66 protein-coding genes and 2 tRNA genes (2 of these 68 running past the window's edge) are annotated in these 54,090 nt (G+C 55.4%); 45 read left to right on the top strand and 23 right to left on the bottom strand.

What is annotated here, in order from left to right:
• The 16 genes in view from fliD to fliE are tightly spaced (at most 45 nt apart) and all read right to left on the bottom strand, a layout consistent with a single transcriptional unit that may run on beyond the window.
• Positions 1-1,313 carry the 5' portion of a flagellar filament capping protein FliD gene (gene fliD, locus ACKVOS_RS12855; RefSeq protein ID WP_409212385.1) on the bottom strand. 52 nt of this gene lie to the left of the window's left edge, so the window shows 1,313 of its 1,365 coding nt (coding positions 1-1,313); its start codon is at positions 1,311-1,313; its stop codon lies off the left edge, out of view.
• Between the two features lie 45 nt (positions 1,314-1,358).
• Positions 1,359-2,498 carry a flagellar biosynthesis protein FlhB gene (locus ACKVOS_RS12850; protein ID WP_409212384.1) on the bottom strand — a complete coding sequence of 380 codons (1,140 nt, stop codon included), beginning with the start codon at positions 2,496-2,498 and terminating at the stop codon, positions 1,359-1,361.
• Complete coding sequence (fliR, locus tag ACKVOS_RS12845) at positions 2,491-3,276, bottom strand: flagellar biosynthetic protein FliR (RefSeq protein WP_409212383.1); 786 nt, start codon at positions 3,274-3,276, stop codon at positions 2,491-2,493. Before fliR ends, ACKVOS_RS12850 begins: the two co-directional genes overlap by 8 nt.
• Positions 3,273-3,542, bottom strand: a complete 270-nt coding sequence (gene fliQ, locus ACKVOS_RS12840) for a flagellar biosynthesis protein FliQ (protein ID WP_409212382.1) — start codon at positions 3,540-3,542, stop codon at positions 3,273-3,275. The genes fliR and fliQ overlap by 4 nt, the downstream gene beginning before the upstream one ends.
• A gap of 4 nt (positions 3,543-3,546) precedes the next feature.
• The gene (gene fliP / locus ACKVOS_RS12835; RefSeq protein ID WP_409212381.1) at positions 3,547-4,299 is read right to left on the bottom strand and encodes a flagellar type III secretion system pore protein FliP; all 753 of its coding nucleotides are present in this window, start codon (positions 4,297-4,299) and stop codon (positions 3,547-3,549) included.
• Positions 4,292-4,564 carry a FliO/MopB family protein gene (locus tag ACKVOS_RS12830; protein ID WP_409212380.1) on the bottom strand — a complete coding sequence of 91 codons (273 nt, stop codon included), beginning with the start codon at positions 4,562-4,564 and terminating at the stop codon, positions 4,292-4,294. The genes fliP and ACKVOS_RS12830 overlap by 8 nt, the downstream gene beginning before the upstream one ends.
• Positions 4,561-4,887, bottom strand: coding sequence for a flagellar motor switch protein FliN (gene fliN, locus ACKVOS_RS12825; RefSeq protein ID WP_409212379.1), 327 nt, complete (start codon positions 4,885-4,887; stop codon positions 4,561-4,563). Before fliN ends, ACKVOS_RS12830 begins: the two co-directional genes overlap by 4 nt.
• The gene (locus tag ACKVOS_RS12820; protein WP_409212378.1) at positions 4,884-5,762 is read right to left on the bottom strand and encodes a FliM/FliN family flagellar motor switch protein; all 879 of its coding nucleotides are present in this window, start codon (positions 5,760-5,762) and stop codon (positions 4,884-4,886) included. The genes fliN and ACKVOS_RS12820 overlap by 4 nt, the downstream gene beginning before the upstream one ends.
• The gene (gene fliL / locus ACKVOS_RS12815) at positions 5,759-6,364 is read right to left on the bottom strand and encodes a flagellar basal body-associated protein FliL (protein WP_409212377.1); all 606 of its coding nucleotides are present in this window, start codon (positions 6,362-6,364) and stop codon (positions 5,759-5,761) included. Before fliL ends, ACKVOS_RS12820 begins: the two co-directional genes overlap by 4 nt.
• 15 nt (positions 6,365-6,379) lie before the next feature.
• Positions 6,380-7,756, bottom strand: coding sequence for a flagellar hook-length control protein FliK (locus ACKVOS_RS12810; RefSeq protein ID WP_409212376.1), 1,377 nt, complete (start codon positions 7,754-7,756; stop codon positions 6,380-6,382).
• Positions 7,753-8,181 carry a hypothetical protein gene (locus ACKVOS_RS12805; RefSeq protein ID WP_409212375.1) on the bottom strand — a complete coding sequence of 143 codons (429 nt, stop codon included), beginning with the start codon at positions 8,179-8,181 and terminating at the stop codon, positions 7,753-7,755. The genes ACKVOS_RS12810 and ACKVOS_RS12805 overlap by 4 nt, the downstream gene beginning before the upstream one ends.
• Positions 8,178-9,509, bottom strand: a complete 1,332-nt coding sequence (locus tag ACKVOS_RS12800; RefSeq protein ID WP_409212374.1) for a FliI/YscN family ATPase — start codon at positions 9,507-9,509, stop codon at positions 8,178-8,180. Before ACKVOS_RS12800 ends, ACKVOS_RS12805 begins: the two co-directional genes overlap by 4 nt.
• Positions 9,506-10,066 (bottom strand): FliH/SctL family protein, encoded by a 561-nt coding sequence (locus tag ACKVOS_RS12795; protein WP_409212373.1) that lies wholly within the window; start codon positions 10,064-10,066, stop codon positions 9,506-9,508. The genes ACKVOS_RS12800 and ACKVOS_RS12795 overlap by 4 nt, the downstream gene beginning before the upstream one ends.
• Complete coding sequence (locus ACKVOS_RS12790; RefSeq protein ID WP_409212372.1) at positions 10,059-11,102, bottom strand: flagellar motor switch protein FliG; 1,044 nt, start codon at positions 11,100-11,102, stop codon at positions 10,059-10,061. Before ACKVOS_RS12790 ends, ACKVOS_RS12795 begins: the two co-directional genes overlap by 8 nt.
• Positions 11,095-12,744, bottom strand: coding sequence for a flagellar basal-body MS-ring/collar protein FliF (gene fliF, locus ACKVOS_RS12785; RefSeq protein WP_409212371.1), 1,650 nt, complete (start codon positions 12,742-12,744; stop codon positions 11,095-11,097). The genes ACKVOS_RS12790 and fliF overlap by 8 nt, the downstream gene beginning before the upstream one ends.
• A 3-nt stretch (positions 12,745-12,747) precedes the next feature.
• Positions 12,748-13,083, bottom strand: a complete 336-nt coding sequence (fliE, locus tag ACKVOS_RS12780) for a flagellar hook-basal body complex protein FliE (RefSeq protein ID WP_409212370.1) — start codon at positions 13,081-13,083, stop codon at positions 12,748-12,750.
• 225 nt (positions 13,084-13,308) lie between these two features.
• Between fliE and ACKVOS_RS12775 the strand changes: the two genes are divergently transcribed.
• Both ACKVOS_RS12775 and ACKVOS_RS12770 read left to right on the top strand, forming a co-directional pair.
• Positions 13,309-14,121, top strand: coding sequence for a flagellin (locus ACKVOS_RS12775; protein ID WP_409212369.1), 813 nt, complete (start codon positions 13,309-13,311; stop codon positions 14,119-14,121).
• 130 nt (positions 14,122-14,251) lie between these two features.
• Positions 14,252-14,327 (top strand) — tRNA-Thr (locus tag ACKVOS_RS12770).
• Between the two features lie 63 nt (positions 14,328-14,390).
• On the opposite strand, the gene ACKVOS_RS12765 is transcribed toward ACKVOS_RS12770, so the two are convergent.
• The 6 genes from ACKVOS_RS12765 to gltX form a co-directional block, all read right to left on the bottom strand.
• Positions 14,391-14,477: transfer RNA gene (locus tag ACKVOS_RS12765), tRNA-Leu, on the bottom strand.
• A gap of 72 nt (positions 14,478-14,549) precedes the next feature.
• Entirely contained in the window at positions 14,550-15,704 is a 1,155-nt protein-coding gene (galK, locus tag ACKVOS_RS12760; RefSeq protein WP_409212368.1) for a galactokinase, read from the bottom strand.
• On the bottom strand, positions 15,701-16,735 hold the full coding sequence (locus ACKVOS_RS12755) for a UDP-glucose--hexose-1-phosphate uridylyltransferase (protein WP_409212367.1): 1,035 nt from the start codon (positions 16,733-16,735) through the stop codon (positions 15,701-15,703). Before ACKVOS_RS12755 ends, galK begins: the two co-directional genes overlap by 4 nt.
• A complete protein-coding gene (gene ung / locus ACKVOS_RS12750) occupies positions 16,725-17,411 on the bottom strand; it encodes a uracil-DNA glycosylase (protein ID WP_409212366.1) in 687 nt (228 codons plus the stop codon). The genes ACKVOS_RS12755 and ung overlap by 11 nt, the downstream gene beginning before the upstream one ends.
• A gap of 63 nt (positions 17,412-17,474) precedes the next feature.
• Positions 17,475-17,636 (bottom strand): hypothetical protein, encoded by a 162-nt coding sequence (locus tag ACKVOS_RS12745; protein ID WP_409212365.1) that lies wholly within the window; start codon positions 17,634-17,636, stop codon positions 17,475-17,477.
• A 35-nt stretch (positions 17,637-17,671) separates the two neighbouring features.
• Positions 17,672-19,165, bottom strand: a complete 1,494-nt coding sequence (gltX, locus tag ACKVOS_RS12740) for a glutamate--tRNA ligase (RefSeq protein ID WP_409212364.1) — start codon at positions 19,163-19,165, stop codon at positions 17,672-17,674.
• Positions 19,166-19,267: 102 nt separating this feature from the next.
• Here gltX and ACKVOS_RS12735 point away from each other — a divergent pair, with 102 nt between their 5' ends.
• The 37 genes from ACKVOS_RS12735 (at position 19,268) to rplQ (ending at position 44,493) form a co-directional block, all read left to right on the top strand.
• Positions 19,268-20,641 (top strand): alkaline phosphatase PhoX, encoded by a 1,374-nt coding sequence (locus ACKVOS_RS12735; protein ID WP_409212363.1) that lies wholly within the window; start codon positions 19,268-19,270, stop codon positions 20,639-20,641.
• 463 nt (positions 20,642-21,104) lie between these two features.
• Positions 21,105-22,136 carry a type III polyketide synthase gene (locus ACKVOS_RS12730; RefSeq protein ID WP_409212362.1) on the top strand — a complete coding sequence of 344 codons (1,032 nt, stop codon included), beginning with the start codon at positions 21,105-21,107 and terminating at the stop codon, positions 22,134-22,136.
• Positions 22,133-22,648, top strand: a complete 516-nt coding sequence (locus ACKVOS_RS12725; protein WP_409212361.1) for an isoprenylcysteine carboxyl methyltransferase family protein — start codon at positions 22,133-22,135, stop codon at positions 22,646-22,648. Before ACKVOS_RS12730 ends, ACKVOS_RS12725 begins: the two co-directional genes overlap by 4 nt.
• A gap of 223 nt (positions 22,649-22,871) precedes the next feature.
• The gene (gene rpsL, locus ACKVOS_RS12720; RefSeq protein WP_143776737.1) at positions 22,872-23,243 is read left to right on the top strand and encodes a 30S ribosomal protein S12; all 372 of its coding nucleotides are present in this window, start codon (positions 22,872-22,874) and stop codon (positions 23,241-23,243) included.
• A gap of 81 nt (positions 23,244-23,324) precedes the next feature.
• Positions 23,325-23,795 carry a 30S ribosomal protein S7 gene (gene rpsG, locus ACKVOS_RS12715; protein ID WP_143776736.1) on the top strand — a complete coding sequence of 157 codons (471 nt, stop codon included), beginning with the start codon at positions 23,325-23,327 and terminating at the stop codon, positions 23,793-23,795.
• Positions 23,796-23,840: 45 nt separating this feature from the next.
• A complete protein-coding gene (gene fusA, locus ACKVOS_RS12710) occupies positions 23,841-25,913 on the top strand; it encodes an elongation factor G (RefSeq protein ID WP_409212360.1) in 2,073 nt (690 codons plus the stop codon).
• A gap of 91 nt (positions 25,914-26,004) precedes the next feature.
• The gene (gene tuf / locus ACKVOS_RS12705; protein ID WP_183941966.1) at positions 26,005-27,195 is read left to right on the top strand and encodes an elongation factor Tu; all 1,191 of its coding nucleotides are present in this window, start codon (positions 26,005-26,007) and stop codon (positions 27,193-27,195) included.
• Positions 27,196-27,353: 158 nt separating this feature from the next.
• Complete coding sequence (gene rpsJ, locus ACKVOS_RS12700) at positions 27,354-27,665, top strand: 30S ribosomal protein S10 (protein ID WP_022672862.1); 312 nt, start codon at positions 27,354-27,356, stop codon at positions 27,663-27,665.
• A gap of 237 nt (positions 27,666-27,902) precedes the next feature.
• Entirely contained in the window at positions 27,903-28,751 is an 849-nt protein-coding gene (gene rplC, locus ACKVOS_RS12695; protein ID WP_409212359.1) for a 50S ribosomal protein L3, read from the top strand.
• 3 nt (positions 28,752-28,754) lie between these two features.
• Positions 28,755-29,408: a 50S ribosomal protein L4 gene (gene rplD / locus ACKVOS_RS12690; protein WP_409212358.1), complete on the top strand. Its 654-nt coding sequence runs from the start codon at positions 28,755-28,757 to the stop codon at positions 29,406-29,408.
• Positions 29,408-29,719, top strand: a complete 312-nt coding sequence (locus tag ACKVOS_RS12685) for a 50S ribosomal protein L23 (protein ID WP_143776731.1) — start codon at positions 29,408-29,410, stop codon at positions 29,717-29,719. The genes rplD and ACKVOS_RS12685 overlap by 1 nt, the downstream gene beginning before the upstream one ends.
• Positions 29,720-29,729: 10 nt before the next feature.
• Positions 29,730-30,566, top strand: a complete 837-nt coding sequence (rplB, locus tag ACKVOS_RS12680) for a 50S ribosomal protein L2 (protein ID WP_409212357.1) — start codon at positions 29,730-29,732, stop codon at positions 30,564-30,566.
• Between the two features lie 3 nt (positions 30,567-30,569).
• Positions 30,570-30,845, top strand: a complete 276-nt coding sequence (rpsS, locus tag ACKVOS_RS12675) for a 30S ribosomal protein S19 (protein ID WP_295442689.1) — start codon at positions 30,570-30,572, stop codon at positions 30,843-30,845.
• Positions 30,845-31,225: a 50S ribosomal protein L22 gene (rplV, locus tag ACKVOS_RS12670; RefSeq protein ID WP_409212356.1), complete on the top strand. Its 381-nt coding sequence runs from the start codon at positions 30,845-30,847 to the stop codon at positions 31,223-31,225. Before rpsS ends, rplV begins: the two co-directional genes overlap by 1 nt.
• 3 nt (positions 31,226-31,228) lie before the next feature.
• Positions 31,229-31,933: a 30S ribosomal protein S3 gene (gene rpsC, locus ACKVOS_RS12665; protein ID WP_409212355.1), complete on the top strand. Its 705-nt coding sequence runs from the start codon at positions 31,229-31,231 to the stop codon at positions 31,931-31,933.
• Positions 31,934-31,948: 15 nt separating this feature from the next.
• The gene (gene rplP / locus ACKVOS_RS12660; protein WP_158902175.1) at positions 31,949-32,383 is read left to right on the top strand and encodes a 50S ribosomal protein L16; all 435 of its coding nucleotides are present in this window, start codon (positions 31,949-31,951) and stop codon (positions 32,381-32,383) included.
• 1 nt (position 32,384) lies between these two features.
• The gene (rpmC, locus tag ACKVOS_RS12655) at positions 32,385-32,597 is read left to right on the top strand and encodes a 50S ribosomal protein L29 (RefSeq protein ID WP_160354570.1); all 213 of its coding nucleotides are present in this window, start codon (positions 32,385-32,387) and stop codon (positions 32,595-32,597) included.
• A gap of 11 nt (positions 32,598-32,608) precedes the next feature.
• Positions 32,609-32,878 (top strand): 30S ribosomal protein S17, encoded by a 270-nt coding sequence (rpsQ, locus tag ACKVOS_RS12650; RefSeq protein ID WP_409212354.1) that lies wholly within the window; start codon positions 32,609-32,611, stop codon positions 32,876-32,878.
• Positions 32,879-32,882: 4 nt separating this feature from the next.
• Positions 32,883-33,251, top strand: coding sequence for a 50S ribosomal protein L14 (rplN, locus tag ACKVOS_RS12645; RefSeq protein ID WP_125229589.1), 369 nt, complete (start codon positions 32,883-32,885; stop codon positions 33,249-33,251).
• Positions 33,252-33,253: 2 nt separating this feature from the next.
• The gene (gene rplX / locus ACKVOS_RS12640) at positions 33,254-33,574 is read left to right on the top strand and encodes a 50S ribosomal protein L24 (RefSeq protein WP_409212353.1); all 321 of its coding nucleotides are present in this window, start codon (positions 33,254-33,256) and stop codon (positions 33,572-33,574) included.
• Complete coding sequence (gene rplE / locus ACKVOS_RS12635; RefSeq protein ID WP_409212352.1) at positions 33,567-34,151, top strand: 50S ribosomal protein L5; 585 nt, start codon at positions 33,567-33,569, stop codon at positions 34,149-34,151. Before rplX ends, rplE begins: the two co-directional genes overlap by 8 nt.
• Complete coding sequence (rpsN, locus tag ACKVOS_RS12630; protein ID WP_160354572.1) at positions 34,151-34,456, top strand: 30S ribosomal protein S14; 306 nt, start codon at positions 34,151-34,153, stop codon at positions 34,454-34,456. The genes rplE and rpsN overlap by 1 nt, the downstream gene beginning before the upstream one ends.
• A gap of 12 nt (positions 34,457-34,468) precedes the next feature.
• Positions 34,469-34,864: a 30S ribosomal protein S8 gene (gene rpsH, locus ACKVOS_RS12625; RefSeq protein WP_160354573.1), complete on the top strand. Its 396-nt coding sequence runs from the start codon at positions 34,469-34,471 to the stop codon at positions 34,862-34,864.
• A complete protein-coding gene (gene rplF, locus ACKVOS_RS12620; RefSeq protein WP_160354574.1) occupies positions 34,864-35,397 on the top strand; it encodes a 50S ribosomal protein L6 in 534 nt (177 codons plus the stop codon). The genes rpsH and rplF overlap by 1 nt, the downstream gene beginning before the upstream one ends.
• Before the next feature lie 3 nt (positions 35,398-35,400).
• Entirely contained in the window at positions 35,401-35,754 is a 354-nt protein-coding gene (rplR, locus tag ACKVOS_RS12615) for a 50S ribosomal protein L18 (protein ID WP_409212351.1), read from the top strand.
• A gap of 2 nt (positions 35,755-35,756) precedes the next feature.
• Positions 35,757-36,458, top strand: coding sequence for a 30S ribosomal protein S5 (gene rpsE / locus ACKVOS_RS12610; protein WP_409212403.1), 702 nt, complete (start codon positions 35,757-35,759; stop codon positions 36,456-36,458).
• Between the two features lie 5 nt (positions 36,459-36,463).
• The gene (gene rpmD, locus ACKVOS_RS12605) at positions 36,464-36,640 is read left to right on the top strand and encodes a 50S ribosomal protein L30 (RefSeq protein WP_373474981.1); all 177 of its coding nucleotides are present in this window, start codon (positions 36,464-36,466) and stop codon (positions 36,638-36,640) included.
• A 60-nt stretch (positions 36,641-36,700) separates the two neighbouring features.
• Positions 36,701-37,237, top strand: coding sequence for a 50S ribosomal protein L15 (gene rplO / locus ACKVOS_RS12600; protein ID WP_409212350.1), 537 nt, complete (start codon positions 36,701-36,703; stop codon positions 37,235-37,237).
• 171 nt (positions 37,238-37,408) lie between these two features.
• Complete coding sequence (secY, locus tag ACKVOS_RS12595; protein ID WP_409212349.1) at positions 37,409-38,785, top strand: preprotein translocase subunit SecY; 1,377 nt, start codon at positions 37,409-37,411, stop codon at positions 38,783-38,785.
• Positions 38,786-38,821: 36 nt separating this feature from the next.
• Positions 38,822-39,466, top strand: a complete 645-nt coding sequence (locus ACKVOS_RS12590) for an adenylate kinase (RefSeq protein ID WP_409212348.1) — start codon at positions 38,822-38,824, stop codon at positions 39,464-39,466.
• A 49-nt stretch (positions 39,467-39,515) separates the two neighbouring features.
• Entirely contained in the window at positions 39,516-40,217 is a 702-nt protein-coding gene (locus ACKVOS_RS12585) for a hypothetical protein (RefSeq protein WP_409212347.1), read from the top strand.
• 6 nt (positions 40,218-40,223) lie between these two features.
• Positions 40,224-40,679, top strand: coding sequence for an ATP-dependent zinc protease (locus ACKVOS_RS12580; protein ID WP_409212346.1), 456 nt, complete (start codon positions 40,224-40,226; stop codon positions 40,677-40,679).
• A gap of 14 nt (positions 40,680-40,693) precedes the next feature.
• Positions 40,694-41,599 (top strand): 30S ribosomal protein S6--L-glutamate ligase, encoded by a 906-nt coding sequence (rimK, locus tag ACKVOS_RS12575; protein ID WP_409212345.1) that lies wholly within the window; start codon positions 40,694-40,696, stop codon positions 41,597-41,599.
• 174 nt (positions 41,600-41,773) lie between these two features.
• Positions 41,774-42,142, top strand: coding sequence for a 30S ribosomal protein S13 (rpsM, locus tag ACKVOS_RS12570; RefSeq protein WP_158902205.1), 369 nt, complete (start codon positions 41,774-41,776; stop codon positions 42,140-42,142).
• Positions 42,143-42,198: 56 nt separating this feature from the next.
• Positions 42,199-42,588 (top strand): 30S ribosomal protein S11, encoded by a 390-nt coding sequence (gene rpsK, locus ACKVOS_RS12565; protein WP_125229604.1) that lies wholly within the window; start codon positions 42,199-42,201, stop codon positions 42,586-42,588.
• 145 nt (positions 42,589-42,733) lie between these two features.
• Positions 42,734-43,795 (top strand): DNA-directed RNA polymerase subunit alpha, encoded by a 1,062-nt coding sequence (locus ACKVOS_RS12560; RefSeq protein ID WP_409212344.1) that lies wholly within the window; start codon positions 42,734-42,736, stop codon positions 43,793-43,795.
• A 281-nt stretch (positions 43,796-44,076) separates the two neighbouring features.
• Complete coding sequence (rplQ, locus tag ACKVOS_RS12555; RefSeq protein WP_409212343.1) at positions 44,077-44,493, top strand: 50S ribosomal protein L17; 417 nt, start codon at positions 44,077-44,079, stop codon at positions 44,491-44,493.
• Positions 44,494-44,572: 79 nt separating this feature from the next.
• Here rplQ and clpB read toward each other — a convergent pair whose 3' ends face one another.
• A complete protein-coding gene (gene clpB, locus ACKVOS_RS12550; RefSeq protein ID WP_409212342.1) occupies positions 44,573-47,149 on the bottom strand; it encodes an ATP-dependent chaperone ClpB in 2,577 nt (858 codons plus the stop codon).
• Between the two features lie 195 nt (positions 47,150-47,344).
• Here clpB and ACKVOS_RS12545 point away from each other — a divergent pair, with 195 nt between their 5' ends.
• The 6 genes from ACKVOS_RS12545 to ACKVOS_RS12520 form a co-directional block, all read left to right on the top strand.
• Positions 47,345-49,456, top strand: coding sequence for a penicillin acylase family protein (locus ACKVOS_RS12545; protein WP_409212341.1), 2,112 nt, complete (start codon positions 47,345-47,347; stop codon positions 49,454-49,456).
• A 92-nt stretch (positions 49,457-49,548) separates the two neighbouring features.
• Positions 49,549-52,428: a M16 family metallopeptidase gene (locus ACKVOS_RS12540; protein WP_409212340.1), complete on the top strand. Its 2,880-nt coding sequence runs from the start codon at positions 49,549-49,551 to the stop codon at positions 52,426-52,428.
• 11 nt (positions 52,429-52,439) lie between these two features.
• Positions 52,440-52,739: a hypothetical protein gene (locus ACKVOS_RS12535; RefSeq protein ID WP_409212339.1), complete on the top strand. Its 300-nt coding sequence runs from the start codon at positions 52,440-52,442 to the stop codon at positions 52,737-52,739.
• Between the two features lie 145 nt (positions 52,740-52,884).
• Complete coding sequence (locus ACKVOS_RS12530) at positions 52,885-53,439, top strand: TspO/MBR family protein (RefSeq protein ID WP_409212338.1); 555 nt, start codon at positions 52,885-52,887, stop codon at positions 53,437-53,439.
• A 44-nt stretch (positions 53,440-53,483) separates the two neighbouring features.
• Positions 53,484-53,801 carry an accessory factor UbiK family protein gene (locus tag ACKVOS_RS12525; RefSeq protein WP_409212337.1) on the top strand — a complete coding sequence of 106 codons (318 nt, stop codon included), beginning with the start codon at positions 53,484-53,486 and terminating at the stop codon, positions 53,799-53,801.
• A gap of 110 nt (positions 53,802-53,911) precedes the next feature.
• A protein-coding gene (locus ACKVOS_RS12520) for a YbjN domain-containing protein (RefSeq protein WP_409212336.1) crosses the window boundary here: on the top strand, positions 53,912-54,090 show its start. Its footprint extends 334 nt past the window's final position; the window shows 179 of its 513 coding nt (coding positions 1-179); it begins with the start codon at positions 53,912-53,914; its stop codon lies beyond the right edge, outside the window.

Here is a 54,090-nt window from a genome sequence, read left to right as displayed (position 1 = left end):
GTCGCCCTTAATGCCGCAATACGGGCGTCCATGCCCGCATATTGCCGTTCCAGCCGTGTCCTATAGGCGTCTTCGCGCGTTTCCATTCTCTCGCGATTTTTGGCGATGTTTTCGGTTTCCCGCTGCAACGCGGCGCGAACCTGTTCGAGGGGGCCTGTCGTCGCAACTGCGGCGTCACGCAACGCGTCAAGGGCAAATGTTATGCCGGGGTCAGTGACTTCGGTTCGGACACCGTCGCGTGTAGGGTTGAAAATCGCTTCGACAGCATCGGGAAAGTCGCGCAAGGCCGTCTCCAGTTTCGCGCTATTTATCGAGATTGTTCCGTCCCTGTTGGTCGAAATGCCGACGTCTGACAGCGACTGGATGTTGGCGTCGGTCGTCAGTGGCTGGGAAATAAATGCGCTCAATTGCCGTTCGAATGCGCGCAAAGCCGGGTTACCGTTATTTGCCAAACGAGCCGCCGCCGTGTCTCGTTTCAGGGTGTTAAACACCGACACGAAATCATTTAATGTCTGTTTCAAAACATCGGTTGGTCGTGTTGCACCGATCGTAATAGTTGCCAGAGGATCTGCCTTTTTCAAGGTTATAGTTAGCCCGGGAACGACATCGTTGAAGTTGTTGGTTGCCCGACTATAAGCCACGCCATCGACCGTAAAGCTGGCATCACTTGCCGATTGGCCTTCGGTCATCGCAGTTGTGGCAAATTGCGCAAGGCCCGGGGCGGCACCGGCATCTGCAGCCAAGGTAAATGCCTTGGCTGCGCCGCTTTCGCCCTTTAGGACCAGACGAAAGCTGCCTGCATCATTGATGACACTGGCGCGGACGCCGCTTCCTGTAGCGTTGATGGCATTGGCCAGCCCGTTCAGGCTGTCATTTGTTGCGTCCACGGTTACGGCAAAGGTGGTTGTGCCAACCGTCAAGGTCATCCCGCCCTGACCGACAGGATCTGTCGCGGACGTTATGTAACCTGTGTAATTCGTCTGCGCCCGCGCAAGGCTGCTGACGACCATCTCACCGGCGTAAGCGCCCAATAAAGTGCCGGCATTCGCTGTCACGGCGATTGCGGTGTCGTCGGAGGTGACCGGCTGGCTACGCAACGTGCCGCCAGCAGAGAGCTCGGCAAGTGAATCGGCGAAACTGTCGAGATCACTTCGCGCCTGTGCCAAGGCACTGACTTTGGCCTGCGCGGCGCGTGACAGCGCATCGAACCGCTGCACCTTGGGTGTGCGGGACGCTGCAGCCAGGTCACTGACCAATGCTGCTGTGTCAATGCCGGATCCAAAGCCGAGGTTGTTTGCGATGTTATTCAACATGAGCGATATCCTTCGCAGTCCAATACGGCTGGTCGTCAATCAAATTTAGGCCATTGGTCGTCCATCGGCATCAAAACGTTTCGATGGCGGCACTTCGACCACGGGTCGGACCAGATCATTGGCCAACGAACTTTCCAGACGGAATACAAACGCCAAAATGGCAGCTACGGCGACAAACAGGTCTTCAGAAACCACTTTGCCCGTGCGCGTCGTGAAGTAAATTGCGCGGGTCAGTTGCGGATATTCCAATGTCGGCACCCGATTTTCCTTTGCCAGGGCCTTGATCGCCTGTGCAACTTCGCCGCGACCGCGGGCGACAACGATTGGCGCAATATCAAGTCCGGGGCGATAACGTAGAGCGACTGCAAAATGCGTCGGGTTTGTGAGGACAACGCTGGCTTCGGCCATGCCCTTGCGCGCCGAGGACATCGCCATTTCCTGCTGACGGGCACGTTGGGCTTGTTTGAGTTCCGGCGCGCCGTCGCTTTGGCGCATTTCTTCTTTCAGCTGTTGTTTTGACATGCGCAGCTTTTGGTTGCGCCGCAGCCATTGGACAGGAACGTCGATTCCGGCAATCAGGGCTAGTCCCACGGTCAATACAATAATCGTAAGGACCAGCTTATCGCCCAGCATTTCAACGGCAGCGGCCGGATGGGTTGCAGCAAGGCCCGGCATATTGGCTATGTCGCTGGCCATCACCCAATAGCCTGCATAACCGAGGGCGGCGACTTTCGCTGTGGCTTTGAAGAGTTCGATGATCCCTTGCATCCCGAAAATGCGTTTCAATCCAGCTAACGGGTTGATCCGGCTTCCCTTGAAAGCGAGCGCTTTGCCCCGCATTCCGAGCGATCCTAGCATTGCGGGCGCCGCCAGTGCGGCTACGATGCTGAGCAACAGAAGCCCCAGAAAAGGGATCGCAATGTTACCAAGCGGCCCGGCCAGTGCATCGAGAGGTTCAAAGCGATCCGGGTCGGTCAAATCGAGAGAGAGACCGCTTTTCAAAAGGTCTTTACTGGCCGAGAAAAACCATCCGCCAAGCCCGACCAGCCAAGCAGCGCCCGCCGCCATCATAACAGCCGTCGCGAGCTCTTTGGACGCGAGAACATCACCTTCTTTTACCGCATCGTCTTTGCGTTTTTGGGTGGGCGCCTCGGTCTGTTGGTCCTTTTCTGGTGTATCAGCCACCGCCGCCTCCCAGCAATTGGGCCTGATCGAGCGCCATTCGGATCGTATAACTAATGGTGTCCGCCATGACCGGGGTTGCCATTCCAAGCAGGATAACCCCAGCAAGCAGCGCGGCAGGCATACCGACGGCAAACAAATTGAGTGTAGGCGCCGACCGGGCAATCATCGCCATTATTATCTGGACGAGTATCAGTGCAAACCCGACGGGCAGGGCGATGCTTAAACCGGCCGAAAATGCGAGTCCGCCAAATTTGGCTATCCCGCCGATCGCAGAATAAGAGATCCAAGATTGACCGGGGGGCAAGGCCTGATAACTCTCGGCAATAATCGCAACAAGTGCGAGATGGCCATCAGCCGCCAGAAACAGAAACATCGCAAGCATAGACAAAAACTGACCTACCGCAGGGCTTGCCTGACCGCTGGCAGGATCCGCCATAGATGCGAAACCCAAGCCCATCGCATTGCTTATGGCTTCACCTGCAACCAGCGCGGCGGCAAAGGCAATCTGTATAACAAAGCCAAGCGCCAGACCGGTAATCACTTCTGAAACGATCATTAAAAATCCGGGAATCGAGACGATTCCGGCGGCAGGTAGCGCCATATTCACCGCTGAAGCAGATGGAATTCCGACGGCCAGTGCTAGTACGAGCCGCAGCTGAACCGGCACCGCCCCCGCCCCGAACATGGGCGCCGCCAGAAACGCTGCCCCCGGACGTATCATCGCCAGCATCCATATCAGAAGCTGTTGTTCAACATTTTCGAGACCCGCCGGGATCATCGGACCAGCAAGGGAATCTGGGCAAAAATATCTCTGGTGAAATCGGCTAGCAATATCATGATACTCGAGCCGAATATCGCCAGGGCAATGGAAACCACGATCAATTTGGGAACAAAGCTCAATGTCTGTTCATTGATAGATGTAGCTGCCTGCACCATTCCCAACACGACGCCCGCGATCAACGCCGGAATCAGAATCGGAGCCGAACCGAGAGCCAGTATCCAGAGCGCCTGTTGCGCGACACCGATGAAATAGTCCTGATCCATCACATTAGCTCACAAAGGAACTTGCAAGTGACCCCATCGTCAGCGCCCATCCATCGACCAGCACGAAGAGCAAAAGCTTGAACGGCATTGAGATGATAGTGGGCGAGAGCATCACCATACCCAGTGACATCAATGCGGACGCCACAATCAAGTCGATGATCAAAAAGGGCAGGAATATCATGAAGCCTATCTGGAACGCCGTTTTCAATTCGCTTGTGACAAAAGCGGGTAACAGGATCGAAAACGGAACATCGGCCGGCTTTGCGAATTTTCCCGCTTTGGCAATGCCACTGAACAGAGCAAGATCCGATTTGCGCGTCTGTTTGATCATAAACCCGTGCATGGCCGAGGCCGAAGTCGAAAGCGCTTGTTCAAATGTCACTTCATCGCGGCCATAAGGTTCCAGCGCTTGGGTATTGATCGTCGTAAAGACGGGCTGCATGACAAAAATACTGAGGAAAAGCGCAAGGCCGACCAATACCTGATTGGGCGGCGTCTGTTGTAATCCCAACGCCTGTCGCAAAATTGACAGGACAATGATGATCCGGGTGAAACTCGTCATCATCAGGATCAGCGACGGCAAAACCGTCAACAGTCCCATGAAAAGCAATATTTGCAGCGATAAAGACAACGGCCGACCGTCCCCCGAGACGGTTTGCAGCGCTTTTTCGATGCCTGCTCCTGTCGAAGTGGCGTATGCGGGATCGTTCGCGAAGAGTGCGAAGCCGATGATGATGAAAGTTATGTATCTAAGCATGCATCTCGTTATGCAAGTTCGATGCCAATCGGCTAATCCCGTTGCGTGAGACACCGAGCAAAAGCGTGTCGCCATTAAATTCGACAACGAGCAACTTGCCGTTGGTACCCAAGGTTACGGCATCAATAACCCGGACGGGGCGGTTGCTTTCCGGTTTCACTGGCAAGCCAAGTTGAAGCCGTTTCCATAACCAAAGGGAACCCCATGCAAGACCACCGATCAGGGGAACAACAAGAAAAAGGCGGAGGAGATATTCGACGATCATGTCCGGCGCTCCAATCCTGCAAGCCGGCGATCGGCGGCAACCACATCGACAACGCGTATGCCATAGCGACCATCCACATCGACAATTTCACCGCGGGCGATCAACGTCCCGTTTGCGAAAATATCGAGAAAGTCGTTCGCTTGACGGTCAAGTTCGACCACGCTTCCTTCGCCCAGGCGAAGCAGTTCCGAAAGGGTAAGCGATGCCGACCCTACCTCTACCGAAATCCGTAACGATATGCCTGCCAGCAAATCCATATTGTCGCCCATGGGCGATCCGCCTGCGATGGAACGCATATCGGGGGATTCTGTCATATCACTCATTGGTCCATTTCCTTTTCAATTTTCTCAATCATAAGTGCAGCACGGCCGTTGGCTTCGCCAAGCGATCCGCGCGCGAAAACACGTCCCGAAACGATCATCGGTATCTGTGCGGGTAACAGCAGTGGTAAAATGTCACCGGGGGCCAGTGTCAGCATCTTGGCGAACGACACGTTGCAGTGGGTAAGTACAATGCGGGATGGGAATTTAACGCGCATAGTGGCGGAGCGGACACGTTCGCTCCATGCCGCATCGGTCGGGGCCTCTTGATTTTCCTCAACACTCCGGCGGTTATCTAGAAAGCGCACAGTTTCGGTTGTCAGGATAAGGCTGACCGCAGAAGGCTTGATGGCTTCGCCTTCTGCAAAAAAGGATTGCACGATAATCGCCTCGCGCGATTTTGGCCACGTCATTTGTAACAAGTCTGTTTCGGTACGGACATATTCAATTGGCGAGTCTTCATCGGGGTCGATGTGGGATTTGAGCAAAGGCGCCAACTGAGATCCAAAACCCGACAGGAAACGTATTTCGGCTGCCGAAAACTCGCTTCTGGCCTGCACCGTTCCACTACCGCCATAATAGAGATCGACGATCTGGCAAACGAGCGATCCGGGCAAATGGACAAGCAATTCCTCGCCACGCTTGGGCATGGTATATCGAAAGACCGCGCTAAACGGGTTCTGGGCGATCCGCCATTCGGGGTAGCGCGCGCCGTTTGCTGTTCCGGTCGTTATCTGGAACGCGCCCTTGGTAAAGCTGCCGAGCAAATTCTGGATTGACTGGGATATGCGCTGCGCCAGCGGCTCGAGCTGGTTAAGCTCGGACGCATCGTTCGCATTCCTGGTCAGTTGCACCATTTGGGGTGATGCTGCCGTCACTGGATCACCAGGTTTGTGAAATACACATTATCAATGCCGCCAAAGCCTTCTTTCTGGCGAAGGACGTCATTTATGGCGTGTGTCAAATCGCGCTGCAGCATCTGCTTGCCCTGTGGCGTCGACAAAACCGCAGCGTCTTGTTGCGAGAGCACCATCAGCACGGCGGACCGAATGGGTACTGCCTGACGTTCGACATTGGCGACGACTTTGCCGTCATAATAGGTGGCAAGGCTGATACCCAATTGGACAAAGCCAGCGCCATCGGCAAGGTTCGCTGTAAAGCTCTGCTCCAACGCGACATAGGTCACTTCAAATTTTTTCGGATCGACTTTGACCTTGTCATTTTTGACGGAAACGGTGCCTTCCTTGTGCACGACTTTTCCCTCTTCGCCCTCAGCCGGGGGTTCCGCCGGTTCTTCGCTGCGTTCCACCAATTTTGGCCGGTGTGGATCTTCTTTGGCTTCTTTGCCGGTAACGCCGCCCGACAGATACATTCCGCCTGCGGCTCCGCCTGCGGTCAAAAGGGTCGCGCCTACGCCGATCAAAAGCATCTTTTTGCTTTTGCCGCCTTTGCCTTCAGTTTTTTCTTTGATCTTGCTCATGTGTCAGGTTCTTTCTTAAGCAAAACGTCCGCTATGCGACGTGTGTTGGTTGGAAGAGTGAGTGTTGCGAAGGGGTTGACCGGCTTGGGTTTGCCATCCGGGGTTTTGGTTTCGGGATTGGTCGCGCTGACCTTGCATGTGGTGGCCAGCCATCAAGTCGCTATTGGCAACCCGAACGCCTGATTGGCGCAATTCTTCCAGCAATTTGGGCTGTTCGAACGCTATAATTTTTGCAGCATTTTCGGTGCTTGCCTGAAACTGGATATTTACGCCGTCCTGTTGGGTTTCGACCATCACCTCCAATTGGCCCAGTCCATCGGGCGCCAACCCAAAGCGCAACTTGCCATCCTGTCCGGCGACCGACACAATTTCACGCGCCAGCTGTTCAATCCACTGCGTGTCTCGGGCAAGATCAAGCTGTTGGGAGGAGAAGACATCAGGTGTCGCAAAAATCGGCGCAGGCAATGTTGAGGGGGCCGCAATCATTGGTGCTGGCACCGGCATAGAAAACGGCGTTACCGGCTGTTCAACGGTTTGCGATTTTGCAGGTATCTCAGCGGTGGCAAATATGATTTTTTCATGGCCAATGTCGGCCCTTGGCAATGTGGCTTTTATGTCCCTTGGCAGGTCGCTTTGTGATTGCGCGAAATCGGTTGCAGGAGCTTGCGCGTTTCCGGAAGTTACCGGTTGGACTATTGGTTGAGCCGCAGGTGTTCCGCTTGCCTGGATAAAGGACGTAGTGAGTTCGCCCGACGGTGTTTCGGCGGGATCCTGTGGTTCATCTTCAAAATGTCCGGCATCGATGATGTTTGCCAATTCAAGCGGCGGTCGGACAAGTTGGTCCGGTACCATTTTGGCAAGCTGCAAATCTGGCTTCACGGGTATTGTCGCAGCTTCACCATCTTGCTTGACCTTTACCGGTTCTGCCTCAGCGGAGCGCTTGCCAATGTCAGCGGCGAATCGCTGTCCCAAATCCTGTTCTGTCACAGGCGCGTTGCCCGATGGCGCAGTTGGCGAAGATGTGGGATCGGCCTTTGCAATGGACGGCGTTACGGTTGTGGAGTTGATTTTTTGATCAGCACCATTTGCACGCAGATCGAATTTGCGGAATGGGTCTTTTGGGATCGGCATGGCTTTCGTTTCCGATGTGGCTTTTGGCGCTACTGCGACTGGCGCAGCCACTAAAACGGGTGCTGAAGTGGCAACTTTAGCGTCGGCGGCTGCAGGCGTGGGGAGCAGTTCGGGCGCGTCGGGTGCCGGGGATTTGGCGCCGCCATTTTGTGGTGCGTTTTCGATCAACGCCACAAAGTCCATTGCGGCTTCAGTGCCGCTGGTGTGCGGCATCGCTTTGCTCTGCGGGGCGATGATGCTTTGGATAATGTTCACGTTCATTGTTCGTCGCCGTTCGTTTCTTGTTGGGGGTGGCAGCGCGAATTTGCGGCTTTCAGTTCGCCTTGACGGGCGCTTTCACGCTCGGCTTTTTCAAGCAAGCGACGAGCGCCTTGTTCCCGCATTTCGGAATAGATGCTGTATGTTTGCTGGCGGTTGACGCGTTGGATTGCATGCTCAAGTGGTGCCGCCGTAGCCTTCAGTGCGGTATCCAGGCGCGCTCTTGTTTCTGAAATGGCAGCAAGCGACATTCCGTCGGTCGCGCCCGATGTTGCAATATTTTCATTGTTCAGGGCAACAATCCGGTCAACGATAGACCGTATCTGGTTCGCGCTACCCTTTGCCTGTGCGAGCTCCATCTGGGCGATCCGGCTTTCGGCGGTGCGGATACGGACAATTCTGGCGCGGCGTTCGACATTGCGGGTCATGCGCCGAACCCTTGTAATAGAGCATCACGCGATGCGTTGAACGGGATACAGCTCTGCATCGGTTGGCTTACATAATTCAGCATGTCGCCATGCATTGCGATGGCATCATCAAGCACGGCATCATTCCCCGCAGTATAGGCACCCATGAGAAGCAAATCGCGATTCTGTTCATGGGTTGACCAAAGCTGACGAAAACGGGCCGCTGCCGCCATATGTTCGGCATCGACAATATCAGGCATGATGCGCGACAAGGAACGCGCGACATCAATGGCCGGAAAAGTCCCGTTTTCGGCCAATGTACGTGACAGGACGATATGACCGTCAACAATCGCACGGGCCGCGTCGACAATGGGGTCTTCCAGGTCACCACCATCGGCAAGGACGGTATAAATAGCGGTGATTGACCCGCCCGTGCGGCTGTCAATGCCCGCGCGCTCCACCAATTGCGGAATAAGCGCCAGCGAAGAAGGGGTATATCCTTTCATCGTTGGCGGCTCACCCAGGGCCAAGCCGATTTCACGTTGGGCATGGGCGACACGTGTAAGGCTATCGATAAGCAACAGAACCTTTTTACCTTGCGCGCGGAAATATTCAGCGATGGCGGTCGCCCGCATTGCGGCCCGTAAACGCAACAATGGCGAATGGTCGGCAGCAACGGCGACAACCACCGATTTGGAAGCAATGCGTGGCGTTAGTTTCGTCTCGATAAAGTCGCTGACTTCACGTGCACGCTCGCCGATCAGGCCGGTGACGATAACATCGGCATCGATGCCTTCCAGTATCTGTCCCATAAGGACGGATTTACCGACACCCGAACCGGCAATGACTGCAACGCGCTGGCCTTCGCCGATCGTCAACAGGCCATTGATCGCGCGCACGCCGCAATCAATGGGGCGGGTGATGCGGCCACGCACAAGCGGGCTAGACGCCACGCCGGTGATAGGCCAGCTTTCGTGGCAGCCGGTTAAAGGCCGACCATCCAGCGGCGCACCTTGCGCGTCGATAATGCGGCCAAGCAGTCCATCGCCACACGCAATATGGTCATGGCGGCCACATGGAAAAACCCGCGCACCGGTTGCGACCGACAGCCGCTGCGAAAAGGGTTGGATAATGCTTTTGTTACCGCGAAACCCGACGACTTCGCCAGTTACAAAGCCGCCGCCATTTTGTGCGATACGCACCGCTGTGCCCACCGGATATGGAAAGGCTGCGGCTTCAAGGAATTGGCCTTTGCACGCCGTCAGCGATCCGACCCGACGGGGCGTCGCAGCCTCCAGATGGAGCGATTCGAAAATCGACCGCGCGGCTTGGGCGATGCGGGCGGTCATGCGGCCATCCCTTCGCAATGCAACAATTCGCGTAACCGATCCATGCCCAGTGCAACACCATGCTCGATCCAGCCGTGCGAACATTCGATACGGACCATTGCACGGGGCAGGCTGGGGTCGCTGCGGACAGACAGCTTTCCGATTGTGTCGCCGACCAGTGCGGCATCGTCGGGATGTAACAAGATGTGCCGCGCTTCATCCGCCTCGGTAATGATGTCGACCGCGCGCGCGATCTGCTTGTTCAAAAGGGCTTCATCGATTGTCACGCCATCAGTAATCTGACCAACCAACCGGACAACGGTTTCACGCAGAAGCAGCGAAAGTTCCGGGCCTGCATCGCACTGAAAAGCCTGTGCGTTGGCCAGCAGCCTCTGCATCGCGGTGCGTTCTGCTTCAAATGCTGCTTCTGCCATTTGTTGGCCGTCGGCAAGGCCCCGGGCATATTCGTCGGGAGCCCGCTTCACATTCGACACCGCGGTGGGCAAAGAACCGGCACGGAATGCGGACCCTTGCGACGTTGCCGCGAGTAACGAGATTCTTTTCGGGGCGTCAGACATAATCTTCGCTCTTTCCGCCCATCGAGATTTCGCCCGATGCCGCCATTTGCCGCGCGACGGCAATGACTGCCTTTTGAGCGGTCTCGACATCGGCGCGTTTGACCTGGCCCATGTCGGCAATATCGTCCCGAATTGTTTGTGCGGCGCGCGCCGAAAGCGTGCCGAGCATTTTTTCGCCCAGCAGATCGCTCGCGCCTTTTACGGCCAAGGCAATCTGGTCCGAATCCACGTTGCGAAGAATAGTGCCAAGTGCCTTGGCATCGAGCGCTGCCAGATCGTCAAATACAAACATCTCTTCTTCGATCGCATCAGCAAGCAGACGATCTTTTTTCCGGAGCGAGCGAAGCAATTTTTCGGCTGCGGCTCTTGGAAGGTTTTTAACGATCCGGGCTACCTCGTTGCGGCCGCCCAACGCGACATCAGGCGCATGCGCTTTGCCGCTGGTGTAGTTCATCAAAATCGCTTCCAGATCTTCGATAGCTTCGGCTGGAATCGAACGTAAATTTGCCGACCGGAACAGCAGGTCGGTCTGTGTTGCCTCATCAAGCGAAGCAATTGCGACCGCCGAAACTTCAGGGGTCAAGACCGACAGGATAACTGCGGCCACCTGAGGGTGCTCGGATGCAACCAGTTCGGATATCGATGCCGTATCCATCCACCGTAAAATGTCGAGCGAAGGGGCGCTGGATTGTGGTTCGATTTCGGACAAAATATTGCCCGCCCGCACATTGCCGAGGGCTTTGTGCATCATGTCGCGGATACGAACAGGCGCACCCACTGCTAAAGCCGAAAGATCACGGTTGCTGGCAACGAAGCTTTCCAATGCCTTTTCAACATCATTTTCGTTGGCGCTGGATGCTTCGAACATACCCTTACCAAGGGCCTTCACTTCGTCGGGTGCCAGATGCTGCAAAATTGTGGTGGCATCGCCGTCTTCCAGCAACATCATCAATATGGCCGCCGATAATTCGCCGCTGATGCCAGGAGCGGCAGTTGCAAATGCGGCGGTTTCATCGGGCGACAGATCTTCATCCATTCGCCCGCTCCTGAATCATCTGGCGCACGACAAGCGCCGCTCGCTCGGGGTCTTGGCGGATAAAGGAACGAACCAGATTGGCCCGCGCTTCATAGCTTGGGGCAGCTTCAATCATTTCAATCGTCACTTGATTTGAAACTTTGGACTGGCCGGTTGCCGCCATCAATTTTTGTTCGACTTCCGCTTGCTCTTTTGCGGCGGCCATTTTGCCCTTGGCGGCTTTCATCAACGGCCGTCCGATAAATATAAAGGCAAGAATGGCGACCAGAACGGCGCCAATCTGCTGTACAAGCGGAAAGAACCATGGTTCGTCCCAGAAATTGACGACGGCTTCGGCTTGTTCGGCAAAAGGCCGCGATGATATCGCCACCAAATCGCCGCGTTCGGTGCTAAAGCCAACTGCGCCTTTAACCAAAGCCTCCAGCGCGGCTACGTCGGCGGCACTCGGCTTTTTCTGACCCTTTACGTCACGCAAGGCGACGGCGACCGATAATCTCCGCAAAGTTCCCTGCGGTTGATGCGTGACTGCAATTTCCCGGCCCACATCAAAGTTACGCGTGTAAGTCTCTTCGCTTTGGCTTTCACCTTCATTGGGCTGGGCGGTCTGGCCCGGCGGTGTATTTGTTAATTGACTTGCGGGGGGAGGCTGGTTTGACAATGCGCCAGGAATGCCCACTGCACCCGGCGTTGAAGCACTTTGCGTGCTTTTATTACCTTCTTCACTTCGCAAGGCACGATCGTCTTTTGGAAAGGTTTCGCGGGTGGATTGCGTTTCGCTTGGATCCACATCGGCGTGGACTTCGACCGAGAAATTTTCAGCGCCGACAATTGGTGTCAGCAGCGTAACGACCGCTTGGCGATATCGCTCTTCCATCTGCATTTGCAATTGGAACATTGCCTGATCTGCGCTGCCGGTGGGTGACGATATAAGCGCGCCGCTCTGGTCGATTACTGAAACGGAGTCTGCGGCAAGTCCCGGAACCGAAGAGGCGACGAGGTGGCGGATCGCGCGAACCTGTGCTTCGGAAAGGCTGCGACCCTGCTGCAATGTTAACATTACGGACGCCGCCGGTTCGCGTGCTTCGCGAACGAAAACACTGGGTTCAGGCATGGCGAGATGGACCCGCGCCGTCTTTACCGCATCGATAGCCTCTATGGTGCGGGCGAGGTCCGCTTCGCGGGCACCGCGCAGCGTTTCACCTTCGACGGCGCGGCTCGACCCCATCGGCAAAGACGCGATCACTGCATCGCCCGACGGCAGTGCTTTGGGTAGGCCCTGGCCAGCAAGAAGCATCCTGGCTTCATGGATTTTACCGGCATCAACCGAAATCGCGCCCGTGCCCGGGTCAAGGCTGTAACTGATACCCGACGCTTGCAAAGCATCGGCGACCGCGGCTTTATCGCCTTCCGCCAAACCTTGAAACAAGGGTGCCTGTGCAGGCGTGGCCATTGCGAAATAGGAAATTGCCGCAATGCCAACGGCCGCTGTCAAGGCAAGCGCGGGAAGCGCCTTGCGGACTGCGGGCTGGCTCGTAATATCGCGCAACGCGCCAAAGCCACCCGAATTGGAAGGCGTTGCAAAGCGGGTCATTTGACCGCCCGCAGGTACAGCATCGGCAGAAAGTATCTGGTTATCGGCCATCGATTACACCGGCATATTCATGATGTCGCGATATGCGGACAGTAATTTGTTACGGACCTGCATGGTTGCTTCAAAGCCGATCGAAGCTTTTTGGCGTTCCACCATTACCGAGACGATATCGTGCGTTTCGCCACGTTCGTATGACGCGGACAATTCATTTGCTTTGCTCTGCTGCGAATTCACCATTTGCAGCGCGTCGGTCATGGTTTTGGCAAAAGGGGCTTGGGCGACGGTCTCGCCGGTATCTACCCCACGCCCGGCGGCACGTTGCAGCGCCCCGTTCTGGCTCAGGATTGTTGAACGCATTTGCAGCAACCGGCTCTGGTCAATGGTCGACATATGCTTTGGTCCGAAGGCGGAATTGCCTATGCGGGTTTATAAGCAATGGCCGTGCCAAATTGATATAAATCTATAATTAACAGTATGATATGCGAAAAAAAGATATCCCCTGCCAATATTCCGACGATGATGGATTAAAGCTGTACCGGGTTCCGCCGTTACTGCTTGGCGAGGCTGCTCATCCAATCGGGCTGCCCCAATTGAGAGACAGCAAAAGGATTTATCATGACCGTAATCAACACAAATATTAGCGCACTTCGCGCTCAAAATGCTTCGCGTATGGCGAATATGGATCTTGGACAAGCAATGGAGCGTTTGTCGAGCGGCAAGCGCATCAATGCTGCAAAAGACGACGCAGCAGGACTTGCAATTTCGACACGTATGGACGCAAAAGTCCGCGGTTTGAACCAAGCCGTTCGTAACGCCAATGACGGTATTTCTTTGGCGCAGACCGCTGAAGGCGCAATGGGCGAGATTTCAAACATCCTCGTTCGTATGCGTGAATTGGCCGTTCAGTCTGCCAACGGCACGGCCGCTGCATCTGACCGTACCGCCATCGACGCTGAAGCTGACGCTCTGGTTGCCCAAATCGGCGACATCACTTCGCGTACAGACTTTAACGGCACCGTCCTGATCGACGCTGCTAAAACCATCAGCATCCAAACTGGCGTTGAAAGCGGCGAAACCGTGGACATCGACCTGGTTGCCATGACTGCTGCCGGCCTTGGTATCGGTGCCGTTGACTTGTCGACTGCTACCGGTGCTGGGACAGCACTGAACCTGCTCGACACCGCCATCGACACCGTTGCAACACAACGTGCCGAAATCGGTGCCGTCCAGAACCGCCTCGACGCGACTGTCAACAATCTGACATCGACCGCCACCAATTTGACGGAATCGAAATCGCGTATTCAGGACGCTGACTTCTCGGCTGAATCGACCAAGCTTGCGTCGGCACAGATCCTGAGCCAGGCCTCGACTGCAATGTTGGCACAGGCCAACCAAAGCCAGCAGGGCGTATTGAACCTGCTGCGTTAATAACGCCTTCGGGACGTACCTAGCAAAAACCTACCCCGGTGGTTCGCCACCGGGGTTTTTTGTGTTGGCAAAGGACGCTTGAAATCATGGCAACAGATGTTTATGCGAACCGCCGTGGCCAAAAGCCATAGCCGCCTTAGCTCAGTTGGTAGAGCATCGCATTCGTAATGCGGGGGTCGTAGGTTCGAATCCTATAGGCGGCACCATAGCTTTCCCGGCCATATTCTGAATTTACGCGATTCGCATCAAGCGGCCCAACGTCCGCAATATGGTGCCCAGAAGAGGACTCGAACCTCCACGCCGTTACCAGCGCCAGCACCTGAAGCTGGTGCGTCTACCAATTCCGCCATCTGGGCACGGGGTAGGCGGCGCGCTTAGCGGCTTTCGATTGCCGATGTCAATCCAAAGCGGGGCGCATGACGCATTATTTAACGTAAAATTGCAACACCGGGGCCGGGGCGTTCGATGAGTATGAGCGCGGGGTTGCCATCGGGTGTTCGATATCCCTGTTCTACGGCAGCGCGCACATGATTAACCTGGTCAGTTTCCAGCATCGCGACGCATGCACCCCCAAAGCCTCCGCCGGTCATCCGGGCGCCACCTTTTGGCCCTATTGCTGTTTGCAATATTGCGACAAGCTGGTCGATAGCAGGGACAGTGATTTCAAAATCGTCGCGCATCGACGCATGGCTTTGGGCCATTAAAACGCCAAGTGTCACAAGGTCGCCGTTGGCGAGTGCCACGGTTGCATCAAGTGTTCGCTGGTTCTCGCCAATCACGTGACGGGCGCGTGCGCGGGTAACTGGGTCCAGCGGTGTCGCGTTCAGCAGATTTATGTCGGCATCACGCAAGGCTACTACTCCCATTGCCTTTGCAGCTGCTTCGCATTGACGGCGGCGCTCATTATAATGCCCCTCGACCAAGCCGCGGGTAACGCCGGAATGGACGATCATTATCGCCATATTGTCGGGAATGGGTGCATCCGTCAGGGCGAGTGATCGGCAGTCGATCAATACCGCATTCCCGGCCTTGCCCTGTGCCGATATCAGCTGGTCCATGATACCGCATTGGGTGCCGACAAAATCACACTCCGCTGCTTGGGCAATCTGGGCAAGACGGGTGCGGTCGACCGACGTACCGGTCAGCGCAAGCATGGCCTGCCCCACTGCGACCTCCAGCGACGCCGAGGATGACAGGCCAGCGCCTTTGGGCAAATTGCCGGCTATGGCAAGGTCGGCGCCGGACAGCGTAAAACCGGCCTTTTTCAGGGCGTCAACCATGCCGCGAACATAATTGGCCCAGCCTTGTTCAGCGGAGGCGATTTGATCCAGCGTAAAACTGTCGGTCGCATTGCCGAAATCAGCGGCAACGACATTCACAGTTGCGTCGGTGCGGGCGCTGGCGGCGACCATAGTCGACGGGCCAATGGCGCAGGGCAGGACGAAGCCGTCATTATAATCGGTATGCTCCCCGATCAGATTGACCCTGCCCGGAGCGCGCACAATATAAGCGGGTTGTGTGCTAAATTGCGTTTCGAAGGCAGAGGTTACGCGTTGGCGCAGGGCGGTGTCGGCGGGGGTCATGCTACGCTCCGGTAATGGACAAGGCTTTGGGCGCGCAGATGCGCTGCTGCCGTTTCGGGGGTCAGATCGCGTTGCGCTTCGGCGAGCATTTCATAGCCGACCATGAATTTGCGGACGCTGGCCGAGCGGAGAAGCGGCGGGTAGAAATGGGCGTGCAGTTGCCAATGGGCTGCATACCGTTCCGCCGACGGGGCACCATGCCAGCCCATGGAATAGGGGAAGCTGGTCTGGAACAGATTGTCATAGGCTGTGGTGATGGCTTTCAGGATGTCGGCAAGGGCATCGCGTTGTTCGTTGTTGACTCGGCTGAAGCTTGGAGCGGCAAAAAGGGGGAGGAGGAGGACCTCGTAGGGCCAGCTTGCCCAGTAGGGGACGACCGCCAGCCAATGGGCGTTGGCGGCGACGGTGCGGCTGCCGTCGGCGCGTTCGGCCTCGGCGTAGGCCAGCAGCATCGATGCCCCGTGCTGACTAAACCACTGTTTTTGCGTATTATTTTCCTGATTCGGCTCGGCAGGAACATAATTGGTCGCCCAGACCTGGCCATGGGGATGCGGGCTTGAGCAGCCCATCATCGCGCCCTTATTTTCGAAAATCTGCACATAGGCATGCGTTTTCGCCAGTTCCTCCTCTTGCGCGGCCCAGACGTCCACGACGCGGCGGATCGCGGTCACGTCCAGCTCCGGCAGGCTTTTGCCATGATCGGGCGAGAAGCAGATGACACGACAAGTCCCGTTGGCGGGCGCCGCCTGAAACAGCGAACTTCCGCCATCGACCGCCGCATCCTCACCCGGCATCAGCGCCGCAAAGTCATTGTCGAACACAAACACATCGGCATAGTCCGGATTGGCGACGCCGCCGACACGTTCATTGCCGGGGCACAGATAGCATCCGGCGTCATAGGCAGGGCGCACGCTATTGTCTGGCTCATCCTGCTGCCCTTGCCAGGGCCGTTTGGCGCGGTGCGGGGAGACGAGCACCCATTGCCCGTTCAGCGGGTTGAACCGCCGGTGCGGCTGGTCATCAAAGGACATCAGGCAGGCTCCAGTCTATGGGGGGGTGTCCGTGCTTTTCCAAAAAGGCATTGGTTTGCGAAAAATGGCGGCACCCCAGAAAGCCGTTATAGGCCGACAAAGGCGAAGGATGCGCGGCCTTTAGAACAAGATGCAGCGAACTGTCGACAAAGGCCGCTTTTTTCTGCGCATAGCTGCCCCACAGGAGGAACACGACCGGGTCGGGCTTGGCATTGACCAACCGGATGACCGCGTCGGTAAAACGCTCCCACCCCTTTTGGCTGTGCGATGCGGCCTTTGCCATTTCGACGGTCAGGACACTGTTCAGCAGCAACACACCCTGCTGCGCCCAATGTTCCAGAAAGCCGTGCTCTGGCCGGGGCAGGCCCAGATCGCTTTCCAGTTCCTTATAGATGTTCAACAGGCTGGGCGGCGTGCGGACACCGGGCTTCACACTGAAACACAGGCCATGCGCCTGATCCGGGCCATGATAGGGATCCTGCCCAAGGATGACCACCCGCACCTTGTCGAGCGGGGTGAGGTCCAGCGCGCGGAAACATTCGCTGCGTTCGGGGTAGATGGTCTTGCCCGCTGCCTTTTCGGCGACGAGAAACTGCCGGAGCGCCGCCATATAGTCCGAAGAAAATTCGGGCAAAAGCGGCGCTTTCCAGCTTTCATGGAGATGGATGTCAGGCATGGGATATAGCTCGGCTAAATCTTGTAAAAGAGACGGGAGAAGGGGAGGGCGTGATATGGGTCATCAATGCCGGTCGTTTCCGATACGCTGCATGCCGTCTTTGAACATTGCACAACTTTCATAGACGGATTCAATCAAACCCGGCCCGACATCCCTATGAATTTCCAAACCCAGGTTGAAGGTCAACTGAATCAACGCCTCAATGTTTGCAAGATCTGTCTTCACAAAACCGGCTCTCCCCTTCTCCCAACTCTTTTACATCATTCCGACGCTGACTTCAGAAGCAACTCAGCCCAGGCCTCGACCTCTTTCTTGCTCGCCGGACCCAAAAGTTCCATCGCGTGGCGCAGGCGTTCGCGGATGATGTCGCGGCCCAGATGGACGATGGCATCGAACAGCGGCACGCCCTGCGGTTGGCCGGTGATGGCGATATACATTGGCCGGATCACATCCTTCAGCTTGGTTTCCAGCACTTCGGCGGTGCGGCGCAAGGTGGCTTCGACGCCTTCCTTGTTCCATTCGATCAGGCCGTCAAACTGCTGCAGCGCCAGCGTATAGGCCGCGCGCTGCTGATCTTGGTCAATCTTCACGCCATCGCGCAAGGCGTCGGCGGTCAGGCCGTCGATACGGTTCATGAAGAACATGCCCGTCAGGCTTCCCAGATCCGATAATTTGGTGATCCGCGCCTGCGCCATTTCGGCAATCGGCGTCAGATAGGCGTCGTTCAGTGCCCACGCCTTCACCGCGTCGAGAAACTGGCCCACATCCAGTTCTTCGCGCAGATAGCGGCCATTGAGCCAGTCCAGCTTGGACGTGTCGAACACTGGCCCGCCAAGCGAGATATTGTGGACATCGAAACCGTCGATCAGTTCGTGCAGACTGGTTTTTTCGTCCTCTTCGCTCGCGCTCTTGATGAACAGGCCAAGAAAATTCTGCATCGCCTGCGGCAAATAACCGGCGCGCTGGTAAAACAGGATCGACGTCGGGTTCTTGCGCTTCGACAGTTTCGACTTGTCGGCATTGCGCAATAGGGGAAGGTGCGTCAGCACCGGCGGTTCCCAACCAAAATATTGAAAGAGCAGCAGATGCTTGGGCGCCGACGATATCCATTCTTCGCCGCGCATCACATGGGTGATGCCCATCAAATGGTCGTCGACGACATTGGCCAGATGGTAGGTCGGCAAGCCGTCCGATTTCATCAGGACCTGCATATCGACGACGGCATATTCAAATTCGATTTCGCCGCGCAGCGTATCCTGCACGACGCATTTCCCTTCCGTCGGGATTTTCATGCGGACAACATGGCTGACGCCTTCGGCATCCAGCTTGGCGCGGTCGGCATCGGTCAGCGACAGGCAGGTGCCGTCATATTTCGGCGGCTGCTTGGCCGCGATCTGGTGCCGCCGCATCGCGGTCAGCTTTTCCGATGTGCAATAGCATTTGAACGCATGGCCGTCGGCCAGCAGCCGGTCGCAATGTTCAGTGTAGATCGCGCTGCGTTCCGATTGGCGATAGGGTCCGTGCGGACCGCCGACATCGGGGCCTTCATCCCAGCTCAGGCCCAGCCAGCGCAGCGAATCCAGGATCATCTTTTCCGATTGCGGAGTTGAACGCGCCTGATCGGTATCCTCGATACGCAGCAGAAATTCCCCGCCATGCTTTTTGGCAAAGCAATAATTTATCAGTGCGATATAGGCTGTGCCGACATGGGGATCACCGGTGGGGGAGGGCGCAACGCGGGTACGAACGGTCATCGGGAAAAAAGCCTTTAGATTGATTTGCCTGCGCTCTATCAAGGTGAAACGGCATTGTCATCTTTCCGGTGCAGTCCGTCCAATAAGTCGAAGGAGTACCCCATGAACTTCACCCGCCGCCAATTGGGATTTGGTCTTGGCAGCATTGCTTTTGCCGGTCTTGCCGCCCGCTTGATCGCGCAGGCTCCGGTCGCCGGAATGAACGAGGTTACAGGCTATGGGCCATTGGTGCCTGATCCCGATAATCTGATCGATCTGCCCAAGGGGTTTGACTATCGGGTTATATCGCGGCTGGGCAATATCATGGATGACGGTTTTCTGGTGCCCAACGCCGCCGACGGCATGGGGGCCATTGATATGGGGAATGGCAAAGTCGCGCTGGTCCGCAACCATGAATTGAGCGTCGACGAATATGGCTCCGGTCCATTTACGGGTATGGTTCCGCCGGATCTTTTAACCTATGACAGAATGGCCGATGATAAATCCCGACCCCTGCCGGGTGGCACAACGACCTTGGTCTACGATATGAAAACCGGCCAGCGAGAGGCCGAGTGGCTCAGCCTGTCGGGCACGATCCGCAATTGTTCGGGCGGCATCACGCCATGGGGCAGTTGGCTGAGCTGCGAAGAAAATGTGACCCGTGCCGGAAAGGGCGTGGGCAAGGATCATGGCTATGTTTTTGAAGTGTCGCCCCGGACCAGGGGCCTCGTCGATCCCGTTCCACTCAAGGATATGGGCCGTTTCAACCATGAGGCCGCGTGCGTCGACCCCCGCACGGGCATCGCCTATCTGACCGAAGATCGCGGCGATGGGCTGTTGTACCGGTTTTTGCCCAACCAAAAGGGCGATTATGCGAAAGGCGGACGGCTGGAGGCGCTGGCCTTTGTCGAAGCCGAAATCACAGATTCGCGCAACTGGGCCGAGGTACAGGTTGGCAAGGGCAGGAAGTATAAAGTGCGGTGGGTGCCATTGTCCGATCCGGAAAGCCCGAATGATGATTTGCGCAAACAAGGTGCCGCCAAGGGCGCAGCCCTGTTTGCGCGTGGTGAAGGGATTTTCTGGGGCAAGGGGGAGCTGTTTTTTGCCTGCACCAATGGCGGGGCGGCTAAATATGGACAGATTTTCCGCTATGTTCCGTCGGTCAACGAAGGCACCGCCAATGAAAACGATGCGCCGGGTTTGATCGACCTTTATATGGAATCAACCGATCCGGCCTTTTACAATTATGGCGATAATTTGGCGGTGATGCCCAATGGACATCTGTTGGTGTGCGAAGACCAATATACCGACATTTCCGCCAATCATCTGCGCGGGGTGAATGGCAAGGGCCAAACCTATATGATTGCCAAAAGCCGCATCCAGACGGAATTCGCTGGCGGCTGCTTTTCTCCCGATGGAACGACGTTGTTCGTAAACCTGTATGAACCGGCAATGACGCTGGCGATCAAGGGGCCATGGGGGCGGGTGTCGGGTTAGGAAAACAAAAGGTAGAAATCCCCCTCCCGCAAGCGGGAGAGGTTAGGGGAGGGGGCGGGCCGTAAGGCACGCCTTCAACGTCGCCGTCTCACCCTCCCCCAGCCCCTTCCGCGTGCGGAAGGGGAGTAAGGCGCGCCAACTCACCCGCTCCATCAACACAAACCCGTCACCCACCGTCATTCCCCTCTCCAACTGCGCCTAGGCCTTGCGGCCAAGGCTCCGTATCCTCTCCCCTGAAGGGGAGAGGTCAGGCGCTATATCCCTCTCTCCTTTAGGGGAGAGGTACGCAGTCTTATGGCTTTAGCCATTAGACGCAGTGGAGAGGGGGAAGTCGCGCACTTCCCTCATTCATTTCCAAAAGTCCCAACCTTACAATCACATACATTGTAAGACTATGTTTATCTCTTTTGTTGCTATATGATTGCTGGCTCTTTGCCCCCGGCCTGTGTAACATTTGGAACTTATGATGTCTCTCCCCCCCCGTTTACGTGCCGTTGGCACGGCCTTGCCTGCACATCCGATTACCCAGAAACAAGTTCTGGAAATTCTTGCCCAAGCCAAAGGCAAGAATTTGCCGCCGCGTTTGGCCGATATTCTTGCTAATACCGGCATCATGCAACGGCATATTGCGATGCCGCCGGAATATTATTTTTCCGAAAGATCATGGCCGGACCGCGCCCGTGTCTATCAGGAAACGGCCTCGCAAATGTTTCAGACGGCCACGACACGGGCGCTTGAAAAGGCGGGTGTTACCGCTGCGGAGATCGGCCAGATTGTGTTTGTGTCGACCACCGGAACAATGACGCCCAGCCTGCCGAGCCGAATGATTGCGACGATGGGCTTTGCGCCTGATACGCGATGTGTGCCCCTATTTGGCTATGGCTGCGCGGGCGGCGTTATCGGACTTGGCGTGGCGGCCGACCTGTATCGCGCATCGCCTGATAAGCCGGTTTTGCTCGTCAGCCTGGAATTGTGCAGCATCGCCTATGACCATAGCCGGATGGACAAAAAGGACATGGTGGCGCTGGCTTTATTTGCGGATGGCTGTGCCGCTGTCGTGATTGGCGATGGAGCGGGGCCCGAAATATCGGCTTTTGCGAGTCATATCTGGCCGGATACGCTTGACATGATGGGGTGGGAAATTGGCGATACAGGCTTTGATCTGGTGCTTTCGCGCAATATTCCGCAATTTGTGAACAGCCATTTTGCACCTTCCTGCGATGCGTTTCTTGCCGGGCAGGGGTTGGACAAATCCGAAATGTCGGAATCGGCCTGTCATCCCGGCGGAGGCCGCGTCGTTGATGCATTGGCGGACTATGTCGGCGATGATCTGACCGAAACGCGCGTGATTCTGCGCGATCATGGCAATATGAGTTCGCCGACCGTCCTGTTCGTTCTCGAACGGATATTGGCGAAAGGGCCGATATCCAGACCGATGCTATTGACCGCGCTTGGCCCTGGATTTGTTGGCGCGATGGGGGTTTTGAGGCCATGACTTTGCTCGATTGGCCATTATGGGCGCAGATCGTGTTTGCCTATGTCGTCGTTCAACGGCTGGCGGAGCTTGTCTATGCCAATGCCAACACCCGCCGCCTGTTGTCCGAAGGGGGACAGGAACATGGAGAGCGGCATTATCCTCTGTTTATCGTGCTGCACAGCGGATGGTTGATATCGATCGCGCTCTTTGCAGTTCCGGAAACCCAGCCCAGCCTGTTCCTTCTCAACGCCTTTATCGCCAGCCAGACGTTTCGTTTCTGGACCTTGGCGAGTATCGGCCGGTGGTGGACCACCCGTATCATAAGCGCGCCGCATTTTCCGCGTGTAAAAAAGGGGCCTTACCGGTTTATCAAGCATCCGAATTATGCGCTGGTTGTTGTGGAAATCGCTCTGCTGCCCCTGTTGCTTGGCGCGCCGGCGATGGCGATTACATTTTCGGTTCTGAATGCGGCGCTGCTGTGGTGGCGGATACGGGTTGAAGAAGCGGTTCTGGGTGAGCGGGAAATTTGAGAATTGCGGGGTGCCTCCGTTATTATTTTGTTGAACCTTGACCCAAAATCAATCCGGCGCTAATGGCGCGCCTTCGCGGGCGGATTGGGGATGATTCCCGAATGCGTCGTGAAAAATCAATATAGCTCGCACATTATGTGTCAGGTCGGGTGGAATAAAGGCTGCGCCTCCACCGCAACAACGCCTTGACGTGTAAAGTAACCGCTTTTTTTAAGGTGAAGATATGCCAACGATTAACCAACTGGTCCGCAAGGGCCGGACACCGCAGAAGACCAAGTCCAAGGTCCCTGCGATGGACCAAAATCCACAGAAGCGCGGCGTTTGCACCCGCGTTTATACGACAACCCCTAAAAAGCCGAACTCGGCTTTGCGTAAAGTTGCGAAGATCCGTCTGACCAACCAGCGCGAGGTTATTTCCTATATCCCTGGCGAAGGCCACAACCTGCAAGAACATAGCGTTGTGCTGATCCGTGGCGGACGCGTTCGCGATCTTCCTGGCGTGCGTTACCACGTTCTTCGCGGCGTACTCGATACGCAGGGTGTCAAGGACCGCAAGCAATCGCGTTCCAAATATGGTGCAAAGCGTCCGAAGTAATTCGAACCGCTTCCCATTGGCGGACCGGTTTGGCGCGCTTTGGCGCAGCCATAAGGTTCAAACAGATAAAGGAAATTTAATATGTCACGTCGTCGTCGTCCCGAAAAGCGCATCATCCTTCCCGATCCCAAATTCGGTGATATCGTGCTTTCGAAATTCATGAACAACCTGATGCTGGACGGTAAGAAGTCCGCAGCAGAGCGTATCGTTTATGGTGCCCTGGAAACCGTTGAAGCCCGCGCGAAGAAAGATCCGCTGCAAACCTTCCATGAAGCGCTGGACAACGTAAAGCCCGGTATCGAAGTCCGCAGCCGCCGCGTTGGTGGTGCGACTTATCAGGTGCCTTGCGAAGTTCGTCCCGAACGCGCGCAGGCTTTGGCTATCCGCTGGTTGATTGGCGCGGCACGTAACCGCAGCGAAACGACCATGGCTGCCCGTCTTTCCGGTGAGTTGATGGATGCTGCGTCAAATCGTGGCAACGCTGTCAAAAAACGGGAAGATACGCACCGTATGGCCGAAGCCAACCGTGCATTCGCACATTACCGCTGGTAACCTAAACAGGACCGTATTGGCGGTCCACACTTCGGAGTAACGATCATGGCACGCAGCCATCCACTGAATATGTATCGTAATATCGGTATTATGGCGCACATCGACGCCGGTAAGACCACGACCACCGAGCGTATCCTTTTTTACACCGGCAAGTCGTACAAGATCGGTGAAGTCCATGATGGCGCGGCCACTATGGATTGGATGGAGCAAGAACAGGAACGTGGTATCACTATCACGTCGGCTGCAACGACTTGCTTTTGGAACGATCACCGGATCAACATCATCGACACCCCCGGCCACGTTGACTTCACGATTGAAGTTGAACGTTCGCTGCGCGTGCTCGATGGTGCGGTTGCATGCTTTGACGGCGTAGCCGGCGTTGAGCCGCAATCGGAAACCGTATGGCGTCAGGCCGACAAATACGGCGTTCCGCGCATGTGCTTCATCAACAAGCTCGACCGGACCGGCGCGAACTTCAAATATTGCGTGCAGTCGATCATTGACCGTCTGGGTGCGAAACCTGCGGTGCTGTATATTCCAATCGGTCTTGAGGCGGATTTGAAGGGTCTTGTCGATCTGGTCAACAACCGCGCTATCATCTGGAAAGATGAAAGCCTGGGCGCCGATTTCTTCTACGAAGATATTCCGGCTGATCTGGCTGCCGAAGCGGCAAAATACCGGAGCGACCTGATCGAGCTTGCTGTCGAACAAGACGATGACGCTATGGAAGCCTATCTTGAAGGGAATGAGCCTGACGTTGCAACGCTGAAGGCGTTGATCCGCAAGGGTACGCTGAACCAGTCTTTTGTGCCTGTATGCTGTGGCTCTGCGTTCAAGAACAAGGGTGTTCAGCCTTTGCTCGACGCGGTGGTGGATTATCTGCCTTCGCCACTCGACATCGAAGACGTGCAGGGTGTCCACATGGACACGCTGGAACCAGACAGCCGTCCGCCTGCTGACGATGCCCCGTTCTCGGCGCTTGCGTTCAAGGTTATGAATGACCCGTTTGTGGGCTCGCTTACCTTTATCCGCATCTATTCAGGTTCGCTGGTCAAGGGCACATATCTGAACTCGGTCAAGGACAAGAAAGAAAAAGTCGGACGTATGCTCGAAATGCACGCTAACGAACGTAAGGACGTTGACGAGGCATTTGCAGGCGACATTATCGCGCTTGCCGGCATGAAAGAAACAACGACTGGCGATACGCTGTGCGCGGAACGTTTCCCGATCATCCTTGAGCGGATGGAATTCCCGGATCCGGTTATCGAATTGTCGGTGGAACCAAAGACCAAGGCTGACCAGGAAAAGATGGGCATTGCGCTCAACCGTCTGTCGGCTGAAGATCCTTCTTTCCGCGTTTCGACCGACCATGAATCGGGCCAGACGATCATCAAGGGGATGGGCGAGCTTCACCTCGACATCATCGTTGACCGTATGCGCCGTGAATTCAAGGTTGAAGCCAATGTGGGTGCGCCGCAGGTGGCGTATCGCGAATATCTCGCCCGCGAAGTCGACATTGATTACACCCACAAGAAGCAGTCGGGTGGTTCAGGTCAGTTCGGCCGCATCAAGTTCACCGTAAAACCGGGCGAACGTGGGTCGGGCATTACTTTCAAGGACGACGTCAAGGGCGGTAATATTCCGAAAGAATATATCCCTTCGGTTGAAAAGGGCATGCGCGAGACCGCCGAATCAGGTTCGCTTATCGGCTTCCCGATCATCGATTTTGAAATCATCCTGTATGATGGCGCTTACCATGACGTCGACTCGTCGGCTTTGGCATTCGAAATTGCCGGTCGCGCCGGTATGCGTGAAGCGGCGCAAAAAGCAGGCATCAAATTACTTGAACCGATCATGAAGGTTGAAGTTGTCTCTCCGGAAGAATATCTGGGCGACGTGATTGGCGACATGAACTCGCGTCGGGGCCAAATCCAAGGCACGGACAGCCGCGGTAATGCTCAAGTTGTAGAGTCGATGGTGCCGCTGGCCAACATGTTTGGCTATGTAAACCAGCTCCGCTCGTTCACACAAGGGCGTGCCAATTATTCGATGTTCTTCGATCATTATGATGAAGTTCCATCGAACGTTGCAGCGGAAATCAAGGAGAAGCTTGCCTGATAGGCAAAAGCGGATTAAGGGCGGCGCCTGATTCAGCAGGCGTCGTCCCAACTGATCAATATATTACCTAATCGAAAGAAGGTTTGATAAAATGGCAAAGGCTAAATTTGAGCGGACGAAACCGCATTGCAACATCGGCACCATCGGTCACGTTGACCATGGCAAAACCACGCTGACTGCAGCTATCACCAAGATTATGGCTGAAACTTATGGCGGTACCGCTGTTGATTTCGCCAACATTGACAAGGCACCGGAAGAGCGCGAGCGCGGCATCACCATTTCGACAGCGCACGTCGAATATGAAACCGCTGGCCGCCACTATGCGCACGTCGACTGCCCAGGCCACGCTGACTATGTTAAGAACATGATCACCGGTGCGGCGCAGATGGACGGCGCGATCCTCGTTGTGAACGCTGCAGACGGCCCGATGCCACAGACTCGCGAGCACATCCTGCTTGCACGTCAGGTTGGCGTTCCCGCACTTGTCGTTTACATGAACAAGGTCGACCAGGTTGACGATGAAGAAATTCTCGAACTGGTTGAAATGGAAATCCGCGAGCTTCTCTCGAAATATGATTTCCCTGGCGACGATATTCCAATCGTTCGTGGTTCGGCGCTTGCTGCCCTCGAAGGCCGCGACGACAACATCGGTAAGGAATCGGTTCTTGCATTGATGGCCGCTGTTGATGAAGCCATTCCTCAGCCAGAGCGTCCAATCGACAAGCCATTCCTGATGCCAGTCGAAGACGTGTTCTCGATCTCTGGCCGTGGTACGGTTGTGACCGGTCGCGTTGAAACCGGCATCGTCAAGGTTGGCGAAGAAGTTGAAATCGTCGGCATCAAGGACACCAAGAAAACGACCGTTACCGGCGTTGAAATGTTCCGCAAGCTGCTCGACGAAGGTCGTGCGGGCGATAACATCGGTGCACTTGTTCGTGGCGTAGGCCGTGAAGAAGTTGAGCGTGGCCAAGTTCTCTGCAAACCCGGTTCGGTTACGCCGCACACGGAGTTCTCGGCAGAAATCTATGTTCTTTCGAAGGACGAAGGCGGCCGTCACACGCCATTCTTCGCAAACTATCGTCCACAGTTCTACTTCCGTACAACTGACGTAACCGGCGAAGTGATCCTTCCTGAAGGCACTGAAATGGTTATGCCAGGCGACAACGTGACGATCGCTGTGAAGTTGATTGCTCCAATCGCTATGGACCCGGGTCTCCGCTTCGCAATTCGCGAAGGTGGCCGCACCGTCGGTTCAGGGGTTGTCAGCACCATCACGAAGTAATATAGGCCGCGCATCCCGCCTGAGTCGTTGATTCGGCCAAAGACCGGGATGCGCGGTTTTTAGACATTCAAAACAGCTTATCCGGCTTCCAAAAGGCAAGTCGGACATGCTGTTTTTCGGCTCTTTGATATTGATAGAATTTGGAATTTGGTGAACCCATGGAAACGCAGAATATTCGCATCCGCCTGAAAGCATTTGACCATCGCGTCCTCGATCAGGCGACGGGCGATATCGCAGACACCGCACGCCGCACCGGCGCGCTGATCCGTGGACCAATTCCACTTCCTACCCGTATCGAAAAATTCACGGTGAACCGTGGGCCGCACGTCGATAAAAAGTCGCGTGAACAGTTTGAAGTTCGCACGTACAAAAGGTTGCTCGACATTGTGCAACCTACGCCGCAAACGGTTGATGCTTTGATGAAGCTTGATCTTGCCGCTGGCGTGAACGTTGAAATTAAGCTGGCGTAAAGCCAAGCGCAAAGAATTGGGGCTTCGGCCCTGAGGACATAGGAATACCGCCGGATGTTGTTCTTCGGAATAATGTTGTCCGGGCCGCGTTCCCCGTCTTACCGATTGGTTCTCATGTTGAACCATCGGTGCCTAGCCCGGACGGGGCATGCTTTTAAATTCAGGGCTGGATTTAGGCGTCACGCCCTCCTGGCAATCCTGCCAGCCGGGCCTCTGACTTAAGTTGGAGTATGGATCATGCGCACTGGCGTGATCGCGAAAAAGATGGGTATGATGCGCCTCTTCAATGAAGATGGCCGTCACGTACCTGTGACCGTTTTGGCGCTGGAAGGCTGCCAAGTGGTTGGAGCCCGCAGTCAGGAAAAGGATGGCTATTTTGCCGTTCGTCTTGGTGCCGGAGCCCGTAAAGCGAAAAATGTAAACAAACCGCAGCGTGGCGAATTTGCCAAGGCACAGGTCGAGCCAAAGGCTCGCGTTGCCGAATTCCGCGTTGAAAATGCCGATGGCCTTCTGCCTGTTGGCGCTGCTCTTTCAGCCGACCATTTTGTTGATGGCCAGTTGGTCGACATCACTGGCCATACGCAGGGTAAGGGCTTTGCCGGCGCCATGAAGCGTTGGGGTTTCGGTGGTATGCGTGCATCGCACGGCGTGTCGATCACTCACCGTGCTCATGGTTCGACTGGCCAACGTCAGGATCCAGGTAAGGTTTTCAAGAATAAAAAGATGGCCGGCCACATGGGCGACCGTCAACGTACCCAGCAAAATCTTGAGGTTGTCCGCACCGACGTGGCGCGCGGCCTTATTTTTGTGAAGGGTTCTGTTCCCGGCGCGAAAAATGGCTGGTTGATGGTACGTGACGCGGTGAAGCACCCGGTTCCTGCCGAAGCACCTTTTCCTGGCGCACTGAAGGGCGATAACGACGCTCCGGTCGTTGAAGAAGAAGTCATCGTCGCCACCGAAGAAGTTGTTGCCGACACTCCCGCTGTAGAAGCTGAAGCGCCTGCCGCTGAAGCTGCTCCCGCTGTCGAAGCTGCTGCTGATGAAGCACCTGCTGCCGATGCCGGCGAAGAAAAGAAGGAGGGCTAAGCCATGAAGCTCAAGGTTCAAACCCTAAATGACTCCGGCTCCGCCAAAGCCAAGGGCGACATTGATCTGAATGACGATGTGTTCGGTCTGGAACCGCGCGCCGACATTCTGCATCGCGTCGTTACATGGCAGCGTGAAAAGGCTCGCGGTACGGCCCGCCCAACGCGTGAGCGTTCGGACGTTGCCCGCACCGGCAAGAAATTCGGCAACCAGAAGGGTGGCGGTACTGCCCGTCACGGTGACCGCGCTGCGCCGATCTTCATCGGTGGTGGTAAGGCCCATGGTGCCCGTTTGCGTGACTTCAACCCGTCGCTGAACAAGAAGATCCGCAGCCTCGGCCTCAAAATGGCGCTTTCGAGCAAAGCCAAGGCCGGCACATTGATCGTTCTGGAAGATCTGGATCTAAAGGCAGCCAAGACCGCTGCGCTCAAGGGTCAGGTTGGCAAGCTCGGTTTCGGCAAGACAACGCTGGTCATCGATGGTGATACCGTCAATGACAATTTCCGCATGGCTTCGGCCAATCTGGTCGGCATCAACGTGATGCCTGCTGTTGGCGCGAATGTGTATGACATTTTGAAGCATGAGACGCTGGTTTTGACTCGCTCTGCGGTTGAAAAGCTCGAAGCGCGGTTCGCTCTTACGGGAGGTGCCAACTAATGGCCAAGTCTAAAGAAGCAATCGACGTGCGTCATTACGACGTGATCGTTGCCCCGCACATCACCGAAAAGGCGACATTGCTGTCTGAAAACAACGCGGTTGTTTTCAAGGTGAACGGCAATTCGACCAAGCCGCAGATCAAGGCAGCAGTCGAAGCCTTGTTCGACGTGAAGGTTCTGAACGTCAACACGCTGGTGCAAAAAGGCAAGACCAAGCGCTGGAAGGGCAAGCCCTACACGCGTTCGGATGTCAAAAAAGCGATCGTCACTTTGGCCGAAGGCCAGAGCATCGACGTGACCACCGGAATTTAAGGGCAGGATAATGGCACTCAAAAGCTACAAACCAACTAGCCCCGCCCGTCGCGGCCTTGTGCTCGTTGATCGTTCGAGCCTCTTTAAAGGTAAGCCCGTCAAGGCGCTTACCGAAGGCAAGAGCAAAACTGGCGGCCGGAACAATAAGGGCCATGTCACCTCGCGTGGTATCGGTGGCGGTCACAAACAGAAATATCGTTTGATCGACTTCAAGCGTCGCAAATGGGATATGCCTGCAACGGTCGAGCGTCTGGAATATGACCCCAACCGTTCCGCGTTTATCGCTTTGGTGAAGTATGAAGACGGCGAACTCGCCTACATCCTCGCGCCGCAGCGCCTCGCCGTTGGCGACAGCGTTGTTGCCGGTGAAAAGACCGACGTAAAGCCCGGCAACGCCATGTTGCTGAGCCAGATGCCGGTTGGCACCATCTGCCACAATATCGAAATGAAGCCCGGCAAGGGCGGTCAGATCGCCCGTTCGGCAGGCACCTATGTGCAGCTCGTCGGTCGTGATGGCGGACGCGTTATCGTCCGTTTGAATTCGGGTGAACAGCGGTACATCCTCGGAACCTGCATGGGCACCGTCGGCGCTGTTTCGAACCCTGACAATTCGAACACAACGCTCGCCAAGGCCGGCCGCAACCGCTGGCGCGGTATTCGCCCGCTGACCCGTGGTGTTGCAAAGAACCCTGTCGATCACCCGCATGGTGGTGGTGAAGGCCGTACCTCGGGTGGCCGTCATCCGGTTACGCCTTGGGGCAAGCCAACCAAGGGTGCTCGTACCCGCAGCAACAAGTCGACCGACCGGATGATCATCCGGTCACGGCATGCTAAGAAGAAGAGGTAACTCATGTCTCGTTCCGTCTGGAAAGGTCCGTTTGTTGACCTCTATCTGCTGAAAAAAGCAGAAACCGCTCAGGAAGCCTCGAAGGCTGCGCCCATCAAGACATGGTCGCGTCGTTCGACAATCCTGCCACAATTCGTTGGCCTGACGTTCAGCGTCTATAACGGCCACAAATTCATTCCCGTTTCGGTGAATGAAGACATGGTTGGCCACAAGCTGGGTGAGTTCGCTCCTACGCGTACCTATCACGGCCATGGCGCAGACAAGAAGGGCAAACGCTAATGGGCAAGGCATCCGCACCCCGTCGCGTCGCTGACAATGAAGCTTTGGCTGTTGGCACCACCATCCGTGGTTCGGCGCAGAAGCTGAATCTGGTTGCTGCGTTGATCCGTGGCAAAAAGGCTGAAGACGCGCTCAACATCCTGACTTTCTCGACCAAGGGCATGGCGCCTGACGTTCGTAAAGTCCTGGCATCCGCAATTGCCAACGCCGAAAATAACCACAATCTTGATGTCGACAGCCTTTTTGTTGCCGAAGCGAGTGTTGGCAAGGCGTTGACCATGAAGCGTTTCATGGCCCGCGGTCGTGGCAAATCGAGCCGGATTATCAAACCATTCAGCCGCTTGCGTATCGTTGTACGCGAAGCCCAAGAAGAGGCGTAAGTCATGGGTCAAAAATCAAATCCTATCGGGCTTCGCCTGCAAATCAACCGGACTTGGGACAGCCGCTGGTACGCCGAAGGTGCGGACTATGGCCGTATGCTTCTGGAAGATATCAAGATCCGCAAGTTCATCTTTGAAACCCTGCCCCAGGCTGCGATTTCAAAGGTTGTGATCGAGCGTCCGGCAAAAAATTGCCGCGTATCGATCTATGCTGCCCGTCCCGGTGTGATCATCGGCAAGAAGGGTGCGGACATTGAGAAGCTGAAAAAGCAGATCAACCAGTTCACCAGCGCCGATGTTTCGCTGAACATCGTTGAAATCCGCAAGCCGGAAGTCGACGCGAAGCTTGTTGCACAAGGTATCGCTGATCAGTTGATCCGCCGTATCGCTTTCCGTCGTGCCATGAAGCGCGCGATGCAGTCTGCAATGCGTTTGGGTGCAGAGGGTATCAAGATTACCTGCGGCGGTCGTTTGGGCGGTGCAGAAATTGCCCGCGTTGAATCGTACCGCGAAGGTCGCGTACCTGCACACACACTTCGTGCCAACATTGACTATGCCGAAGCCGAAGCACTGACTGCTTATGGCATCATCGGCATCAAGTGCTGGATCTTCAAAGGCGAAATCCTGGGTCATGACCCGATGGCAACCGACCGGCTGATGATGGAAGCGCAGACTTCCGGCGTCCGTCCGCAGTCCGATCGCCGCTGAGTTTAGGAACTAGACATGCTGCAACCAAAGAAAACCAAGTTCCGCAAACAGTTCAAGGGCCGCATCAAGGGCGAAGCCAAGGGCGGTTCGGACCTGAACTTCGGCTCATACGGCCTGAAGGCACTGGAACCCGAGCGGATTACCGCACGCCAGATCGAAGCGGCTCGCCGTGCGATTACGCGTCACATCAAGCGTCAGGGACGTTTGTGGATCCGCATCTTCCCGGACGTTCCGGTCACGAAGAAGCCTGCCGAAGTCCGTCAGGGTAAGGGCAAGGGTTCGGTCGAATATTGGGCCGCCAAGGTCAAGCCCGGCCGCATCATGTTTGAACTGGACGGCGTTCCTGGCCCGATCGCGGCTGTCGCTTTCCAGCGTGCTGCGATGAAACTGCCAATCAAGACCAAGGTCGTGGCTCGTCTCGGCGACACCTCGCATCTGGGAGCATCATAAGATGAGCAAGACTGAAGATCTGCGCGTCAAGACAGACGACCAGCTCGCCGTTCAACTCGGCGAACTGAAGCGCGAAGCGTTCAACCTGCGTTTCCAATCGGCCACCGGCCAGATGGAAAAGCCGGCCCGCGTCCGTGAAGTGCGTCGTGACATCGCCCGCATCAAAACTTTGCAAGGCGAGCGTCAAGCCGCTGCTGCAAAAGCAACGGCATAAGGAGCTAACCGATGCCAAAACGTATTCTCACAGGGACAGTGGTCTCCGGCAAGAATGACAAGACCATTGTCGTTCTCGTCGAACGCAAGGTGAAGCACCCGCTTTACGGCAAGATCATCCGTCGCACGAAGAAATATCATGCCCATGACGAAAACAATGTCGTCAAGGAAGGCCAAGTCGTCCGCATCGAAGAATGCGCGCCGATTTCCAAGAACAAGACCTGGCGCTTGGTAGCTGACGCTGCCGCTGCTCCGGTCGCTGCTGCAACGACGGAGGATTGATCCCATGATTCAGATGCAATCCAATCTCGATGTCGCAGACAACAGCGGTGCAAAGCGCGTCCAATGCATCAAGGTGCTGGGCGGTTCCAAGCGTCGCGTTGCCGGCGTTGGTGACATCATCGTGGTGTCGATCAAGGAAGCCGCGCCACGTGGCAAGGTGAAGAAGGGCGACGTGCACAAGGCCGTCATCGTTCGCACCCGCAAAGACATCCGCCGCGCCGATGGCTCGGTCATTCGTTTCGACTCCAACGCTGCTGTCTTGATCGGCAACAACAAGGAGCCGATTGGCACCCGTATTTTCGGACCGGTTGTTCGCGAATTGCGTGCCAAGAACCACATGAAAATCATCAGCTTGGCACCGGAGGTGCTATAACAATGGCTCTCGCAAAAATCAAAAAGGGTGACACGGTTGTCGTGCTCGCCGGTAAGGACAAGGGCAAGTCGGGCGAAGTAACCGCCGTGATGCCAAAGGACAGCAAGGTCGTCGTATCCGGCGTCAATGTTGCCGTGCGTCACCGCAAAGCTAGCCAAGCCAACCCTCAGGGCGGTCTCGACCGTTTTGAAGCTCCTTTGCACATTTCGAATGTTGCATTGGCCGACCCTAAAACAGGCAAAGCAACGCGCGTTCGCGTTGAAACCAAGGACGGCAAAAAGGTCCGCGTGGCCGTGAAGTCCGGGGAGACGATCAGTGGCTGATACAAAATACACTCCGCGCATGAAGCAGCGTTATGACGACACCGTCGTCAAGGGTCTGACCGAAAAATTCGGTTACACCAACCGCTTTGCTGTGCCTAAAATCGAAAAGATCACGCTCAACATGGGTGTGGGCGAAGGTTCGCAGGACAAGAAAAAGGTTACGACCGCTCTTGCCGAAATGGAATTGATTGCAGGTCAGAAGCCCGTCATCACCAAGGCGAAGAAGTCGATTGCCGGCTTCAAGCTGCGTGAAGGCATGCCAATCGGCGTGAAGGTTACGCTGCGTGGCGCCCAGATGTACGAATTCCTCGACCGTCTGGTGACCATCGCAATGCCGCGTATTCGCGACTTCCGCGGCCTGAACCCGAAGAGCTTTGACGGTCGTGGCAATTTTGCCATGGGCCTGAAAGAACAGATCATCTTCCCTGAAATCAGCTATGACGCCATTGATACGGTGCGCGGCATGGATGTTATCGTAACGACTTCGGCAAACACGGACGACGAAGCGCGCGAACTGCTTAAGCTGTTCGGCTTCCCTTTCCCTGTAGAAGAAGCTGAAGAAAAGGCGGCTGCATAATGGCTAAACTGAGCTCCATAAACAAGAATGAGCGTCGCAAGAAGCTGGCAAAGAAATATGCCGGTCGTTATGCGAAGCTGAAGGCGATGGCGAAGAATGAATCGCTCGACGAAAGCGAACGTTTGATTGCGCGTCTGAAGATGGCGGAAATTCCCCGTAACGGAAATCCACATCGTGTTCGTAACCGTTGTGAAACAACGGGTCGCCCCCGTGCTTATTACCGCAAATTCCGGCTGTGCCGTATTCAACTGCGTGATCTGGCCAATAAGGGCCTGATCCCGGGCGTCACAAAGTCAAGCTGGTAAGGATAGAAGAAGATGTCATTGACCGATCCTTTGGGTGATATGCTCACCCGTATCCGCAACGGCCAGCGGGCGAAGAAAGACTCTGTCGTTTCTCCCGCGTCCAAGCTGCGTGCCCGTGTTCTCGATGTTCTACAACGCGAAGGTTATATTCGCGGGTACAGCGAAGAGACCGTCGGCCAGCATCTGGGCCTGCGTATCGAACTGAAATATTTCGAAGGTGCGCCTGCGATCCAGCATGTTGCCCGCGTTTCGAAACCCGGCCGCCGCGTTTATTCAGGAAGCCAGGAGCTTCCGGTTATCCGCAACGGATTGGGTATCACCATCGTATCGACGCCAAAAGGCGTTCTGTCCGACGCCGAAGCGCGCGCCCAGAACGTTGGCGGCGAAATCCTGGCGGAGGTATTCTGATGAGCCGCATTGGTAAGAAACCTGTACCGATTCCTGCTGGCGTTACTGCAAGCATGGATGCCGGTACGCTGTCGATGAAGGGCCCCAAGGGCGAACTCAAAATGCCAATGAGCGATCTCATTTCCTATGAAATGAAGGACGAAGGCCTGTCGGTTATGCCTGCCAATGGCAGCAAGGCAGCGCGCGCGTTTTGGGGAATGCAACGGACATTGGTGCAAAATCTGGTTACCGGTGTAACCGAAGGATTTACCAAGGTGCTCGAAATCACCGGCGTTGGCTATCGTGCGAATGCACAGGGCAAAATGCTGAAACTGCAACTTGGCTACAGCCATGATGTGGATTTCGCGATCCCTGAAGGTATCGAAATCAAAACGCCCGACAACACCACGGTGGAAATCTCGGGCATGGACAAGCAGAAGGTCGGTCAGGTTGCTGCCGAAATTCGTCGCTGGAGAAAGCCAGAGCCTTATAAGGGCAAGGGCATCAAATACCGCGGCGAATATATCTTCCGCAAAGAAGGAAAGAAGAAGTAAGCCATGGCGAACCTATCTCTTTTTGCAAAGCGGCGCCTGCGCGTTCGTTCAAAGTTACGGGCCCAGGTTGCTGGCCGTCCCCGTCTTTCGGTGCATCGTACCGGTCGCCATATCTATGCCCAGATCATTGATGACAGCAAGGGTGTGACCGTTGCTTCGGCATCGACCCTGGACAAGGATGTCAAGGCGAAGAACGGTTCGACCGCAGAAGCGGCTGCCGATGTTGGCAAGCGCGTTGCGGCCGCTGCCAAGAAAGCTGGCGTTTCCAGCGTAGTTTTTGACCGTGGTGGTTTCCTCTTCCACGGTCGCGTCAAGGCGCTAGCCGATGCGGCGCGCGAAGGCGGATTGGAGTTCTGATGATGGCTGACGAAAATACCCAGACAGATGCACCAGTCGTTGACGGCGGCGCACCCGTAGACGCAGCCGGTGAAGGCCAGCGTCGTGGACGTGGCGGTCGTGGCGGCGGCGGCGGCGAAGGCCGCGGTCGTGGTCGTGGTGGTCGTGATGATCGTCGCCCTGCACAAGAAGAAGATGATGGCACGATTGAAAAGCTCGTCCACATCAACCGCGTTTCGAAGACCGTTAAGGGCGGTAAGCGCTTTGGTTTTGCGGCGCTGGTCGTCGTTGGCGACGGACAGGGTCGCGTTGGTTTTGGACATGGCAAGGCGCGCGAAGTGCCGGAAGCCATCAACAAGGCAACTGCGGCTGCAAAAAAATCGATGATCCGCGTTCCTTTGAAAGATGGCCGCACTTTGCATCATGATGGCCGCGGCCATTTTGGCGCCGGTAACGTAACCGTTCGTTCGGCACCTGCCGGTACGGGTATCATCGCCGGTGGTCCAATGCGTGCCGTGTTCGAGTCATTGGGCGTTGCAGACGTTGTGACCAAATCGGTTGGAACGTCGAACCCTTACAACATGGTCCGCGCAACCTTTGCGGCCTTGTCCGACCAGACAAGCCCGAAATCGGTAGCGCAACGTCGTGGCAAGAAAATCGCCGATCTATTGGGTCGCGGTGGCAGCAAGTCTGCTGAAGCCGACGCCGAAGCTATTGCGGAGTAATTGACATGGCGAAGATTAAAATCAAGCAGACCGGTTCGCCGATCCGCCGCCCGGCATCACAGCGCGCAACGTTGAAGGGCCTTGGCCTCGACAAGATGAACCGCGTTGTTGAACTGGAAGATACCCCGGAAATTCGTGGTATGATCCAGACCGTTCGGCACATGGTTGAAGTGCAGAAATGAATTTTCTCTCTCCCGCGTGCGGGATAGAGGCGCGAATTAAAGCGAAAGCGAGTGCATGATATGAAATTGAATGACATCCAGGATAATGAAGGCGCCCGCCATCGCCGTATGCGCGTGGGCCGTGGTATCGGTTCGGGCAAGGGCAAGACTTCGGGTCGCGGCCAAAAGGGCCAGACCAGCCGTTCAGGCGTTTCGATCAACGGATTTGAAGGTGGCCAGATGCCCCTCCACATGCGTATCCCCAAGCGTGGTTTCAACAATATCTTTGCCAAAGACCATGCTGAAGTAAATCTGGGCATGATCCAGAAGTTCATCGACGCCAAGAAGATCGACATCAAGGCTGTTGTCGACCACGCCGCCCTCAAGGCCGCTGGTCTTGCGCGCGGTGGTAAGGACGGCGTTCGCTTGTTGGCCAAGGGTGAATTGACTTCAAAAGTCAATTTCTCGGTTGCCGGCGCGTCCAAAGCGGCGGTTGAGGCTGTCGAAAAAGCCGGTGGTAAAGTTGATATCCTTGTAAAGGTTTCTGCTTCGGAAAAGGCGGCTGCGAAAAAGTCATCCGTTAAAAACGCCGCGAAGAACGCCGAAAACAAGAAATAAGACAGGCGGCGACGACTTCGCTCTTGTCATGCCAGCCCCGCTTCCCGATATGGGCTGGCGGGGTTTGACATTTCCGGTAGATATTCGTTGAATGTCGGACAAAATTTGGGATCTGGCGGGCAGCGCGAAGTATGCGATGTCTTCCTGATCCGGGAATAAGGAAAGTAACACATGGCATCTCGGGCCGACCAAATGGCTTCGAACCTCAATCTTTCGAAGTTCGGGCAAGCGACAGAATTGAAAAACCGCATCTGGTTTACAATCGGCGCGCTTATCATTTTCCGTTTGTTGAGCTTTGTTCCTTTGCCAGGCGTCGACCCTGTCGCACAAGCCGCGCTTTATGCAAATAATGCCGCTGGCGGTGTGCTCGATATCTTCAACACCTTTTCGGGCGGAAGCCTGGAGCGGATGAGTCTCATCGCGCTGGGTGTAATGCCTTATATTACGGCGTCTATTGTGGTGCAGCTTGCCGCGTCATTGTCGCCGACCCTTGCCGCCATCAAGAAAGAGGGCGAAAGCGGACGCAAGAAATTGAACCAATATACGCGGTACGGCACCGTATTTCTGACCGCCTTGCAAGGGTATTTCCTTGCGGCAGGACTTGAAAGCCTGGCGGCGGCCAATGGAATTGGCGCGGTGGTGGAACCGGGCCTGATGTTCCGGGTGGTTGCAACCATCAGCCTTGTTGGCGGCACCATGTTCCTGATGTGGCTGGGTGAACAAATCACGTCGCGCGGTATCGGTAACGGCATTTCGCTCATCATCATGGCTGGCATTGTCGCGCAATTACCGCGTCTGGTGGTCAATCTGCTGGAAGGTGGACGGACCGGTTCGATCAGCGGCTTTGTCATCGTTGGCTTTATTCTCATGTTTGTAGCGCTGACACTTTTGATCTGCTTCATGGAGCGCGGCCAGCGCCGCGTTCTCATCCAATATCCAAAGCGCGCAACGCAGCGTGGCATGATGCAAGCCGATCGCAGCCATCTGCCGCTCAAGATCAATACCGCCGGTGTTATCCCGCCAATCTTTGCATCGTCATTGCTCTTGTTGCCTATCACCATAACCCAGCTGGGCGGAAACAAGGTGGCGGGTGAAAGCGCGTTGGGCGATTTTGTGATCAGCCTGAACCAATATCTGGCACACGGCCAACCGGTATATTTGCTGCTCTACGGGCTTGGCATTGTATTCTTCTGCTTTTTCTACACCGCGGTTGTTTTCAATCCTGAAGAAACTTCGGAAAATCTGAAAAAGGCCGGCGGCTTCATTCCGGGTATTCGTCCCGGAAAGAACACCGAATCCTATCTGGATTATGTCCTGACCCGCATCACCGTGCTGGGCGCTGCTTATTTGACGTTGGTGTGTTTGTTGCCCGATTATGTGATGGCACAAACCGGCCAGCAGCAATTTTTCGCAATCGGCGGCACCAGCCTGCTTATTCTGGTGAATGTCACCATTGACACTATCTCCCAGATTCAAAGCCATTTGCTCGCGCATCAATATGGCGATTTGCTGAAAAAGGCGAAACTTAAAGGTGGCCGTACCCGGTAAACGGGGGCATCGGAACGATTGGGGGTAAGGCGTTTCATGAATATCATCCTATTAGGGCCACCAGGCGCGGGAAAAGGTACGCAAGCCAGCTATTTGGTTGATCAATATGGCATGGCCCAATTATCAACCGGCGACATGTTGCGCGCCGCGCGCAAGGCAGGAACCCCTTTAGGCGATCGGGTGGCTGCGGTGATGGATTCCGGTGGTCTTGTTTCCGATGATATTGTGGATGATCTTATCGGTGAAAAACTGGATTCGATGCCGCGCGATCAGGGCGCCATATTTGACGGCTATCCGCGAACCGCTGCACAAGCCCATTCGCTCGACCGGATATTGGCGGAGCGTGGCCGGACACTGGATTATGTGATCGAGCTGGAGGTTGACGAAGACGCTCTGGTGGATCGCATTACCGGCCGTTTCACCTGCGGTTCGTGCGGCGAAGGCTATCACGACCGTTACAAGCTGCCCGAAAAGGAAGGCGTGTGCGATAATTGCGGATCGACCGAATTCAAACGCCGCCCCGATGACAACGAAGAAACGGTGCGGACGCGCATGTCTGAATATCGCGCGAAGACAGCTCCCATTTTGCCGATATATGACGAACGTGGATTGGTCCGGCGGATCGATGGCATGGGCGCGATTGCAGATGTGACGCAGGCAATCGAAGAGATCATTGGCTGATTTCGGTTTTAGGGTATTGCTGTTGAGACTGCAAAACGCCAAAAACCGAATGATGAAAATCATCCTTCTAGCTGCAACAGCATCTGTTGCGATCACTTCTCCGGCATTTGCCGAAGTCAAAGCGTCGTCGGACACCGGCTTTAATAGTGTCCATCTCAATACGGTCGAGGCAAAGCCCGACGAAATCTGGAAACGCCTGATCGCGCCCAAGGATTGGTGGAACAAGGCGCATAGCTGGTCGGGATCGACCGACGGTTTTTACATCGATGCACAGGCCAATGGCTGCTTTTGTGAGCTGTTTCAGGAAAAGGGTGACGATGGTCGGTTGAAAACGGTCGGCAGCGTCGAACATATGCGGGTCATATTCGCGCAACCCCACAAGGTCTTACGCATGCAAGGCGCATTAGGTCCACTGCAATCCGAGGCTGTGACTGGAACACTCACCGTTGCAATGGAACCTTCGGATGATGGCGCAACAACAAAGATCAGTTTCTCTTATGTTGTGGGCGGCTACATGCGCTACAAAGTAGCCGAAATCGCCCCCGCCGTGGACAAGGTTTTGGGTGAGCAATTCCGGAATTTGATATCTCCATACAAGACTGCACAAGACAAGAGCATTGCGTCGCCCGACGGATTTTCCCTGGATGTCGAAAATCTGGAGGATGCAGAACCGGTTGCCACGCCGGCAAGCGTTGGCGATAATCCCGATAGCAGCGCATCGGACGTTCAACCCCAAATGCGTCGTCAATAGAATCCAATGTCCCTAGGCACCCAAAAGCGCTTGATAAAAAAAGTCGAGATTGGCTGGTGCGAAATGGTTGATATTCCGAGCCTTGGCCTGACCCAGGTCCACGCGAAAATGGATACCGGGGCCGCTACGTCGTCAATTCACGCGACCCGCGTAAAGCCCATCATCCGCGATGGCACGCCCAGCGTTGAATTCTGGTTCCGTTTGAACGCGGGTGAAAAGCCGAAGCGATATGAAGCTCCCATCATTGATCGCAGGGTGGTGCGAAGTTCCAATGGAGAAAAACAAGAACGCTATGTCATCGCGGCGCAATTTTGCTTCGGTAAGTTGTGTTGGAACGGCCAGATTACTTTGGCGAACCGGCGGTCGATGGCATTTCCGTTGCTTATCGGACGGCGGGCGTTAAAGCGCGGCTTCTTGGTCAATAGCGGACGCCGCTGGGTTCTGGGCAAACCGGCGAAATGAGGAATAAGGCTCACATGAAGATTGCAATGTTGGCGCGAAACGCCGACCTTTATTCCCACCGCCGATTGGTGGAGGCGGCTGCAGCGCGCGGGCATCAGATTGATGTGCTGAACACGTTGCGGGTGACGATGAATATTACCTCGCACCGCCCTGAGGCCTATTATCAAGGCGAAAAGCTGGGCAAATATGATGCAGTAATCCCGCGCATCGGTGCGTCGGTTACTTTTTACGGTCTCGCGGTGTTGCGCCAATTTGAAATGATGAACGTCTGGTCTTTGAATGAAAGTGTCGCCATCGGCCGGTCACGTGATAAATTGCGGTCGCTGCAGATACTGGCAAAAAAAGGCCTTGGCTTGCCGGTTACGGCATTCGCGCATGATCCAAAACAAACCGACGAAGTGATAAAAATGGTGGGCGGCGCGCCCGTCGTTATCAAGCTGTTGGAGGGGACGCAGGGTATTGGCGTTGTTTTGGGTGAAACCGACAAATCGGCGCGTTCCGTGATCGAGGCTTTTCGCGGCGCAAACGTGAACATACTGGTGCAGGAATTTATCAAGGAAGCAAATGCGACCGACATTCGCTGCTTTGTAATCGGCAACAAAGTGGTTGCCTCGATGCAACGTAAGGGTGCCGAAGGGGATTTTCGTTCCAATCTTCACAGAGGCGGTTCGGCGGAAGCTATTCGCATTACGCCAGAAGAACGGTCTACCGCCGTCAGGGCGGCGCGGGCAATGGGCCTGAACGTGGCCGGTGTGGATATGCTTCGATCAAACCACGGTCCTGTCATAATGGAGGTCAATAGCTCCCCGGGGCTTGAGGGAATAGAAAAAGCCAGTGGTAAAGACATAGCCGGTAAGATTATCGAGTTTATCGAAGAATATGCCGCTAGCGGCAAAACCAAGACAAAAGGCAAGGGATGATAGCCTCAGCCTATTGACAGAAATAGCGACTCACAGTAACGCGTTCCCAATTCCGATCATCTGGTGCCGCCAGCAGCGCTTTCTAGCGTCAGCTGGTTTTGTGCGTTTCGGAATGTCATCAGCGTTGAGATAGGGTTCGTCCTTCGGGGCACCTGTGGAGCAGGAGTAAGTAAATTGGCTCGTATTGCCGGGGTTAACATACCAACAAATAAGCGCGTGATCATTGCGCTTACCTATATTCACGGTATCGGTCGCACAAAAGCGCTCGAGATCGCGGACAAATTGGGAATTGATCACAGCCGCCGTGTGCAGGATCTTTCGGACGCCGAAGTTCTGCAAATCCGCGAAACCATTGATGCGGGCTACACCGTAGAGGGCGACCTTCGCCGCACCACATCGATGAACATCAAGCGTCTTATGGACCTCGCCTGCTACCGTGGCCTGCGCCACCGTAAGGGTCTTCCGGTCCGTGGCCAGCGCACGCACACCAATGCGCGCACCCGCAAGGGCAAGGCCAAGGCAATTGCTGGCAAGAAGAAGTAAGCACGGGTTCCGCCCGTCCACTTTTTCACGCATATTTCGAATAGGATACACATTTTATGGCACGCGAACCACAGCGCATTAAGAAGCGGGAACGCAAAAATATTTCGGCCGGTGTTGCCCATGTCAACGCCAGCTTCAACAACACGATGATCACGATCACCGATGCCCAGGGCAACGCGATCAGCTGGTCGTCCGCCGGCACCATGGGCTTCAAGGGCAGCCGCAAGTCGACCCCTTATGCCGCACAGGTTGCTGCAGAAGACGCCGGCAAGAAGGCCGCCGAACATGGCGTCCGCACGCTCGAAGTCGAAGTCAAGGGCCCCGGTTCGGGTCGTGAATCGGCTCTGCGCGCGCTGCAGGCTGTTGGCTTCACGATCACCTCGATCCGTGATGTCACCTCGATCCCGCACAACGGCGTTCGTCCTTCGAAACGCCGCCGCGTCTGATATTGTAGGGACTGTCCCCTGGGGGACTGTCCCGGCTCTCGTTTAGGGACAGTCCCCAAGGGGACAGTCCCAGTGAAGTTTCAATCGGACTGACCGGACGGTGCACCAAAAACCGGTTCAGTCCCAACCTAGCTAGGGGAAATCCATGTCCGTCAATATCAAGAACTGGCAGGAACTGAAAAAGCCCAATGCCCTCGAACTGAAGTCTGGCAGCGATGCGAAGCGTAAAGCAACCTTCGTCGCCGAACCTCTGGAGCGTGGCTTTGGCCTGACACTCGGCAACGCGCTGCGTCGCGTATTGCTCTCGTCGCTGCAAGGTGCAGCGATCACGTCGATCAAGATCGAGAACGTATTGCACGAATTCTCGTCGCTCGCCGGCGTGCGTGAAGATGTCACCGACATCGTTCTCAACATCAAGCAGGTTGCTCTGAAAATGGAAGGTGAAGGCCCCAAGCGGCTTCAGCTTTCGGCAACTGGCCCCGGTGCGGTAACGGCCGGTGATATCGCTGTGTCGGGTGACATTCAGGTTATGAACCCTGATCTTGTAATCTGCCATCTCGATGAAGGTGCAACCCTGAACATGGAAATCACGGCTGACAGCGGCAAGGGCTATGTCCCTGCGGTTGCCAACCGTCCGGCCGACGCGCCGATTGGTCTGATCCCCGTGGACAGCCTCTATTCGCCCGTCCGTCAGGTCGCCTACAAAGTCGACAATGCGCGTATCGGGCAAGAGCTTGACTATGACAAGCTGAACCTGACGATCGAAACCGACGGCACAGTTACCCCCGAAGACGCCGTGGCCTATGCCGCACGCATCCTTCAGGACCAGTTGCAGGTGTTCGTCCACTTCGAAGATTCAATGGCCGCAAGCTCGCCGATGATCGGCATGGCTGCACCATCGGCATCGTCGGAAGAATCGGACGCGAACCAGCTCAACCGCTACCTTCTCAAGAAGGTGGACGAACTGGAACTGTCGGTCCGCAGCGCAAACTGCCTCAAGAACGACAACATCATCTACATCGGCGACCTCGTTCAAAAGAGCGAAGCCGAAATGCTGCGTACCCCGAATTTCGGCCGCAAGTCGCTGAACGAAATCAAGGAAGTGCTGTCGTCCATGGGTCTGCGCCTCGGCATGGACATCCCTGGCTGGCCGCCCGAGAATATCGAGGAAATGGCCAAGAAGCTTGAGCAGGAACTGCTGGGCTAATTGCCGGAAAGGAGAGGGCGCTCCCCTCTCCGCTGCGACTAGGGTCTGCGGTGCAGCCCCAAGTCTCGCTCCTCTCCCCTGAAGGAGAGAGGGCACGTGATTTTCCCTCTCCCCTTCAGGGGAGAGGATATGAAGCCTTAGCCGTCAGGCTTAGGCGTAGTTGGAGAGGGGGAGGGGCCGTGCTGGCATCTCCGCCGATCAAAAAGGGCAATGGGCTCCCCCTCAAGCGGGCCTGCTACGGGGTACCTTACACGGCCCCATAACGAACGAAGGAAGTATTTATGCGTCATAAAGTTGGCCATCGTAAGCTACAACGTCCCACTGCGCACCGTAATGCGATGCTGCGTAACATGGCGGCATCGCTCATCAAGCATGAGCAGATCAAGACCACTTTGCCAAAGGCACGCGAATTGCGGCCTTATGTTGAAAAGCTGATTACGCTTGCGAAAAAAGGTGGCTTGTCCAACCGTCGCCTCGCGATGAGCCGTTTGATGGACGATGTTCAGCTGGTGAAATTATTCGACACGCTTGCGGCCCGTTATGCCGACCGCGCCGGTGGTTACAGCCGCGTTGTAAAGGCTGGTTTTCGTGGCAGCGATGCTGCTCCAATGGGAATCATTGAACTGGTCGACCGCGACGTTTCGGCAAAGGGCCAAGACAGCGGTCCCGTCGAAATGATGGATGACGACGCCGAATAAACGCGTTGTAATGTGACATTCAAAAGGGCGGCATCCGGCAAGGACGCCGCCCTTTTTGTCTATTCTAATTATACATTTTTCAAATTTTTAGAACCAACGCTCCATCGCCTTCATCAACGTGCACTGTTGCGCCATCGGGAGCTTCGCCGCGCAACAGTTTGTCGGCGAGCGGGTCCTGTAGATAACGCTGGATCGCACGTTTCAGCGGTCGCGCGCCATAGACAGGGTCATAGCCGACCCGGCCAAGCCACGCTTTGGCTTTGTCGGTCAGGTTCAATTCGATCTTTCGATCCTTGAGTAATTTTTGTACCCGCTGAACCTGAATTTCGACAATAGGAGCCATATGTTCGACGCCGAGGCGATGGAACAAGATGGTTTCATCAAGGCGGTTCAGAAATTCCGGCCGGAAATGGCTGCGAACAATTTCCATAACCTGAGGTTCGACATCTTTCACATCCTGCCCATCTTCCAGAGCTGCCAGATATTGGCTGCCCAAATTGGAGGTCAGAATGATAAGCGTATTTGAAAAATCAACGGTGCGGCCCTGGCCATCGGTCAGGCGTCCGTCATCGAGCACCTGCAACAAGATGTTAAAGACATCACTATGGGCTTTCTCAACCTCGTCGAACAGTACGACCTGATAAGGCCGACGTCTGACGGCCTCCGTTAGCACGCCGCCCTCTTCATAACCGACATAGCCCGGGGGGGCACCAACCAGCCGGGACACGCTATGTTTTTCCATGAATTCGGACATGTCGATGCGGACCATCGCATTGTCATCGTCGAACAAAAAGCTTGCCAAGGCCTTGGTAAGTTCGGTCTTGCCGACGCCAGTGGGGCCAAGAAACAGAAACGATCCGAGTGGTCGGTTGGGGTCTTGCAACCCTGCGCGGCTGCGGCGGACTGCCTTCGAAACCGCTTCGACCGCATCCTTCTGGCCAATGACGCGGCTTCCGATCAGCGCCTCCATATTGAGAAGCTTGTCACGTTCGCCTTCCAGCATTTTGTCAACGGGAATTCCGGTCCACCGGCTGACAACGCTTGCGATATCCTGCGCGGTGACCTCTTCACGCAGCATGGCGTTGCCCGCAATCGCCTCGGCCTCTTCCAACTGCCTTTCGAGGCCGGGAATGGTGCCATATTGCAATTCACCCGCCTTGGCGAGGTCACCCCCGCGTTGAGCTTGTTCCAACTCGATACGCGCAGCGTCCAGCAATTCCTTGATTTTGGCTTCGGCGGAAATTTTTTCCTTTTCCGCTTGCCAGCGCCGGGTCAATTCCGCTGATTGCTGCTCCAGATTGGCAAGATCGTTTTCCAGAGTCGCGAGCCGGTCCTTGGACGCGTTATCACTCTCCTTTTTCAGGGCTTCGCGCTCGATCTGCAATTGCATGATCCGGCGGTCGAGATTTTCAATTTCCTCGGGCTTGGATTCAACTTCCATCCGCAGTCGCGACGCTGCTTCGTCCATCAAATCGATGGCCTTGTCTGGCAGAAAACGGTCTGAAATATAACGGTGTGAGAGTGTCGCCGCGCTAACCAGCGCGCCGTCGGTAATCCGCACACCGTGGTGCAGCTCATATTTTTCCTTCAGGCCCCGCAGGATGGAAATTGTGTCTTCCACCGTTGGTTCGCCCACGAACACCGGTTGGAACCGGCGTTGCAGGGCGGGGTCTTTTTCGACATGTTTCTGATATTCATCTAATGTTGTGGCCCCGATGCAGTGCAGTTCGCCGCGCGCCAAAGCCGGCTTGATCAGATTGGCCGCGTCCATGGCGCCTTCGCCTTTGCCTGCGCCGACCAGCGTGTGCATCTCGTCAATGAACAAGATGATATCGCCCTCGGCCTGTTTGACCTCGTCCAGCACACCTTTCAGCCGTTCTTCAAATTCGCCGCGATATTTCGCGCCCGCAATCAGCGAGCCCATGTCGAGCGAGAGCAGCTTGCGATGCTTCAGACTGTCAGGCACGTCGCCATTGGCGATGCGGAGCGCGAGACCTTCTGCAATGGCAGTCTTGCCCACGCCGGGTTCCCCGATCAATACCGGATTATTCTTGGTACGGCGGGCCAAAATCTGGATGGTGCGGCGGATTTCTTCATCGCGGCCAATCACGGGATCCAATTTACCAGCGCGCGCCACTTCGGTTAGGTCGCGCGCAAATTTTTTGAGCGCGTCATAGCGGTCTTCGGCACCGGATGTATCTGCAGTCCGCCCACCACGCAGATCATTTATGGCGGCATTCAACCCATCGGCATTTATCCCTGCCGCCGCCAGTGCCTTACCCGCCGCAGTTGTTGTGGAAAGGGCCAAAGCCAGCAACAGCCGTTCGACGGTGACATAGCTGTCACCTGCCTTTTGCGCGACTTGCTCAGCGGAATCGAGGACACGGACGGCGTCGTTGTCGAGCCCGGGCGTTTGCTGGGCACCACCTCCCGATACAGCAGGCACTTTGGCTAAGGCCGCGTCGGTATCGCGAAGAGCAATGGCTGCATCGCCACCTGCGGCTTTGATAAGGCCGGATGCCATGCCCTGCTCATCTTCAAGCAAGGCTTTCAACAGATGCTCGGCACTGATCCGCTGATGGCTCATTCGGATGGCTACAGTTTGCGCGCTTTGCAGGAAGCCTTTGGCGCGGTCGGTAAATTTGTCGAGATTCATGTCCTCATTCCATCTTTCTCAAATGCTTCCCCACGCGTGATTTAGGAAGTGTTCATAGAAGATGTAATGTTGCATTTTTGCCACACAAGGGCGGCTGGCAATTTTATTACCACCGTTGTTCGGCTCGCTCCAATAAGTGGCGACATTGTGGTTACGACTTGCTAAAAAAAGAAAAAATAGTGTCAGGAGAGAGAAATGCGGCGTTGGCTGTTGGGTATATCGGGTGTTATCGCTGTCGTTGCATTTGCAGCTCTTGTCTGGGAACCATTGGTCGCGACCGAATATGCCGCACCCTCACCCCGCAAATATGATGTTGAAATCGCACGCGATTCATATGGAGTCCCGCATATAAACGGCAAAACCGACGCCGATACGGCTTACGGGTTGGCCTTTGCCCATGCCGAAGATGATTTCTCAACGATCGAAGATGTTGTTGCAATGACCCGCGGACGATACGGTGCATTGGCGGGATCGGACGGTGCCAAAGTTGATTATGTGCTCCATTTCCTTGGCGCGCGCGAGACGGCCGAGCGGCGCTATACAGAATTGTCACCGGCGGTTCGGGCTGTTGCGGAAGGCTATGCATCCGGTTTGAACCATTATGCAAAAACACACCCTGATGAAGTTCGCTTGTCAAAGCTGTTTCCGGTAACGGGTCAGGATATCGTCACCGGGTTCGTATTGCGGGCCCCATTCTTTTATGGCTTGGATAGCGTGATCGGTGCATTGGCCGAAGGAAAGCCGCAGCCTCGTGAAAGTGCGGCGCGAATGACGCCGATTGGCCGCGACCCTGAAATGAACGGTTCGAACGCGTTTGCAATTGCGCCCGAGCGGATGGCCGACGGCAAGACATGGCTGATTTCCAATTCGCACCAACCTTATGAAGGTCAAGTCGCGTGGTACGAGGCGGTGACCCATTCGGGTGAAGGTCTCGACATGGCAGGTGCATTATTTCCCGGATCACCTTTTGTGCTGTTGGGTCACAATCGTAATCTCGGGTGGACGAACACCGTGAACCGGCCGGATCTGGTCGATGTGTATAAGCTTGTGCTGAATGAAGCTGGCGATAAATACCGTTTCGACGGCAAATGGATAACTCTGCAAACAAAGCGCATATGGTTGCCCGTAAAGTTCGGGCCGTTCACTCTGCCTGTACCGCAAACCGTCTATCGTTCGATCCACGGACCGGTAATCAAAAATAAAAACGGCGCGTTTGCCGTTCGTTATGCGGGCATCGACAGCGTAAAGGCGGTCGAGCAATATTACAGAAACACGAAGGCAAAAGACTGGGCCGAATGGTCAAAGTCTATGGCCATTGGCGGCATTCCTGCGACAAATTTTGTCTATGCGGACAAAACGGGACGCGTTGCCTATATTTACAATGCTCTGTTCCCGGACCGTAAACCTGGTTTTGATTACACAGGTGAATTACCTGGCGACACCTCTGCCGCGCTCTGGAATGGTCCTGTCGGATTTGATCGCTACCCAAAGATTGTCGATCCGGCATCCGGCTTTGTCCAGAATGCCAACAATAATCCATTTCTGGCCGCAGGTCCGGGGTCGGAAATGAAGCCGTCGGACTATTCTCCTTATCTGGGTATTGAACGTGGCATGACCAATCGCGGATTGCGGGCAACAGAATTGCTCGCGGCAGATACATCCATTACGCCCGAGGAGCTTTTGGCGATCAAGATGGATACCGTTTATAGCAAACAAAGCTGGGTGGGCGCTTGGATGGCTGCGTTTGCGGCGCTGGATTTGAAGGACGATCCCGAGCTACAAAAGGCACAGAAATTGTTGGCTGGATGGGATTGGTCGAGCGATGGAAACGGCGCGGCGGATGCTTTTGCCGAACGTATCATCCGCTTGGGTGCGCGGGCGAACTGGCGCGGTGATCCGATGCCGGATGCGCGCAAGACGCTGAAAGAGGCCGTGGATGAATTCCAGCTTCGGTTCGGACGGATTGATCCGCCGCTTGCCGATATCCAAAGGCTAAGGCGTGGAGCGGTCGACATGGCCATGCTTGGCGGTACCGATGCGTTGCGTGCGACGACCATGTGGGATCCGGATCAGGCGGATAAAAAAGCGCGTGTACGTCATGGCGATAGCTTCATCATGTTGGTGCGGTGGGACAAGAACGGCACGCTGAAATCGGAATCAATCCAGCCTTATGGTGCCGCGACAACGCGCCCTGAATCGTCGCATTATACCGACCAGATGAAGCTGTTTGTTGCGGGCAAATATAAACCCGTCCATTTTGAATGGGCGGACGCTGTCAAGAATGCAAAGCGCCGTTATCGTCCGTAAATGCCGTTTGTCGAAATTGTGCGGTGGCCGCATTGTCTTTGCCCGCCGTTCCGTTATCTTTCGGTCCAATATTAAAGCTTTGGGAGCAAAAAATGGTTCGTAAATTTACTTTCGCGCTGCTGCTGTCCGGTACGGCGCTCATGTCCGCCGCGCCCGCTTTGGCACAGGATGCCGCACCGGTTTCGAAATTGGTTGAGGCCGTTAACATTCCTCACGAGAAATTCACGTTGCCCAATGGTTTGACGGTTCTGGTGCACGAAGACCGCAAGGCGCCAATTGTTGCGGTATCGATCTGGTATGGCGTAGGGTCGAAGAATGAGCCCAAGGGGAAGACAGGCTACGCCCATTTGTTTGAACATATCATGTTCAACGGCAGCGAAAATGCGCCGGGCGATTATTTTGAGTATACAAAAAAAATCGGCGCGACAGACCTGAACGGAACGACCTGGCTTGATCGCACCAATTACTTCCAGACAGTGCCTACAACTGCGCTTGAATCCGCACTGTTTTTGGAAAGTGACCGTATGGGCTTTTTGCTCAACGCGGTAACCAAGGAAAAGCTTGATAATCAGATCGGCGTGGTTTCCAATGAAAAGCGTCAGGGCGATAACCAGCCTTTTGGACTGGTGGATTATAAAAGGTCTGAAACCCTGTTCCCTGTCGGCCATCCCTATCATCATGACACGATCGGCAGCCTGGAAGATCTGGCTGCGGCCTCGCTGGACGATATGAAGACGTGGTTCACCGACCATTATGGCCCGAACAATGCTGTGCTGGTTTTAGCCGGCGATATCAATGCGGCGCAGGCCAAGCCACTGGTTGAAAAATGGTTCGGCAAAATTAAACGTGGCAAGGATGTCGCGCCGGTTAATGCGCCCGTTCCCACGTTGGAAAAGCCAATCAAGATTGTGATGAAGGACAAGATTCCGGCGACGCGGATCTATCGTAACTGGGTCGTGCCCGGTCTGGCCGATCCTGACACGAACGCTCTTTATGTGGCCATGAGCGCGCTGGGCGGACTTTCCAGCTCGCGTCTGGATAATATCTTGGTCCGGCAAGAACAAAGCGCCGTTTCGGCCGCGGCCTATATTTTGCCTTTCGTACATGGCAGCGCCGTTAATATTCAAGTCGATGTAAAGCCCGGCGGTGATGCCGATGCGGTCGCCAAAAGGCTGGATGAAATCCTTGCCGATTTCATCGCCAACGGCCCCACAGCAGAAGAAGTACAGCGCGTCGCGACCAGCACGATTGCACAGCAGATTGACGGTCTGGAACAGGTTGGCGGGTTCGGCGGAAAAGCTGTCGCGCTTGCCGAAGGTCAACTTTATGTAGGTGATTCAAACTTTTACAAAAAAGAACTTGAGCGGTTGGCCGCAACCAAGCCGGAAACCGTGAAGGCAGCGCTACAAAAATGGCTGACGCGGCCGGTGCTGGAAATCCGCGTCGAGCCGGGCGAGCGTGAAGCTTATCAGGAAGTTGCCGCCGGAACCGGATCGCGCACCGGCACCTTGTCGGCTCCTGCATTTTACAGCCCCCCGGGTAGCGAAGATATGTCGGGAACTGTGGGAACCACTTTTCAGGACCGCAGCAAATTCCCTGAGCCCAGCGGAACGCCCGCGCTGGATTTCCCGACGGTAGAAGAGACCACGCTTTCCAACGGGATCAAGCTGTTCTTTGCCCGCCGCGCCGCCGTGCCAACGGTTCGTGTCGCGATCAGTTTCAACGCCGGCTATTCCGCTGACCCTGTCGACAAGCGCGGTATCGCGTCGATGATGTCGACAATGCTGTTGGAAGGCACCAAGACGCTAACCTCCACACAGATAGCGGAGACAGAGGAAAAACTTGGCGCTGATGTTAATGTGAACTCATCGCTTGATAGGACCGTGGCAAGTCTGCGGGCTGTAAAACCCAATCTGGCGCCTTCGCTTGACCTCTTGGCGGATGTGATCAAAAATCCGGCCTTTGCCGACAAGGAACTGGAACGCGTTCGCGTTCAGCAACAAACACGTATCACGTCGGAAAATAATCAGCCGCAGGGCATCGCCATACGGCAATTGCCGCCGATGCTGTACGGCAAAGGACATCCATATGGCGGACCGCAAACCGGAAGCGGATATCCCGAAACGGTCGCGACAATCAGCAAGGCGGACGTATCTGCGTTCCATGAAGGGTGGGTCCACCCGTCCAAGGCAGAGATTTTCGTGGTTGGTGATACCAGCCTGAAAGAAATCAAGCCACTGCTTGAGCAAAGATTCGGAAACTGGAAGCCCGCTGCTGCTGCTACACCAGCAAAAAATTTCGCCGTTGCGATACCGGCACCGCAATCCAAAATCCTGTTGATTGATCGCCCCAATTCGCCGCAGTCCTTGGTGATGGCGGGCAAGGTTCTGGATGCCAAAGGGTCGGACGACCTGTTGACATTGCGCGCCGCGAACGAGATTTTCGGTGGTGATTTCTTGTCGCGGATCAATATGGACCTACGCGAAACAAAAGGTTGGTCCTATGGTGTTCGTTCGCAAGTGAACGGTGCTGAGGATCGCGTGCCATTTTATATGTTTGCGCCGGTTCAAACCAACCAGACAGGTCCGTCAATCAAGGTTTTGATGGACCAGCTTAATGATTTCAACGGCATCAAGCCTGTAACCGCTGATGAGCTGGAAAAGACCATCAAGGGCAATGTTCTGGAACTGCCCGGCAGCTATGAGCAATCGGCGGCTGTTTTGGGCCAGATGCAGGCAGATCGACTGAACAAGCGTCCGTTCGATTATGCCGAGACCATCGCGGCAAAATACACCGCGTTGACCGCAAAGGCACTGAACGATGAAATGCGTGCAAAAATCGATCCGGCCAAAATAACCTGGCTGGTGGTCGGTGACGCCGCAAAAGTAAAACCGCAGTTGGAAGCGCTCGGTTTGCCGATTGAAATGGTCGGTGAAGCTGCTAACACCAGTGCAAGCAACAACGCTAAATAAGGAGCAGGATTATGGCATCAGTTGATGGCGATTGGGATGTAACGATCAAAAGCCCGATGGGCGACCAAAAGGCGGTTCTGACCGTCAACAGCGACGGCGCAAGCTTCTCTGGCAAGATGGCTGGCGGACTTGGTGCGATGGATATACCGAGCGGTTCGGTCGATGGGAACACGATCAGCTGGTCGATGGACATGACCGTGCCGATGCCAATGAAGCTAGATTGCACAGCCACCGTCGATGGCGATGCGATTTCCGGTGAAGTAAAGGCGGGTGCTTTTGGTTCGATGGGGCTTTCGGGCACACGTAAATAAATTTGATGCAGCAAAAGCTGCATTTTAATTGATTTGACAGGCCGCCTGTCCTTCGGGGTGGGCGGCCTTGTTCTATTTTTCCGGGATGCTAAGGAATTGGGGGAATGGCGTTCGCCCGAATCGCCGGAAAGGTCTGGAGACTCCCATGAACCAGCTTGCATCTGCTTCGCAGCTTCGCATGTCGCTTTTACGGTGGGCACTGTTTGTGATTCCCGTAATCATGTTCCTTGGTTTCCTGTCGGGTACAATTTCTGGCTCTGCTGCTGATAATATGTGGTATCAGACCCTTATAAAACCTGACATTCAGCCACCTGGCTGGGTGTTTGGCGTTGTCTGGCCGATTTTGTATTTTTTGATGGGCCTTGCCTTTGCGATGATATTACATGCGCGCGGTGCCCAAAACAGGGCATTGGCGATTGGACTGTTTTTGGTTCAGTTTCTTATCAACTTGTTATGGTCACCGATTTTCTTCGGGCAGCATAAGGTTTCGACAGCCTTCTACATTATCATCATCATGGTGTTGGTGGCCATCGCCACCACAATCGCTTTCGGTCAAGTCCGCAAGGCTGCGGCATGGTTGATGGTGCCTTATTTGATATGGATCAGCTTCGCTGCAATCCTTAACTTTCAGATTGACCAGCTCAATCCGGACGCCGAAAGTCTTTACGTACCGGCTGCGACTTCCCAAATAGGGTCGTGACCTGTGATCCAACCCCCTGGATCGGTTGATGCGGAGTGAATGAAATGCAAAGCGAAAAGCGTATTTTTGACGATCTTGCCAAAGTATTGAACGGTGTCGCTGGCACCGTTGCCGGAATGGGACGTGAAGCCGAAGCCAGCATGCGCGAGCGCGCCCGCGAATGGGCAGGAGGCCTTGACCTTGTCACGCGTGAAGAATTTGATGCAGTGAAAGCGCTTGCCGCGAACGCCCGTGCCGAAGCCGATGCGCTGGCCAAACGTGTTGCGGCTTTGGAGGCGTTTGTCGGGCTGAAAGCGGCTCCAGCGTCTAAGGTTGCACCAAAAGCAAAGCCTGCTCCCAAGAAGCCTGCGGCTAAAAAGTAAAAACTTTTCCACAGTCCGCCCACAGACTTGTTCGGACGCCCGGCGCATTACCCTTGCGCGGGAGTCCGCAGCAAGGCAGAATCGCGCAAGAATAATGGGCGCTTTACCGCATGCATGATGCAGACGAACAATATGAGCATTTTGAACGCGACGAATCCGCGCCCGTTGACATGCTCGCGGCCTTGTTCGAGGCCCGGGGCTGGGCCTATGAACTGGACGGTGATGATGAAATTACCGCCGAATATAAGGGCAGTTGGACCAGTTATCAGATCCGCGCAATCTGGCGAGA

The sequence above is a fragment of the Sphingorhabdus sp. genome (assembly GCF_046154385.1).
Classification (GTDB): domain Bacteria; phylum Pseudomonadota; class Alphaproteobacteria; order Sphingomonadales; family Sphingomonadaceae; genus Sphingorhabdus_B.
This window is presented reverse-complemented; position numbering and strand designations above follow the sequence as displayed.

What these genes read in the sequence shown, in the direction of transcription:
- fliR (WP_409212383.1), bottom strand. Translation starts at nt 3,276, where the DNA reads ATGATCCCGGCGGGTCTCGAAAATGTTGAACAACAGCTTCTGATATGG.
- fliQ (WP_409212382.1), bottom strand. Translation starts at nt 3,542, where the DNA reads ATGGATCAGGACTATTTCATCGGTGTCGCGCAACAGGCGCTCTGGATA.
- fliP (WP_409212381.1), bottom strand. Translation starts at nt 4,299, where the DNA reads ATGCTTAGATACATAACTTTCATCATCATCGGCTTCGCACTCTTCGCG.
- ACKVOS_RS12830 (WP_409212380.1), bottom strand. Translation starts at nt 4,564, where the DNA reads ATGATCGTCGAATATCTCCTCCGCCTTTTTCTTGTTGTTCCCCTGATC.
- fliN (WP_409212379.1), bottom strand. Translation starts at nt 4,887, where the DNA reads ATGAGTGATATGACAGAATCCCCCGATATGCGTTCCATCGCAGGCGGA.
- fliL (WP_409212377.1), bottom strand. Translation starts at nt 6,364, where the DNA reads ATGAGCAAGATCAAAGAAAAAACTGAAGGCAAAGGCGGCAAAAGCAAA.
- ACKVOS_RS12810 (WP_409212376.1), bottom strand. Translation starts at nt 7,756, where the DNA reads ATGAACGTGAACATTATCCAAAGCATCATCGCCCCGCAGAGCAAAGCG.
- ACKVOS_RS12805 (WP_409212375.1), bottom strand. Translation starts at nt 8,181, where the DNA reads ATGACCCGCAATGTCGAACGCCGCGCCAGAATTGTCCGTATCCGCACC.
- ACKVOS_RS12800 (WP_409212374.1), bottom strand. Translation starts at nt 9,509, where the DNA reads ATGACCGCCCGCATCGCCCAAGCCGCGCGGTCGATTTTCGAATCGCTC.
- ACKVOS_RS12795 (WP_409212373.1), bottom strand. Translation starts at nt 10,066, where the DNA reads ATGTCTGACGCCCCGAAAAGAATCTCGTTACTCGCGGCAACGTCGCAA.
- ACKVOS_RS12790 (WP_409212372.1), bottom strand. Translation starts at nt 11,102, where the DNA reads ATGGATGAAGATCTGTCGCCCGATGAAACCGCCGCATTTGCAACTGCC.
- fliF (WP_409212371.1), bottom strand. Translation starts at nt 12,744, where the DNA reads ATGGCCGATAACCAGATACTTTCTGCCGATGCTGTACCTGCGGGCGGT.
- fliE (WP_409212370.1), bottom strand. Translation starts at nt 13,083, where the DNA reads ATGTCGACCATTGACCAGAGCCGGTTGCTGCAAATGCGTTCAACAATC.
- ACKVOS_RS12775 (WP_409212369.1), top strand. Translation starts at nt 13,309, where the DNA reads ATGACCGTAATCAACACAAATATTAGCGCACTTCGCGCTCAAAATGCT.
- galK (WP_409212368.1), bottom strand. Translation starts at nt 15,704, where the DNA reads ATGACCCCCGCCGACACCGCCCTGCGCCAACGCGTAACCTCTGCCTTC.
- ACKVOS_RS12755 (WP_409212367.1), bottom strand. Translation starts at nt 16,735, where the DNA reads ATGTCCTTTGATGACCAGCCGCACCGGCGGTTCAACCCGCTGAACGGG.
- ung (WP_409212366.1), bottom strand. Translation starts at nt 17,411, where the DNA reads ATGCCTGACATCCATCTCCATGAAAGCTGGAAAGCGCCGCTTTTGCCC.
- gltX (WP_409212364.1), bottom strand. Translation starts at nt 19,165, where the DNA reads ATGACCGTTCGTACCCGCGTTGCGCCCTCCCCCACCGGTGATCCCCAT.
- ACKVOS_RS12735 (WP_409212363.1), top strand. Translation starts at nt 19,268, where the DNA reads ATGAACTTCACCCGCCGCCAATTGGGATTTGGTCTTGGCAGCATTGCT.
- ACKVOS_RS12730 (WP_409212362.1), top strand. Translation starts at nt 21,105, where the DNA reads ATGATGTCTCTCCCCCCCCGTTTACGTGCCGTTGGCACGGCCTTGCCT.
- ACKVOS_RS12725 (WP_409212361.1), top strand. Translation starts at nt 22,133, where the DNA reads ATGACTTTGCTCGATTGGCCATTATGGGCGCAGATCGTGTTTGCCTAT.
- rpsL (WP_143776737.1), top strand. Translation starts at nt 22,872, where the DNA reads ATGCCAACGATTAACCAACTGGTCCGCAAGGGCCGGACACCGCAGAAG.
- rpsG (WP_143776736.1), top strand. Translation starts at nt 23,325, where the DNA reads ATGTCACGTCGTCGTCGTCCCGAAAAGCGCATCATCCTTCCCGATCCC.
- fusA (WP_409212360.1), top strand. Translation starts at nt 23,841, where the DNA reads ATGGCACGCAGCCATCCACTGAATATGTATCGTAATATCGGTATTATG.
- tuf (WP_183941966.1), top strand. Translation starts at nt 26,005, where the DNA reads ATGGCAAAGGCTAAATTTGAGCGGACGAAACCGCATTGCAACATCGGC.
- rpsJ (WP_022672862.1), top strand. Translation starts at nt 27,354, where the DNA reads ATGGAAACGCAGAATATTCGCATCCGCCTGAAAGCATTTGACCATCGC.
- rplC (WP_409212359.1), top strand. Translation starts at nt 27,903, where the DNA reads ATGCGCACTGGCGTGATCGCGAAAAAGATGGGTATGATGCGCCTCTTC.
- rplD (WP_409212358.1), top strand. Translation starts at nt 28,755, where the DNA reads ATGAAGCTCAAGGTTCAAACCCTAAATGACTCCGGCTCCGCCAAAGCC.
- ACKVOS_RS12685 (WP_143776731.1), top strand. Translation starts at nt 29,408, where the DNA reads ATGGCCAAGTCTAAAGAAGCAATCGACGTGCGTCATTACGACGTGATC.
- rplB (WP_409212357.1), top strand. Translation starts at nt 29,730, where the DNA reads ATGGCACTCAAAAGCTACAAACCAACTAGCCCCGCCCGTCGCGGCCTT.
- rpsS (WP_295442689.1), top strand. Translation starts at nt 30,570, where the DNA reads ATGTCTCGTTCCGTCTGGAAAGGTCCGTTTGTTGACCTCTATCTGCTG.
- rplV (WP_409212356.1), top strand. Translation starts at nt 30,845, where the DNA reads ATGGGCAAGGCATCCGCACCCCGTCGCGTCGCTGACAATGAAGCTTTG.
- rpsC (WP_409212355.1), top strand. Translation starts at nt 31,229, where the DNA reads ATGGGTCAAAAATCAAATCCTATCGGGCTTCGCCTGCAAATCAACCGG.
- rplP (WP_158902175.1), top strand. Translation starts at nt 31,949, where the DNA reads ATGCTGCAACCAAAGAAAACCAAGTTCCGCAAACAGTTCAAGGGCCGC.
- rpmC (WP_160354570.1), top strand. Translation starts at nt 32,385, where the DNA reads ATGAGCAAGACTGAAGATCTGCGCGTCAAGACAGACGACCAGCTCGCC.
- rpsQ (WP_409212354.1), top strand. Translation starts at nt 32,609, where the DNA reads ATGCCAAAACGTATTCTCACAGGGACAGTGGTCTCCGGCAAGAATGAC.
- rplN (WP_125229589.1), top strand. Translation starts at nt 32,883, where the DNA reads ATGATTCAGATGCAATCCAATCTCGATGTCGCAGACAACAGCGGTGCA.
- rplX (WP_409212353.1), top strand. Translation starts at nt 33,254, where the DNA reads ATGGCTCTCGCAAAAATCAAAAAGGGTGACACGGTTGTCGTGCTCGCC.
- rpsN (WP_160354572.1), top strand. Translation starts at nt 34,151, where the DNA reads ATGGCTAAACTGAGCTCCATAAACAAGAATGAGCGTCGCAAGAAGCTG.
- rpsH (WP_160354573.1), top strand. Translation starts at nt 34,469, where the DNA reads ATGTCATTGACCGATCCTTTGGGTGATATGCTCACCCGTATCCGCAAC.
- rplF (WP_160354574.1), top strand. Translation starts at nt 34,864, where the DNA reads ATGAGCCGCATTGGTAAGAAACCTGTACCGATTCCTGCTGGCGTTACT.
- rplR (WP_409212351.1), top strand. Translation starts at nt 35,401, where the DNA reads ATGGCGAACCTATCTCTTTTTGCAAAGCGGCGCCTGCGCGTTCGTTCA.
- rpsE (WP_409212403.1), top strand. Translation starts at nt 35,757, where the DNA reads ATGGCTGACGAAAATACCCAGACAGATGCACCAGTCGTTGACGGCGGC.
- rpmD (WP_373474981.1), top strand. Translation starts at nt 36,464, where the DNA reads ATGGCGAAGATTAAAATCAAGCAGACCGGTTCGCCGATCCGCCGCCCG.
- rplO (WP_409212350.1), top strand. Translation starts at nt 36,701, where the DNA reads ATGAAATTGAATGACATCCAGGATAATGAAGGCGCCCGCCATCGCCGT.
- secY (WP_409212349.1), top strand. Translation starts at nt 37,409, where the DNA reads ATGGCATCTCGGGCCGACCAAATGGCTTCGAACCTCAATCTTTCGAAG.
- ACKVOS_RS12590 (WP_409212348.1), top strand. Translation starts at nt 38,822, where the DNA reads ATGAATATCATCCTATTAGGGCCACCAGGCGCGGGAAAAGGTACGCAA.
- ACKVOS_RS12585 (WP_409212347.1), top strand. Translation starts at nt 39,516, where the DNA reads ATGATGAAAATCATCCTTCTAGCTGCAACAGCATCTGTTGCGATCACT.
- ACKVOS_RS12580 (WP_409212346.1), top strand. Translation starts at nt 40,224, where the DNA reads ATGTCCCTAGGCACCCAAAAGCGCTTGATAAAAAAAGTCGAGATTGGC.
- rimK (WP_409212345.1), top strand. Translation starts at nt 40,694, where the DNA reads ATGAAGATTGCAATGTTGGCGCGAAACGCCGACCTTTATTCCCACCGC.
- rpsK (WP_125229604.1), top strand. Translation starts at nt 42,199, where the DNA reads ATGGCACGCGAACCACAGCGCATTAAGAAGCGGGAACGCAAAAATATT.
- ACKVOS_RS12560 (WP_409212344.1), top strand. Translation starts at nt 42,734, where the DNA reads ATGTCCGTCAATATCAAGAACTGGCAGGAACTGAAAAAGCCCAATGCC.
- rplQ (WP_409212343.1), top strand. Translation starts at nt 44,077, where the DNA reads ATGCGTCATAAAGTTGGCCATCGTAAGCTACAACGTCCCACTGCGCAC.
- clpB (WP_409212342.1), bottom strand. Translation starts at nt 47,149, where the DNA reads ATGAATCTCGACAAATTTACCGACCGCGCCAAAGGCTTCCTGCAAAGC.
- ACKVOS_RS12545 (WP_409212341.1), top strand. Translation starts at nt 47,345, where the DNA reads ATGCGGCGTTGGCTGTTGGGTATATCGGGTGTTATCGCTGTCGTTGCA.
- ACKVOS_RS12540 (WP_409212340.1), top strand. Translation starts at nt 49,549, where the DNA reads ATGGTTCGTAAATTTACTTTCGCGCTGCTGCTGTCCGGTACGGCGCTC.
- ACKVOS_RS12535 (WP_409212339.1), top strand. Translation starts at nt 52,440, where the DNA reads ATGGCATCAGTTGATGGCGATTGGGATGTAACGATCAAAAGCCCGATG.
- ACKVOS_RS12530 (WP_409212338.1), top strand. Translation starts at nt 52,885, where the DNA reads ATGAACCAGCTTGCATCTGCTTCGCAGCTTCGCATGTCGCTTTTACGG.
- ACKVOS_RS12525 (WP_409212337.1), top strand. Translation starts at nt 53,484, where the DNA reads ATGCAAAGCGAAAAGCGTATTTTTGACGATCTTGCCAAAGTATTGAAC.